Origin of the sequence: Promicromonospora sp. NPDC057138, from assembly GCF_042670845.1 — a bacterium.
In the GTDB taxonomy this organism is placed as follows: Bacteria; Actinomycetota; Actinomycetes; order Actinomycetales; family Cellulomonadaceae; genus Promicromonospora.
The window spans coordinates 1-56,560 of sequence record NZ_JBHUUX010000003.1 but is presented as its reverse complement, the minus strand read 5'-3'; the positions used below and the strand labels follow the sequence as shown (position 1 = coordinate 56,560).

Annotated in this window: 52 protein-coding genes and 1 pseudogene (1 of these 53 cut by a window edge); 30 read left to right on the top strand and 23 right to left on the bottom strand. The window is 71.7% G+C overall.

From position 1 onward, the window contains the following. Positions 1-1,017 carry the 3' portion of a GTPase gene (locus ACFT2C_RS03290; protein WP_377205581.1) on the top strand. The gene continues 669 nt to the left of window position 1, outside the view, so only the last 1,017 of its 1,686 coding nucleotides appear in the window; the start codon falls outside the window, past its left edge; it ends in the stop codon at positions 1,015-1,017. Between the two features lie 12 nt (positions 1,018-1,029). On the opposite strand, the gene ACFT2C_RS03285 is transcribed toward ACFT2C_RS03290, so the two are convergent. After that, positions 1,030-1,524 (bottom strand): acyl-CoA thioesterase, encoded by a 495-nt coding sequence (locus tag ACFT2C_RS03285; protein WP_377205580.1) that lies wholly within the window; start codon positions 1,522-1,524, stop codon positions 1,030-1,032. A 104-nt stretch (positions 1,525-1,628) separates the two neighbouring features. Between ACFT2C_RS03285 and ACFT2C_RS03280 the strand changes: the two genes are divergently transcribed. Continuing rightward, positions 1,629-2,279, top strand: coding sequence for a hypothetical protein (locus ACFT2C_RS03280; RefSeq protein ID WP_377205579.1), 651 nt, complete (start codon positions 1,629-1,631; stop codon positions 2,277-2,279). An 8-nt stretch (positions 2,280-2,287) separates the two neighbouring features. Here ACFT2C_RS03280 and ACFT2C_RS03275 read toward each other — a convergent pair whose 3' ends face one another. Both ACFT2C_RS03275 and ACFT2C_RS03270 read right to left on the bottom strand, forming a co-directional pair. After that, a complete protein-coding gene (locus ACFT2C_RS03275; RefSeq protein WP_377205578.1) occupies positions 2,288-3,247 on the bottom strand; it encodes an acyl-CoA thioesterase in 960 nt (319 codons plus the stop codon). A 27-nt stretch (positions 3,248-3,274) separates the two neighbouring features. Beyond that, positions 3,275-3,667: a globin gene (locus tag ACFT2C_RS03270; RefSeq protein WP_377205577.1), complete on the bottom strand. Its 393-nt coding sequence runs from the start codon at positions 3,665-3,667 to the stop codon at positions 3,275-3,277. Between the two features lie 144 nt (positions 3,668-3,811). Between ACFT2C_RS03270 and ACFT2C_RS03265 the strand changes: the two genes are divergently transcribed. The 3 genes from ACFT2C_RS03265 (at position 3,812) to malQ (ending at position 7,652) form a co-directional block, all read left to right on the top strand. Then, complete coding sequence (locus tag ACFT2C_RS03265; RefSeq protein ID WP_377205576.1) at positions 3,812-4,045, top strand: glucose PTS transporter subunit EIIB; 234 nt, start codon at positions 3,812-3,814, stop codon at positions 4,043-4,045. A gap of 203 nt (positions 4,046-4,248) precedes the next feature. Beyond that, positions 4,249-5,289: a mechanosensitive ion channel family protein gene (locus ACFT2C_RS03260; RefSeq protein WP_377205575.1), complete on the top strand. Its 1,041-nt coding sequence runs from the start codon at positions 4,249-4,251 to the stop codon at positions 5,287-5,289. Between the two features lie 131 nt (positions 5,290-5,420). Beyond that, complete coding sequence (malQ, locus tag ACFT2C_RS03255) at positions 5,421-7,652, top strand: 4-alpha-glucanotransferase (protein ID WP_377205715.1); 2,232 nt, start codon at positions 5,421-5,423, stop codon at positions 7,650-7,652. Positions 7,653-7,738: 86 nt separating this feature from the next. On the opposite strand, the gene ACFT2C_RS03250 is transcribed toward malQ, so the two are convergent. After that, a complete protein-coding gene (locus ACFT2C_RS03250) occupies positions 7,739-8,773 on the bottom strand; it encodes a hypothetical protein (protein ID WP_377205574.1) in 1,035 nt (344 codons plus the stop codon). 208 nt (positions 8,774-8,981) lie between these two features. Between ACFT2C_RS03250 and pepN the strand changes: the two genes are divergently transcribed. Continuing rightward, positions 8,982-11,576, top strand: a complete 2,595-nt coding sequence (gene pepN, locus ACFT2C_RS03245) for an aminopeptidase N (protein ID WP_377205573.1) — start codon at positions 8,982-8,984, stop codon at positions 11,574-11,576. 91 nt (positions 11,577-11,667) lie between these two features. Here pepN and ACFT2C_RS03240 read toward each other — a convergent pair whose 3' ends face one another. Then, complete coding sequence (locus tag ACFT2C_RS03240; protein WP_377205572.1) at positions 11,668-13,716, bottom strand: M13 family metallopeptidase; 2,049 nt, start codon at positions 13,714-13,716, stop codon at positions 11,668-11,670. Between the two features lie 49 nt (positions 13,717-13,765). Here ACFT2C_RS03240 and ACFT2C_RS03235 point away from each other — a divergent pair, with 49 nt between their 5' ends. Next, positions 13,766-14,218 carry a ribose-5-phosphate isomerase gene (locus tag ACFT2C_RS03235; protein WP_377205571.1) on the top strand — a complete coding sequence of 151 codons (453 nt, stop codon included), beginning with the start codon at positions 13,766-13,768 and terminating at the stop codon, positions 14,216-14,218. Further along, on the top strand, positions 14,211-15,293 hold the full coding sequence (locus ACFT2C_RS03230) for an Fpg/Nei family DNA glycosylase (protein ID WP_377205570.1): 1,083 nt from the start codon (positions 14,211-14,213) through the stop codon (positions 15,291-15,293). Before ACFT2C_RS03235 ends, ACFT2C_RS03230 begins: the two co-directional genes overlap by 8 nt. Before the next feature lie 15 nt (positions 15,294-15,308). Here the strand turns inward: ACFT2C_RS03230 and eis are convergent, their stop codons facing one another. Both eis and ACFT2C_RS03220 read right to left on the bottom strand, forming a co-directional pair. After that, positions 15,309-16,625 carry an enhanced intracellular survival protein Eis gene (gene eis / locus ACFT2C_RS03225; RefSeq protein ID WP_377205569.1) on the bottom strand — a complete coding sequence of 439 codons (1,317 nt, stop codon included), beginning with the start codon at positions 16,623-16,625 and terminating at the stop codon, positions 15,309-15,311. A 52-nt stretch (positions 16,626-16,677) separates the two neighbouring features. Then, the gene (locus ACFT2C_RS03220; RefSeq protein WP_377205568.1) at positions 16,678-17,508 is read right to left on the bottom strand and encodes an SMP-30/gluconolactonase/LRE family protein; all 831 of its coding nucleotides are present in this window, start codon (positions 17,506-17,508) and stop codon (positions 16,678-16,680) included. A 106-nt stretch (positions 17,509-17,614) separates the two neighbouring features. Here ACFT2C_RS03220 and ACFT2C_RS03215 point away from each other — a divergent pair, with 106 nt between their 5' ends. After that, positions 17,615-18,085, top strand: a complete 471-nt coding sequence (locus tag ACFT2C_RS03215; RefSeq protein ID WP_377205567.1) for an MGMT family protein — start codon at positions 17,615-17,617, stop codon at positions 18,083-18,085. A gap of 74 nt (positions 18,086-18,159) precedes the next feature. Here ACFT2C_RS03215 and ACFT2C_RS03210 read toward each other — a convergent pair whose 3' ends face one another. Further along, positions 18,160-19,272, bottom strand: coding sequence for an LLM class F420-dependent oxidoreductase (locus tag ACFT2C_RS03210; protein ID WP_377205566.1), 1,113 nt, complete (start codon positions 19,270-19,272; stop codon positions 18,160-18,162). 204 nt (positions 19,273-19,476) lie between these two features. Between ACFT2C_RS03210 and ACFT2C_RS03205 the strand changes: the two genes are divergently transcribed. Then, positions 19,477-19,872, top strand: a complete 396-nt coding sequence (locus ACFT2C_RS03205; protein ID WP_377205565.1) for a hypothetical protein — start codon at positions 19,477-19,479, stop codon at positions 19,870-19,872. Positions 19,873-19,912: 40 nt separating this feature from the next. Continuing rightward, positions 19,913-20,305, top strand: coding sequence for an MmcQ/YjbR family DNA-binding protein (locus tag ACFT2C_RS03200; RefSeq protein ID WP_377205564.1), 393 nt, complete (start codon positions 19,913-19,915; stop codon positions 20,303-20,305). Positions 20,306-20,401: 96 nt separating this feature from the next. On the opposite strand, the gene epsC is transcribed toward ACFT2C_RS03200, so the two are convergent. Both epsC and cysK read right to left on the bottom strand, forming a co-directional pair. Then, the gene (epsC, locus tag ACFT2C_RS03195) at positions 20,402-20,998 is read right to left on the bottom strand and encodes a serine O-acetyltransferase EpsC (protein ID WP_377205563.1); all 597 of its coding nucleotides are present in this window, start codon (positions 20,996-20,998) and stop codon (positions 20,402-20,404) included. Continuing rightward, a complete protein-coding gene (gene cysK / locus ACFT2C_RS03190) occupies positions 20,998-21,933 on the bottom strand; it encodes a cysteine synthase A (RefSeq protein WP_377205562.1) in 936 nt (311 codons plus the stop codon). Before cysK ends, epsC begins: the two co-directional genes overlap by 1 nt. Before the next feature lie 491 nt (positions 21,934-22,424). On the opposite strand from cysK, the gene ACFT2C_RS03185 reads away from it, so the two are divergent. Continuing rightward, positions 22,425-22,781, top strand: coding sequence for an ArsR/SmtB family transcription factor (locus ACFT2C_RS03185; protein ID WP_377205561.1), 357 nt, complete (start codon positions 22,425-22,427; stop codon positions 22,779-22,781). Between the two features lie 100 nt (positions 22,782-22,881). Continuing rightward, positions 22,882-23,592 carry an NAD(P)H-dependent oxidoreductase gene (locus ACFT2C_RS03180; protein WP_377205560.1) on the top strand — a complete coding sequence of 237 codons (711 nt, stop codon included), beginning with the start codon at positions 22,882-22,884 and terminating at the stop codon, positions 23,590-23,592. A 188-nt stretch (positions 23,593-23,780) separates the two neighbouring features. Here ACFT2C_RS03180 and ACFT2C_RS03175 read toward each other — a convergent pair whose 3' ends face one another. Further along, on the bottom strand, positions 23,781-24,227 hold the full coding sequence (locus ACFT2C_RS03175) for a lytic polysaccharide monooxygenase (protein ID WP_377205559.1): 447 nt from the start codon (positions 24,225-24,227) through the stop codon (positions 23,781-23,783). Positions 24,228-24,366: 139 nt separating this feature from the next. Here ACFT2C_RS03175 and ACFT2C_RS03170 point away from each other — a divergent pair, with 139 nt between their 5' ends. The 3 genes from ACFT2C_RS03170 to ACFT2C_RS03160 all read left to right on the top strand — a co-directional run bounded on the left by ACFT2C_RS03170 (position 24,367) and on the right by ACFT2C_RS03160 (position 25,626). Continuing rightward, positions 24,367-24,873, top strand: coding sequence for a GNAT family N-acetyltransferase (locus tag ACFT2C_RS03170; RefSeq protein ID WP_377205558.1), 507 nt, complete (start codon positions 24,367-24,369; stop codon positions 24,871-24,873). Between the two features lie 133 nt (positions 24,874-25,006). Continuing rightward, on the top strand, positions 25,007-25,348 hold the full coding sequence (locus ACFT2C_RS03165) for a nuclear transport factor 2 family protein (RefSeq protein ID WP_377205557.1): 342 nt from the start codon (positions 25,007-25,009) through the stop codon (positions 25,346-25,348). 11 nt (positions 25,349-25,359) lie between these two features. Beyond that, the gene (locus ACFT2C_RS03160) at positions 25,360-25,626 is read left to right on the top strand and encodes a hypothetical protein (protein WP_377205556.1); all 267 of its coding nucleotides are present in this window, start codon (positions 25,360-25,362) and stop codon (positions 25,624-25,626) included. A gap of 569 nt (positions 25,627-26,195) precedes the next feature. Here the strand turns inward: ACFT2C_RS03160 and ACFT2C_RS03155 are convergent. The 6 genes and pseudogenes from ACFT2C_RS03155 to erm form a co-directional block, all read right to left on the bottom strand. Further along, positions 26,196-26,792, bottom strand: coding sequence for a hypothetical protein (locus ACFT2C_RS03155; RefSeq protein WP_377205555.1), 597 nt, complete (start codon positions 26,790-26,792; stop codon positions 26,196-26,198). A gap of 186 nt (positions 26,793-26,978) precedes the next feature. Then, positions 26,979-27,458 (bottom strand): annotated as a pseudogene (locus ACFT2C_RS03150) (ATP-grasp domain-containing protein); the annotation flags it as partial. 15 nt (positions 27,459-27,473) lie between these two features. Continuing rightward, the gene (locus ACFT2C_RS03145; protein ID WP_377205554.1) at positions 27,474-27,755 is read right to left on the bottom strand and encodes a hypothetical protein; all 282 of its coding nucleotides are present in this window, start codon (positions 27,753-27,755) and stop codon (positions 27,474-27,476) included. 171 nt (positions 27,756-27,926) lie between these two features. Beyond that, positions 27,927-28,652, bottom strand: a complete 726-nt coding sequence (locus ACFT2C_RS03140; protein WP_377205553.1) for a hypothetical protein — start codon at positions 28,650-28,652, stop codon at positions 27,927-27,929. Then, positions 28,649-29,053: a DUF4345 domain-containing protein gene (locus ACFT2C_RS03135; protein ID WP_377205552.1), complete on the bottom strand. Its 405-nt coding sequence runs from the start codon at positions 29,051-29,053 to the stop codon at positions 28,649-28,651. The genes ACFT2C_RS03140 and ACFT2C_RS03135 overlap by 4 nt, the downstream gene beginning before the upstream one ends. 217 nt (positions 29,054-29,270) lie before the next feature. Next, positions 29,271-30,155, bottom strand: coding sequence for a 23S ribosomal RNA methyltransferase Erm (erm, locus tag ACFT2C_RS03130; RefSeq protein WP_377205551.1), 885 nt, complete (start codon positions 30,153-30,155; stop codon positions 29,271-29,273). A 269-nt stretch (positions 30,156-30,424) separates the two neighbouring features. On the opposite strand from erm, the gene ACFT2C_RS03125 reads away from it, so the two are divergent. The 4 genes from ACFT2C_RS03125 to ACFT2C_RS03110 all read left to right on the top strand — a co-directional run bounded on the left by ACFT2C_RS03125 (position 30,425) and on the right by ACFT2C_RS03110 (position 41,089). Continuing rightward, complete coding sequence (locus tag ACFT2C_RS03125) at positions 30,425-34,579, top strand: family 43 glycosylhydrolase (protein WP_377205550.1); 4,155 nt, start codon at positions 30,425-30,427, stop codon at positions 34,577-34,579. Positions 34,580-34,704: 125 nt separating this feature from the next. Further along, positions 34,705-38,493: an Ig-like domain-containing protein gene (locus ACFT2C_RS03120; RefSeq protein ID WP_377205549.1), complete on the top strand. Its 3,789-nt coding sequence runs from the start codon at positions 34,705-34,707 to the stop codon at positions 38,491-38,493. Positions 38,494-38,559: 66 nt separating this feature from the next. Then, a complete protein-coding gene (locus ACFT2C_RS03115; RefSeq protein WP_377205548.1) occupies positions 38,560-40,164 on the top strand; it encodes an HD domain-containing phosphohydrolase in 1,605 nt (534 codons plus the stop codon). Positions 40,165-40,210: 46 nt separating this feature from the next. Beyond that, complete coding sequence (locus ACFT2C_RS03110) at positions 40,211-41,089, top strand: alpha/beta fold hydrolase (RefSeq protein ID WP_377205547.1); 879 nt, start codon at positions 40,211-40,213, stop codon at positions 41,087-41,089. A gap of 70 nt (positions 41,090-41,159) precedes the next feature. Here the strand turns inward: ACFT2C_RS03110 and ACFT2C_RS03105 are convergent, their stop codons facing one another. After that, complete coding sequence (locus ACFT2C_RS03105; RefSeq protein ID WP_377205546.1) at positions 41,160-42,356, bottom strand: sensor histidine kinase; 1,197 nt, start codon at positions 42,354-42,356, stop codon at positions 41,160-41,162. Positions 42,357-42,626: 270 nt separating this feature from the next. Here ACFT2C_RS03105 and ACFT2C_RS03100 point away from each other — a divergent pair, with 270 nt between their 5' ends. After that, positions 42,627-44,219, top strand: a complete 1,593-nt coding sequence (locus ACFT2C_RS03100) for a peptide chain release factor 3 (protein ID WP_377205545.1) — start codon at positions 42,627-42,629, stop codon at positions 44,217-44,219. Positions 44,220-44,281: 62 nt separating this feature from the next. On the opposite strand, the gene ACFT2C_RS03095 is transcribed toward ACFT2C_RS03100, so the two are convergent. Beyond that, positions 44,282-44,659: a MerR family transcriptional regulator gene (locus tag ACFT2C_RS03095; protein WP_377205544.1), complete on the bottom strand. Its 378-nt coding sequence runs from the start codon at positions 44,657-44,659 to the stop codon at positions 44,282-44,284. A gap of 75 nt (positions 44,660-44,734) precedes the next feature. On the opposite strand from ACFT2C_RS03095, the gene ACFT2C_RS03090 reads away from it, so the two are divergent. After that, positions 44,735-45,463, top strand: a complete 729-nt coding sequence (locus ACFT2C_RS03090; protein WP_377205543.1) for an SDR family oxidoreductase — start codon at positions 44,735-44,737, stop codon at positions 45,461-45,463. An 11-nt stretch (positions 45,464-45,474) separates the two neighbouring features. Here ACFT2C_RS03090 and ACFT2C_RS03085 read toward each other — a convergent pair whose 3' ends face one another. The 3 genes from ACFT2C_RS03085 to ACFT2C_RS03075 form a co-directional block, all read right to left on the bottom strand. After that, a complete protein-coding gene (locus ACFT2C_RS03085) occupies positions 45,475-46,095 on the bottom strand; it encodes a class I SAM-dependent methyltransferase (RefSeq protein ID WP_377205542.1) in 621 nt (206 codons plus the stop codon). Between the two features lie 103 nt (positions 46,096-46,198). Next, positions 46,199-46,621: an SRPBCC domain-containing protein gene (locus tag ACFT2C_RS03080; RefSeq protein WP_377205541.1), complete on the bottom strand. Its 423-nt coding sequence runs from the start codon at positions 46,619-46,621 to the stop codon at positions 46,199-46,201. 104 nt (positions 46,622-46,725) lie between these two features. Next, a complete protein-coding gene (locus ACFT2C_RS03075; RefSeq protein WP_377205540.1) occupies positions 46,726-47,328 on the bottom strand; it encodes a TetR/AcrR family transcriptional regulator in 603 nt (200 codons plus the stop codon). A gap of 65 nt (positions 47,329-47,393) precedes the next feature. On the opposite strand from ACFT2C_RS03075, the gene ACFT2C_RS03070 reads away from it, so the two are divergent. Continuing rightward, the gene (locus ACFT2C_RS03070; RefSeq protein ID WP_377205539.1) at positions 47,394-48,230 is read left to right on the top strand and encodes a class I SAM-dependent methyltransferase; all 837 of its coding nucleotides are present in this window, start codon (positions 47,394-47,396) and stop codon (positions 48,228-48,230) included. Positions 48,231-48,326: 96 nt separating this feature from the next. On the opposite strand, the gene ACFT2C_RS03065 is transcribed toward ACFT2C_RS03070, so the two are convergent. Further along, positions 48,327-48,962 (bottom strand): class I SAM-dependent methyltransferase, encoded by a 636-nt coding sequence (locus ACFT2C_RS03065; protein ID WP_377205538.1) that lies wholly within the window; start codon positions 48,960-48,962, stop codon positions 48,327-48,329. A 160-nt stretch (positions 48,963-49,122) separates the two neighbouring features. Between ACFT2C_RS03065 and ACFT2C_RS03060 the strand changes: the two genes are divergently transcribed. The 7 genes from ACFT2C_RS03060 to ACFT2C_RS03030 all read left to right on the top strand — a co-directional run bounded on the left by ACFT2C_RS03060 (position 49,123) and on the right by ACFT2C_RS03030 (position 56,515). Next, positions 49,123-50,010, top strand: a complete 888-nt coding sequence (locus ACFT2C_RS03060; protein ID WP_377205537.1) for an amidohydrolase family protein — start codon at positions 49,123-49,125, stop codon at positions 50,008-50,010. Next, entirely contained in the window at positions 50,007-50,828 is an 822-nt protein-coding gene (locus ACFT2C_RS03055) for an SDR family NAD(P)-dependent oxidoreductase (RefSeq protein ID WP_377205536.1), read from the top strand. The genes ACFT2C_RS03060 and ACFT2C_RS03055 overlap by 4 nt, the downstream gene beginning before the upstream one ends. Before the next feature lie 20 nt (positions 50,829-50,848). Next, a complete protein-coding gene (locus ACFT2C_RS03050) occupies positions 50,849-51,871 on the top strand; it encodes an aldo/keto reductase (RefSeq protein WP_377205535.1) in 1,023 nt (340 codons plus the stop codon). A gap of 64 nt (positions 51,872-51,935) precedes the next feature. Further along, positions 51,936-52,784: a fumarylacetoacetate hydrolase family protein gene (locus ACFT2C_RS03045; protein ID WP_377205534.1), complete on the top strand. Its 849-nt coding sequence runs from the start codon at positions 51,936-51,938 to the stop codon at positions 52,782-52,784. A 160-nt stretch (positions 52,785-52,944) separates the two neighbouring features. Continuing rightward, positions 52,945-54,483: a sugar ABC transporter ATP-binding protein gene (locus ACFT2C_RS03040; RefSeq protein WP_377205533.1), complete on the top strand. Its 1,539-nt coding sequence runs from the start codon at positions 52,945-52,947 to the stop codon at positions 54,481-54,483. Then, a complete protein-coding gene (locus ACFT2C_RS03035; protein WP_377205532.1) occupies positions 54,480-55,478 on the top strand; it encodes an ABC transporter permease in 999 nt (332 codons plus the stop codon). Before ACFT2C_RS03040 ends, ACFT2C_RS03035 begins: the two co-directional genes overlap by 4 nt. A gap of 47 nt (positions 55,479-55,525) precedes the next feature. Continuing rightward, positions 55,526-56,515: an ABC transporter substrate-binding protein gene (locus tag ACFT2C_RS03030; protein ID WP_377205531.1), complete on the top strand. Its 990-nt coding sequence runs from the start codon at positions 55,526-55,528 to the stop codon at positions 56,513-56,515. The last annotated feature ends 45 nt before the right edge of the window (positions 56,516-56,560 follow it).

The following is a 56,560-nucleotide window of genomic DNA, read 5'->3' as shown; positions in this document are numbered from 1 at the left end:
GGCATGGACGACCTGAGGGGCCTGCTGGCGAAGGCGGCAGCGAAGCGCGAGGCCGCCACGGCACGGCTGGCCGCGGACGAGCGGGCCGTCGCGCAGAAGATCGTCGACGTGTGCGGCACGCCGCCGCCGCACGCGGGGAGCCGGGCTCGCGGCGACCTGGTCGCGGCCCTCGAGCTGGCGGCGGGGGTGCCGACGGTGGTCGACGCCGTCCGCGCCTCCGCCCGGCGCGACGCGCGCGCGGCGACCGGCTGGCCGCTGACCCGCTGGGTCGGGCGGCTGCGCAGGGACCCGCTGCGGCGGCTCGGGCTGCGCACGACGGACCGGGAGCACCGGGCGCCGTCGGGTCGGGAGGACCTGGTCCGTACGTCGCTGCCGACGGCGCGGCCCGCCGTCCGGTCCGCGGCGGCGTCGGCGGTGCGGCGCTACGTCGAGGAGGTGACGCGCGGCGTCGCGGACCCGTGGGTCCTGGCCGCGCGCTCGCGCGGGCAGGCGGGGATCGACCAGCTGCCCGACGCGCTCGACCAGGCCGTGGCCGCCACCCGGGTCGAGGCGTCCCGGCGTCCGGTCTGGTGGTCGCTCGTCAACGTGGTCCAGTGGTCCCTGATCGCCGTGGTGGCCGCGGGCCTGCTGTGGCTCCTCGTGCTGTTCGGCTTCGCGTACCTGCAGCTCCCGCCGCCGCCGACCCCCGTGCTGACGCTGCCAACCTGGTCGGGCGGCGACGGGGTCGTGTTCCCCGGGGCGCCGTCGCAGGGCACCGGCGACGGCCTCGGCGTCGACCCCTTCCGGATCCCGTGGCCCACGCTCATGGTGCTGGGCGGGCTGGCCCTGGGCCTGCTGCTCGCGCTGGTCTGCCGCGTGTTCGGCGCCCTCGGCGCCCGACGCCGCGCGATGGGCGCCCGACGCCGCCTGCGGCAGTCCGTCGGCGTGGTCGCCGACCGGCTGGTGCGCACGCCGGTGGGGGAGGAGCTGTCCCAGCTCGCGAGCTGCCGGACGGCGGCCACGATCGCCGCAAGCTGAGCTCGCCGCGGTTCAGCGGCGGAAGGTGACTGCGTCCTCCTCGAACTCCTTCCACGCCAGGCGCTCCGCCTCGGTGAGCCGGCGCGGCTGGTTCGTGGCGGCGTCGACGAACACGAGCGTGGTGGTGGCGCGGGCGTAGGGCTCACCGCCCGACGTCGGGCCGGTCTTGGCCATGCCGGCGGCGCCGTCGTGCACCTCGTAGCAGACCTCGGCGCTCGCGCCGCCGATCCGGCCGAGCCACATCTCCACGCGCACCGGCGTCCGGGTGAACAGCAGCGGCCGCAGGTACTCGATGCGCTGTCCGGCCACGAGGGTGTGGGAGTCGGCGTCGGGGCCCGTGGGGACCACCGCCGTCGGCCAGGCCTCGCCCTCCGGCGCCTCCGGGTGCTGCCAGAAAGCGGTGATCCGGGCGTCCTCCAGCAGGCGGAACATCGCGACGTTGTTGACGTGCGCGTACGCGTCGAGGTCGGACCAGCGCAGCGTGACGGGGACGTGGAGGCGTGTCATGGCCCTATCTTCCCTCGGCGTTCGCCACCAGAAATCGCCGAGTAGTCCTCAGCGTGTCCGAATTGGTAGATTCATCCCTCTTGGTTTTGGGCCACGGAGGAACAGTGGATCTGCCCAGGCACTACCTCGACCCGGTCACGCTGCACGAGGTGTTCGACGACGTCCCGGCCGCCCAGGCGTACCGCGCCGAGCTGGCGCAACGCCCGGACGGCGAGGCGCCGGCCGTCCTCGTCGTGCGCGTGCCGCTCACCCGCGCGCTTGCCCCCGAGGCGGACGATCCCGAGGCCGAGCTGGCCGAGGCTGAGCGCCTCGGCTGGCTCGCCGTCCGGCTGGCCGGCGGGCCGAGCGATGGCCTGGAGGCCGCGCACTCGCACGCGGAAGAGGTGCCCTTGGGCGCGGTGGCGCCCCTGTTGCGGCTGGCCCACGTGCTGCAGTGGCGGCACCGGTTCTCGGAGGCGGACCTGCTGTTCGGCCTGGCTCTGGAGGCGGCGCACCACTACGGGGAGCACGCCGCGAGCATCGAGCACGCGCGCCGGCTGGAGTACTTCGCCCTGCAGCACTGGGGCAAGTGCCGGTACGACCAGGCGCTCGAGGTGCACGCCGACCAGGCCCGGCCGTTCCTCGGCGAGGCGCTCGCCCTGTTCGTGCGGGCACTGGAGCAGCGTGTGGAGGCCGGTGCGCCGCCGGACGAGGTCGCGTCGACCCGCCTGGCGGTCCGGGCGACCCGGGAGCGCCTCGCGGAGCTCGGGGCCTAGTCCGGCGCTCAGGCCGGCAGCCGGATCATGCCCTCCTGGCCCGCGGAGGCGACCAGGGCGCCGTCCTCCCGGTAGACCTTCGCGGTGCCGAGGGCGCGGCCGCCCTGCGCGGTGGGCGACGACTGCACGAACAGCATCCACTCGTCCACCTGGACGTCGCGGTGCCACCACATGCCGTGGTCGAGGCTGGCCATGGGCACGGAGGCGCCCATGTCCTGCCAGGACTTGCCGGCGGCGCGCATCGCGGGCTCCAGCATGAGCTGGTCGCACGCGAACGCCAGCAGGGCGCGGTGCATGGCCTGCGACTTGATGCCCAGCGGACGGCGCGTGCGCATCCAGACGAGCTGGGTGGCGGGCGGCTTACCGCCGTCGGCCACCGCGGCGTCCGGGTGCAGGTACAGCGAGCCGCCCACGTGCCGCAGCTCGAACGCCGAGTCCGTCCAGAACTGGGCGCGGACGTCGGCGCCCTCGGGCAGGGTGGCGAGCTCGTCGAACGCCGAGCCGACCTCGTCGGGCGAGGGGACGTCGTCGGGCATCGGCATCGTGTGCTCGTAGCCCGGCTGGTCGTCCTGGAAGGACGCGATCATCGACAGGATCGGCTTGCCGAACTGGATGGCGTGGGTGCGGCGCGCGCTGAACGAGCGCCCGTCGCGCAGCCGCTCCACCGCGAAGTCGATGGGCTCCTCGACCCGCCCCTCGCGCAGGAAGTAGCCGTGCAGCGAGTGGATCAGGCGGCCGTCGGGCACCGTGCGGTCCGCGGCGATGATGGCCTGCGCGAGCACCTGCCCGCCGTAGGCGCGGTTCGCCGGGCCGGGCATGCTGTTCCCGCGCAGCACGTCCTCCTCGCCCCGCGGGCCCCAGCCCTCGAGGTGGCGCAGGTCGAGCACCTGCAGGAGGCGGTCGAGCGCGTCGGGCTCGGTCTCCGGCGGCGGGTAGCCGGCGAGCGGGTCAGGGGTGGTGGCGTCCACGAGCGGGCGTCTCCTTGTCGTTCCTGGTCAGTCTTCGAACGTGTTGATCATGCTGAAGGCGGCGCGCTCCAGGTAGTCCCACAGCTGCGACTCGTGGATCGGCGCGAGGCCCAGCGAGTCGACGGCCGCCCGCATGTGCGCGAGCCAGCGGTCGCGCGCGTCGGGGTTCACCTTGAACGGCATGTGCCGCATGCGCAGGCGCGGGTGCCCGCGCTGCGCGGAGTAGGTGCCGGGGCCGCCCCAGTACTGCTCGAGAAACATCGTCAGACGCTCCCTCGCCGGGCCCAGGTCCTCCTCGGGATACATGGGGCGCAGCACCGGGTCGTCCGCGACGCCGTCGTAGAACGTGTCGACGAGACGCACGAACGTGTCGTGGCCGCCGACGGCGTCGAAGAAGGATTCCTGTGTCACGTCCGTCATCCTGCCACTCGACGGTGACAGTCCGATGACGCTCGTGTGAAACGGAGTCTCATGTGACGGAGTCGACAGCAGCCTGGGCGAAACGCTTGCCAGCCCGGATAGGCTGGGGCAAGACCTGCAGCGACGCACGGTGGGAGTTGAGACATGACCAAGGCTGACCAGATCCTTGCGGCACTCGGAGGGACCTCGAACGTCGTCGAGCTGGAGCCGTGCATCACACGGCTCCGGGTCGAGGTGAGCGACCCGTCCCTCGTGGACGAGTCCGGACTAAAGTCGTCCGGCGCGTTCGGCGTGGTCCGGTCCGGCCGGGTGGTCCAGGTGATCGTCGGGCCCGAGGCGGACAACCTCGCGGCGGAGCTCGACATGCTGAGAGTCTGACGGGAGCAGGGAGGCCGAGCTCGACGGTGAGCTCGGCAGCATGACCGCACGGGCCCGGGCACAGCCCGGGCCCGTGACCGGTCTCACGATCCCGCCGTCGCACGCGGTCGCGCCGCGAACGGCCTGTGAAGGTCGCGCAGGAGTCGCTCGCACCCCGCCGAAGATGTCCGGGTCGGCGCCCAGACCCGAGTAAGTTTGCGCGCGTGTTCGAGTCTCTTGCTACCTCAGTGTTCGACAGTGCCGAGGACTTCTGGACCTGGTTCGGCGACAAGCCCCTGAAGATCATCCTGATCCTGGTGATCGGGATGGCCACCATCGCTGTGCTGCGGCACGTCGTCACCGCCCTCACGGAGCGCATCGCCATCGGCCAGAAGCCGAGGGCGGTCGTCGAGCGCGCCGCCGACCCCGTGGGCACCACGACGGGCAGCGCGCCTGGTGCCACCCCCGTTGCGGGCAGAAAGCGCCGCAAGAACATGCTGATGACGCCGCAAGCCCTGGCTGACGTCCTGGTCGCGTCCAACCCACGGGTGGCTGAGCGGCGCGCCCAGCGTGCACGGACCGTGGGATCGGTGCTGAACTCCACCGCGAACATCGTGATCGGCACGCTGATGGTGATGTCGATCCTGCAGGTTCTGGGGCTGAATCCCGCGGGCTTGATCGCCGGTGCTGGTGTCGTGGGCGTCGCCCTCGGCTTCGGCGCCCAGAGCCTCGTCAAGGACTTCATCTCTGGCGTCTTCCTGCTCATCGAGGACCAGTTCGGCGTCGGCGACAACGTGGACCTCGGGGCCGGCGTCATCGGCACCGTCGAGGCGATGGGCCTGCGCCTCACCCAGGTGCGTGCGTTCGACGGGACCCTCTGGTACGTCCGCAACGGCGAGATCCTGCGCGCGGGCAACCGCACCCAGGAGTGGAGCCGCGCGGTCGCCTCGGTGCAGGTCCCGCTCGGTACCGACGTCGACGCGGTCCGCGCCGCGCTCGGCCGCGCCGTCGACCGCGTGAAGAACGACCCGGAGCTCGCCGACAGCCTCCTGGAGACACCGTCCGTGCGGGGCGTGGACGCCGTCGACCAGGGTGGCCTCACCTTCACGATGCACGCCCAGGTGCGCCCAGCCCAGCAGTGGGCGGTCGCGCGGTCGCTGCGCGTCGCGGGCCACTCGGAGCTGCTGCACGCGGGGATCGTCGCCCGCTCGGCGCCCGTAACGTTCGACGAGAGCCCCGCGGGGGACACGCCCGGCGTCAGCTGACGGGACCCACGGGCCGCCCGAGCCCACCGCCCGAGCGCTTGCGACCAGCCTGTCAATTCACCGGACACGCCCCCGTTGCGCCCGGGGAGCGCCGGTTGATGGCAGGATCTTTCCTTGTGACCGACGAACAGATGACCGGCTCCACCGGAGACGGCCCCCCAGTGCCGCCGGAGCTGGCCGAGCTGGCAGCCGCCCACGGCGTGCAGCGCGAGTACACCGACCACGACGGCCGCGTCCAGCACGTCAGCGCATCGACGATCGTCGCGGTGCTGGAGGCGCTCGACGTACCGGCGTCGACGCCCGCCGCCGTCGCCTCGAGCCTGGAGCGCAGCCGCGACGACGAGTGGCGCGCGATGCTGCCGCCGACCGTCGTGACGCGGGAGGGCGCCGAGGTACAGGTGCCGGTGCACGTCGCGGACGGCGCGGAGGTGACCGCGTGGGTCGAGCTCGAGCTGTCCGAGACGCCGGCTATGCCGACGGGCGCCACCCCGTGGCGCGTGACGGCGCCGCAGGCGACCGCCACGGGCTCGTTCGCCACCGTGCAGCGCACCCGGGTCCCGCTGCGCCAGGCGGATGTCAACACCTCGCCCCGCACCGTGGACAGCCGCAAGGTGGGCCGGGCGACGTTCACGGTCCCCGGCAACCTGCCGCTGGGCTGGCACACGCTGCACGCGGAGTCGGGCGGGCACACGGCGCAGGCGTCGCTCGTGGTGACGCCGCAGCGGCTGGAGCTGCGCAAGAAGGTGGCCCGCAAGCAGGCCTGGGGCTTCATGGTCCAGCTCTACTCGGTGCGGTCCAGGGACTCCTGGGGCATCGGTGACCTCGCCGACCTCGGCGACCTCGCCTGGCAGACGGCGCACAACGCCGGGGCCGACTTCGTCGGCGTGAACCCGCTGCACGCCACCGAGCCGGTGACGCCGCTGACGCCGAGCCCCTACCTGCCGACGTCGCGCCGCTTCATGTCGCCGCTGTACATCCGCGTCGAGGACATCCGTGAGACGGCGTACCTCTCCGCCGCCGACCGGTCGCTCGTGGAGTGGGCCGCCGAGCCCGTCCGTGAGCTGTCCGAGGACTCCGGGCCGATCGACCGGGACGCCGTCTGGGAGGCCAAGAAGGCCGCGCTGGAGGTCGTGTACACGGCGCCGCGCTCAGCGGCCCGGCAGACGGCGTTCGACGAGTACGTGCTGGCGCAGGGCAAGGGCCTGATCGACTTCGCCACCTGGTGCGCGATCACCGAGCACCTGGACGGCCGGGACTGGCCGGCGGAGCTCTCCGACCCGGGCGCGTCCGGCGTGACGACGCTGCGCAACGCCCTGTCCGAGCGCGTCCAGTTCTACTGCTGGCTGCAGTGGGTGGCCGACGAGCAGCTGCGGGCGGCGCACCGCGCGGGGCTCGACGCCGGGATGCGGCTGGGCGTGCTGAAGGACCTCGCCGTCGGCGCGTCGCCGCACGGCGCCGACGCGTGGGCGGACTCCGGCGTCCTCGCCCGCGGGGTGTCCGTGGGCGCGCCGCCGGACATGTACAACCAGCAGGGCCAGAACTGGACCCAGCCGCCGTGGCACCCGCGCGCGCTCGCGAAGGTGGGCTACGCGCCCTACCGCGAGCTGCTGCGCACGACGCTGCGGCACTGCGGAGCGCTGCGCATCGACCACGTGCTCGGGCTCTTCCGCCTGTGGTGGATCCCGGGCGGGGCACGCGCGTCGGCCGGCGCGTACGTCACCTACGACCACGAGGCCCTGATCGGCATCCTGTGCCTGGAGGCGCACCGTGCCGGGGTGGCGATCGTGGGCGAGGACCTCGGCACGTTCGAGCCGTGGATCCGCGACTACCTCGCGGAGCGCGGCATCCTGGGCACATCGGTCCTGCTCTTCGAGCGGGACGCCAACGGCGCGCCCCTCGAGCCGGAGGCGTACCGGAGCGCGGCGCTGGCCACCGTGACCACCCACGACCTGCCGCCGACGGCGGGCTACCTCGCGGGCGAGCACGTGGACCTGCGCGAGCGGCTCGGGCTGCTGACGGAGGAGGCGACGATCCTGCGGGCACGTGCGCGCGCGGAGCGCGACTCGCTGGTGGAGGCGCTGTCCCGCCGCGGACTGACGACGTTCGACCCGTCCGAGCGGGAGCTGGTCGAGGGCTTGCACCGCTACCTCAAGGACACGCCGTCCGCGCTGGTCGGGGTCTACCTGACCGACGCCGTGGGGGAGCGCCGCGCGCAGAACCAGCCCGGAACGGACACCGAGTACCCGAACTGGAAGGTGCCGCTGGCCGACTCCGCGGGAACGGTGGTCCTGCTGGAGGACCTGTTCTCCAACGCGCGCCTGCGCTCTCTAGTCACGGTAATGAACGAGGAAGACCCAGCCTGACCCCGCCCGCCCAGCGTTGAGTGCGGGCTATTTGTTGCTTCAGACGCTCTGAGGCAACAAATAGCCCGCACTCAACGGGACGGGGGTCAGGCCTGGCCGATGCCTGCCTTGGCGATCGAGAAGCCCGTCTTCGTCGAGTCGGCGACGCACGTCATGCCCGTGTCGGCGCTGGTGCACGTGAAGTCGTGGGCCTTCTTGGTCTGGCCGTAGTCCAGGATCGCGATGTCACCGGACGCCTTCTTCGGCTGGTCCTTCTTGCCGATGCACGGCTGCGTCACGTTGCCGCTCGGGTCCACCTTCGCGACGTAGCCGGAGGCGCCGCCGCACGAGTCGTCGGGGGCGGGCTTCTGGTTGAGCTGCGCGATGCCGCACGTGGCGGCGTCCGCGGAGATCGTGCAGGTGATGTTGAGCGACGGCGCGGCGAACGTCTCGACATCAGCCCCGCCATCGGTCTCGAGCCCGGTCTCGGCCGAGGGCTCGGCCGACTGCTCGGCGGCCGGCGTGTTGTCGTCCGTCGGCGAGCTGCCGGGGGAGTTGAACAGGCTCACGGCGAACACGATCGCGGCGACCACGAGCAGCACGTCCAGGGCGATGAACGCGATCCAGCCTGGGCTGAGCTTCCTGCGCTCGCTCTCCGGCTCGGGCGGGTAGCCACCACCCGGCGCCGCATAGACGGGCTGTCCGTACTGGTCGTAGCCCTGCGGCGGGTACGGCTGCGGCGGGTACTGGCCGCCCTGGGGCTGTTGCGGCGCCTGCTGCGCGTAGGCCTGAGGCTGCGCATAGCCCGGCTGGTACTGCTGCCCGTACTGCTCGGGGTAGTACTGCTGCTGCGTCGCGTCCCCGCCGCCCTTGTTCACGGAGTGGACCACGGGCGCGCCCGGCGCGGCGGGCGCCGGGGTGACGGCCTGCGAGAACTGGTTCGCGGGCGAGATGGCCGGTGGCATGCGCGTCGCCGCGGAGACGCGCTGCACCGGTCCCTGCTGGGCAGGCGTGGGCGCGGCCGGTGCCTGCTGGGCAGGCGTGGGCGCGGTGCGCGGGTGCTGCTCCTGGGGCTGCGCACCCGACTCTTCGTCGGGGCCCCCGCCTGGCGGCGGTGGCGGCGGCGGCACTGTGCCGGACATCAGGCGACTCCCTCAGCTCAAATCGGTCGGTCGGGCGACCGCGGTCGATCGTACACAAAGGCGTTACTCGCTGTTACTCCTGCGTGGCATGATCGACGAGTCGTCGCAGGTAGTTCACAGACCGGACGACAAGCCAACCGAAAAGGCGCGCCAATCGGACGCGCGGGGTGCCCACCAGCGCCCACGAGAAGACAGACGTGGAGGGCCTGTGCCCGGAGAGAACCTGACCCGCGCCGAGGCGGTCGCCCGCGCCGGCGTCGTAGCAGTCGAGTCGTACGAGATCGCGCTGGACCTGACCACCGGTCCGGAGACTTTCGCGTCCGCCACGACTGTGCGCTTCACCGCGACGGAAGGCGCCGCGACGTTCGTCGACCTGGTCGCCCCGTCGGTGAGGTCCGTGGTGCTGAACGGCCGCGAGCTGGACCCGGCGTCGGTGTTCGCCGACTCCCGCATCAGCCTGGCGGGGCTGGCCGCCGACAACGAGCTCGTCGTCGTCGCCGACTGCGGCTACACGAACACGGGCGAGGGCCTGCACCGCTTCGTGGACCCGGTGGACGGCGAGGTCTATCTGTACACGCAGTTCGAGGTGCCGGACGCGCGGCGCGTGTTCGCCTGCTTCGAGCAGCCGGACCTCAAGGCGACGTTCCAGTTCACGGTCACCGCGCCCGCCGCGTGGGAGGTCGTGAGCAACGAGCCGACGCCGGAGCCGGTGGTCTTGACAAGCTCGACCAGCGGGGAGGGCTCGACCAGCGAGGAGGGCTCGACCAGCGAGGGCGACGTCGCGACCTGGACGTTCGAGCCCACCGGCCGCATCTCGACGTACATCACGGCGCTCGTCGCCGGCCCGTACGCCGTGGTCCGGTCGTCGCTGACGTCGTCGGACGGCCGCGAGATCCCGCTCGGCGCGTTCTGCCGCAAGTCGCTGTCGGAGCACTTCGACGCCGACTACATCTTCGAGAAGACCCGGCAGGGCTTCGAGTTCTACGAGTCCACGTTCGGCGTGCCGTACCCGTTCACCAAGTACGACCAGCTCTTCGTGCCCGAGTACAACATGGGCGCGATGGAGAACGCGGGCTGCGTGACCTTCACGGAGACGTACGTGTTCCGCTCCAAGGTGACCGAGGCGGTGCGCGAGCGCCGCGTGGTGACGATCCTGCACGAGCTGGCGCACATGTGGTTCGGCGACCTGGTCACCATGAAGTGGTGGAACGACCTGTGGCTCAACGAGTCGTTCGCGGAGTACGCCTCCACGCTCGCCACGGCCGAGGCCACCGAGTGGGACGCAGCCTGGACCACGTTCTCCGCGATGGAGAAGTCCTGGGCCTACAAGCAGGACCAGCTGCCCTCCACGCACCCGATCGTCGCGGAGATCAAGGACCTCGAGGACGTCCAGGTCAACTTCGACGGCATCACCTACGCCAAGGGCGCGTCCGTGCTCAAGCAGCTCGTCGCCTGGGTGGGGCGTGAGGCGTTCATCGCGGGCGTCTCGGCGTACTTCGGCAAGCACGCGTGGGGCAACACCGAGCTGACCGACCTGCTGACGGAGCTCGAAGCCACCAGCGGTCGCGACCTCAGGGCCTGGTCGAAGCTCTGGCTGGAGACCGCGGGCGTGAACACCCTGCGTCCGGTGATCGAGACGGACAGCCACGGCCGCATCATGTCGTTCGTCGTCGAGCAGACGGCGCCCGCCGAGTGGCCCACGATCCGTCCGCACCGCCTCGGCATCGGCTTCTACAGCCTGTCCGACGCCGGTGAGCTCGTGCGCACCCACTTCACCGAGGTGGACGTCGATGGGCCGCGGACCGACGTGAAGGAGCTCGTCGAGCTCGACCGCCCGGCGCTCGTGCTGCTCAACGACGAGGACCTCGCGTACGCGAAGATCCGGCTCGACGCGGCGTCGCTGCGTGTGGCGCTGGAGCATCTGGCCGACATCGCCGACCCGCTGGCCCGCTCCCTGGTGTGGGGCTCGGTCTGGGACTCGGTGCGCGACGGCGAGGTCCCGGCGTCGCAGTACGTGCAGCTCGTGCTGGGCGGCATCGCCCGCGAGAGCGAGTCGACGACGCTGCGCACGACGCTCAACCAGATGGTGCTGGCGGCCAAGCAGTACGTGGCGCCGTCGGCCCGGGCGGCGACGATCGCCGAGGTGGGCGACGCGCTCTGGGCGCTCGTGGGCGACGCCGAATCCGGCTCGGACACGCAGTTCCAGCTCGTGAAGTTCTTCGCGCACGTGGCCTCCACGCCGGCGCACGTCGCGACGCTGTCGGGCCTGCTGGACGGCTCGGTCGCGCTGGACGGGCTGGAGATCGACACCGACCTGCGGTGGGAGCTGTTGGAGGGCCTCGTGCTCAACGGCGCCGCAGGCGACCAGCAGATCGACGCCACGCTGGCGGCCGACGACACGGCGACCGGCCGCCAGTCCGCCGCCCGCGCGCGGGCCGCGAAGCCGACGGTCGAGGGCAAGCTGGCCGCGCTGTCGTCAGTCGTGGACGCCGACGTGCCGAACGTGATCATCCGGAACACGGGCCTCGGGTTCCTGCACGTGAACGACCCGGCCACGCTGGCCGGCGTCGTGCAGCCGTACCTGGACGCCGTGCTGAAGGTCTGGAACGCGCGGTCGTACCACATTGCCGAGGAGATCATCGAGGGCTTCTACCCGGCGCCGCTGGCGTCGGCGGAGCTGCGGGACGCGACGACCGCCTGGCTGGACACCAACGCCGACGCGGCCCCGGCCCTGCGCCGGCTGATCGTAGAGGCCCTGGCAGGCACAGACCGAGCCCTGAAGGCCCAGGCCGCGGACGCCTGACCAGTTCGCGAAGTCGCCGAAGTAGAGCGCCTGTCCGAGTCTCCCTGGTGACACCAGGGAGACCCGGACAGGCGCTCTACTTCGCGGACCCTCACCAGATGCGGACGCGGTCCTCTTCCGGGAGGTAGAGGGCGTCGCCCGGCTTGACGTCGTACGTCGTGTAGAACTCGTCCACGTTGCGCACGACGCCGTTGCAGCGGAACTCGTTGGGGGAGTGCGGGTCCGTCGCGAGACGCCGGAGCACCTCCTCGTCGCGGCCCTTGGACTGCCACACCTGCGCCCAGCCGAGGAAGATCCGCTCCAGGGCGGTCAGCCCGGCCACGACGGGTGCCTCGTCCAGGGGCTTGCCCAGCGCGATCCGGTACGCCTTGATCGCGATCGACAGGCCACCCAGGTCGCCGATGTTCTCGCCGATCGTCAGGCCTCCGTTGACGTGCGCGTCTCCTGCGCCCTCGCCCTCCGCGCTGCTCTCGCCGTCGGCACCCGCGGCCGCGCCATCCGCGCCCACGCCGGACGCCGCAAGCTGCGCCGGCCGGAACTGGTCGTACTGCGCGATCAGCGCGCTCGTGCGCTTCTCGAACTCGGCGCGGTCGGCGTCGGTCCACCAGTCCTCGAGGCGGCCGTCGCCGTCGTACTTGGAGCCCTGGTCGTCGAACCCGTGGCCGATCTCGTGCCCGATGACGCCGCCGATCCCGCCGAAGTTCACGGCGTCGTCGGCGTCGGGGTCGAAGAACGGGGGCTGCAGGATCGCCGCGGGGAACACGATCTCGTTCATGCCCGGGTTGTAGTACGCGTTGACGGTCTGCGGCGTCATGAACCACTCGTCGCGGTCGAGCGGCTTGCCGATCTTCGCGAGCTCGTAGTCCTGGTCGAACGCGTTGGACCGGCGGACGTTGCCCACCAGATCGGCCGAGCGCACGTCGAGCTCGGAGTAGTCCCGCCACTTGACGGGGTACCCGACCTTGGGCGTGAACTTCTCCAGCTTCGTCAGGGCCTTCGCCTTGGTCTCGTCGGTCATCCAGTCGAGACCTTCGATCGACTCCCGGTAGGCCGCGACCAGCGCCTCCACCAGACGGTCCATCCGGGCCTTGTTCGACGGCGGGAAGTGCCGCGCCACGTACTCCGCGCCCACCGCCTCGCCGAGCGCGCCCTCCACGAGCGCCACGCCGCGCTTCCAGCGCTCGCGGACCTCCTGCGCGCCGGTGAGCGTGCGGCCGTAGAAGTCGAAGTTGGCCTCGACGAGCTCGTCGGTGAGGTACGGCGCCCGGGCGCTGACCACGTGGTACGTCATCCAGAGCTGCCAGTCCAGCAGCGAGAGCTCGCTCCACTGGGCGGCGAAGCCGGTCGCGAAGTCGGGCTCGCGCACCACGACGTGGTCGAACGCGCCGTCGGGCACGCCGAGGGCCTCGGCCCAGGCAACCCAGTCGAAGCCGGGCGCCGACTCGACGAGATCGGCGAGCGTCATCGGGTTGTAGGTAAGGGTGGCGTCGCGGTCGCGCACCACGTCCCAGTGGTGGGTGGCGAGCCGCTTCTCGAGCTCGAGGACGCGGCGGGCGGCGTCGTCGGAGGAGATGCCCCACGTCTCCTGGACGCTGGCGAACCGCAGCATCCTGGACACGTGCGGCAGGTACTTCTTGCGGATCGGGGCGTACTGCTCCTCGCGGTAGTACGCCTCGTCGGGCAGCCCGAGGCCGGACTGCCGCAGGTAGACGACGTACTTCTCGGGGTCGGTCGCGTCGTTGTCCACCCAGAAGCGGACGCCGGCCGTGCCGCCCGTGCGCTGCAGCGTGCCCAGCGCGCGGGTCAGGTCCGCCATGTTGCCGGCGTCCCGGATCAGCGCGAAGTCCTCGTCCAGCGGCGTCGTGCCGAGCTCGGCGATGCGCCCCGTGTCCATGAAGCTCGCGTACAGGTCGCCGATCATGGAACCGGTGGGCGCGTCCTGGATGATCTCCCGGACGTGCACCTCCGCCTGGTCGTAGAGGGCACGGAACGCGCCGTCCATGGCGCGGTCGGCGGGGATCTCGTGCGTGTCGATCCACCGCCCGTTGACGTGGCGGTACAGGTCGTCCTGTGGTCGGGTTGCGGGCTCGAGCGCGTCGAGGTCGATGCCCGACGTGAGACCCGTGGCGTCGGTGGTCATTGCGCCAGCGTACGCAAAAGTTGGCCGTCGGATGAGGGAAGATGGGGTCATGCGCCTGCACATCGCCGCCGACCACGCCGGGTACGACCTCAAGCAGCACCTGGTGCAGCATCTCACCGCCGCCGGGCACGAGGTGATCGACCACGGAGCCCACGAGCTCGACCCCCTGGACGACTACCCCGCCTTCTGCATATCGGCCGGCGAGGCCGTCGTCGCCGAGCCGGACTCGCTCGGCATAGTGATCGGCGGCTCCGGCAACGGGGAGCAGATCGCCGCGAACAAGGTCACCGGCGTGCGCGCCGTGCTCGCCTGGTCGCTGGAGACCGCGAAGCTGGGCCGCCAGCACAACGACGCGAACGTGATCGCCGTGGGCGGCCGCATGCACACCGTGGAGGAGTCGACGTCGTTCGTCGAGGCCTTCGTCGCAGAGCAGTTCAGCGGCGACGTGCGGCACCAGCGTCGCATCGACCAGCTCGCCGACTACGAATCCAAGCGTGCCTGAGGGGCATACCGTCCACCGCCTCGCGCGGACTTTCGCCTCGCTGTACGCCGGGCAGACCCTGCGGGTGAGCAGCCCGCAGGGGCGGTTCGCCGACGGCGCCGCGGTGCTCTCGGGACGTCGGCTGGTGGCGGGCGAGGCCTGGGGCAAGCAGCTCTTCCTGGGCTTCGCGCCTGCCGACGGAATCGCGGACGTCGACGCGTCAGACACGCAGGCAACCGGGGTGACCTCGGGATCTGACACCTTGTGGCTGCGCACGCACCTCGGGCTGTACGGCGCATGGACGTTCGCGGGCGCCCCGGACGCGCCGGAGGTGGCGCACGCGATCGGCGCGCCCCGCAAGCGCATCGGTGAGCGCGAGACGACGGCGCCGGCCGGGCCTGCGCCCTCGGCACGCTCGACCAGCGGAGCTGAGTGGACAGCGCCGGAGCCGCGCGGGCAGGTGCGCGTGCGCCTGCTCGGCGCTCACGCCGTCGCCGACCTCACCGGCCCGACGGCCTGCGAGGTGATCACCGCCGAGGAGAAGACGGCGGTCCAGTCCCGCCTCGGCCCCGACCCCATCCGGGACGACGGCGACGTCGAGGACTTCGTCGCGGCGGTCGGCCGGTCACGGGTGACGATCGGGCAGCAGCTCATGGACCAGGCGGTCGTCGCCGGGGTGGGGAACATCTACCGCGCCGAGGCGCTGTTCCGGGCCGGGGTCGACCCGCTGCGGCCCGGCCGCGACCTGCCCGCCGCAACGGTCCGCGCCATCTGGCACGACCTGGTGACCCTCATGCGAGCCGGCGCCGCCCAAGGCGCGATCGTCACAACCCGCCCGACCGACCGCCCGGCCCGGCAAGCGGTTCGAGAACGGGGCTATGACCCTGGCCAAGGCTCCGGAGAACACAAGCCCGTTGTGGACGGCCGGCGTCGGACCCGGCAGAACACCGACGGGCTGCCCGACGCCGTGCCCGCCGACCAGGCGTTCTACGTCTACCACCGTGACGGCCTGCCGTGCCGGGTCTGCGGCACGCCGGTGCTGGTCAAGGAGCTGGCGGGTCGCAACCTGTTCTGGTGCCCCACCTGCCAGACCTGAGGGCCGACACCGGTCTCAGAACACCCAGGACGACGCCGGCGCGACCGGCCAGCCGAACGCCGTGCTCGCGCGGGCCAGTGCGCCCCCGCTCTGCCCGGGACGCGAGTGCTCGGTGACGAGCCCCGCGGCGGCCAGCGCGGCGAGCGACCGTCCGCCCAGGTAGGCGGCGCCCAGCTCGCGCACATCGAGCGACAGCTCGGCGGACTCGAACTCCGGGTCGACCCGCTCCACGGACGCAGGCCCGAAGGCCTCCGCCTGCAGGCGGTAGACGCCGGCGTTGGCGGGCAGCCGCGCGTCGGTGACGGCGAGCGTGACGTCGACGTCGGCCGCGTACCGGCGTCCGGCGAGCGCCCCGGCGACGTCGACCGGCCGGACCCACAGGTTGTCCGGGGTGCGCGGGCCGGCGGCGCGCAGGTCCACCAGGAGGTGCGTGATCACGTCGTCCACGGGCAGGACGAAGGGCGTGACCTCGTTCGTCAGGTCCAGGTCGAGCAGCGCGCCCCACAGGGCCCGGGCGGCCGCGGCGTCCAGCGCGACGACCTCGCCGGCGTCGACCCGCCCGCGCGGCCCGGTGGGCTCCCAGCTCAGGGTGCGGCGGAACGTGACGTAGCCGCGCGGCTCGCCGTCGAGCTCGACGATCATGATGCGTCGCGACTCGCGGCCCTCGCGGTAGATCGGGGAGTCGGCCCACCAGGAGGCCTGCAGCTCCTCGGTCTCACGCGTGACCCAGCCCGGGCGGTTGATCCCGGGTAGGCCCGTGGGGGTGGCGCCGGCCGCGCGGTGGAGCCGGTCCTCGAGCGCGCCGTGCTTCTCGCGGCTGGCGACCTCGATCCGGATCGTGTGCCGCTCCGCCCCCGGCACGTCCCGCAGGGCGGCGCCGCGCGGGACGGTGACGCGCAGGTCGTCGGCCGCGTGGCCGTAGCCGAACCGGCCGTAGATCGGCGCCTCGGCGGCGAACAGGGCGCTGAGCGCCTCGCCACGCTCGGCGGAGCGCGCCAGGTGCAGGTCGATCATCGCCGTCAGCAGGCCGCGGCGGCGGTGCTGCGGATGCACGCCCACCCAGGTCAGGCCCGCGGTCGGCAGCTCGGCCCCGGGCACGGGGAAGTGGGTGAACGGGTACGACGCGTGCAGCGCCACCAGGCCGTCGACGCCGTCGGCCTCGATGGCGATCGCGCGCTCCCAGGTCAGCGGTGACGGGGCGGCGTCGATGTCGTCGTGGGCGTGTCCCGTCGGGAACGCCCACGTGTCCAGCTCGGTCACGAGCCGCTGGTCGTCCTGGGTCAGCGTGCGCCAGCGGTAGCCGGCGGGCAGGGCAATCCGGGGAAGGGCCATGCATCGATCGTCGCATCGGCGAGCAACAGGATTTCGGGCGAACAGCCCGAGGTCACGGATATCCGGCGCCGGATACACCGACGTCGACGGCGGCCAGGATGCCGGAGCCGGCTGTCACTCCTTCTTCCCAGCCCAGCCACTCCGCCGCGGTGATGTACAGCGTCGTGCGATCGGGGCCGCCCAGCACGCACGCGAAACACCCGCGGTCGAGCGGCACCTCGTCGAGCAGTCGCCCGCCTTCGGCCACTCGCACGCACCGGCTCGTGCCGACGTCGGCGAACCAGACGGCGCCCTCGGCGTCGAGGCAGATCCCGTCGGGGTGCTCGGGCACCGCGGCCCAGGTGCGGCGACCGGACAGCCCGCCGTCGGGCGCGATGCCGAACGCGACGATCTCCTGGGCGTACGAGTCGGCGACGAGCAGCGTGCCGCCGTCGGGCGTGACCGCCATCCCGTTGGGGAACGCGAGCTCCTGCGCGACCTGTCGGACGACGCCGTCGGGCGTGACGAGCGCCACCGCGTTGTCGCCGCCCTCGAATCCGCCGCCGCCGTTCACGTAGGCGTTCCCACGCCGGTCCACGACGATGTCGTTCCAGACCTGGTCGCCGGCGGGCGCCAGATCCGCATACGGCTCGGGAGCGAGGCCGTCGGCGGCCTGGACCAGGAGCTGCGTGCCGGCCACGAGGAGCAAGCGCCCGTCGGGCAGCCGGTCGGTGCACAGCGGGAACGCGTCGGCGCGGGCGATCACCTGGGTGCCGCCCTCCGGCGTCAGCGTGAGCACCTCGCCCGCCGACCAGTCGGAGAAGTGCAGCCGCCCGTCGTGCCAACGCGGCGCTTCCACCAGGCCGCGCCCGGCCACGAGAGTCCGTACGGTTCGGTCGGTCATGGTGTGTCCTTCCGTCAAGGTGTGGACTGCGCCCGGGACCGGAACTCATCTGTGAGTGTCGGCGCGAGGAGGCCACCAGATCGTCCCCGCGTCTACGATCGCCCCCGTGACCGACTCGCCGCCTGGATCCCAGCTCACCGATGTCGAGGAGTACGCCGCCGCGGTGCTGGACGTCGTGCGCCGCATCCCGTCGGGCCGCGCAATGACGTATGGGCTGATCGCCGAGATCGTCGGTGAGGAGCTCGGCCGGGGCGGTCCGCGCCAGGTGGGGAGCGTCATGGCCGGGTCGGGGGACCGGTACGCCCACCTCGTCCCGGACGACGACGGCCCGGGGGGCGCGGGCGAGGAGGGTGCGGGCGAGGAGGGCGCGGAAGGCGACCCCGCATCGCCGTCGGACGGCGGACGCGTCCCGTGGTGGCGTGTCGTCAACGCCGCCGGATCCCCGCCCCAGCAGTACCTGACCGAGGCCTTGGACGCGCTGCGCGCGGAGGACTGCCCGCTGTCCCGCGACGGCCGCCGCGTGAACCTGAGGCGCGCGGTCTGGTTCCCCGAGGACGATGCCCTAGCCGGTCGTTGAGTGCTGGGTATTTGCGTTCTCAGCGCCCGAAACAGCGCAAATAGCCAGCACTCAACGATCGGTGGGCGGGCGGGTCAGACCTTTTTGGGGGCCAGGCGGGAGAGGAGGGCGCCCGCCGTCTGGCGGACGCGGCCGCCCAGCGAGCTGTCCTGGGACGCCGCCAGGACCGCCAGCATCGAGGCCGGGTCGCCCTGGAGGAGCATGGTCGTGATGGCGGTGTTCTCCCAGGTCGGCAGCTCGCGGCGGATCTTGTCGATCGGCCCGACGAGCGCGATCTCCTCCACGAGCTGCGTCGGCACGGCCGCGGCCGCCTCTTCCTTGTGCCCCGCGAGGTACAGCTCCTGGACCTTGTCGAGCGGTTCCTGGTAGCCGAGCCGGTCGAGCGACTGCTTGTGGAAGTTCGCCTCCTTGGAGCCCATCCCGCCCGCGTACAGGGCGATGTGGGGGCGGATGACGTCGGCGGCGGCCTCGACGTCGTCCCGCACGACGACGGGGACCATGGCGCACACCTCGAACCCGTCGGCCGGCGACCGCTCGGCACGACGTGCGTCGAAGCCCTCGGCGAGCAGCGCACGGAACTCGTCGTCCATCCGCGGCGCGTAGAAGCCGGCCATCCAGCCGTCGGCGATCTCGGCGGCGAGGGCCACGTTCTTGGGGCCCTGGGCAGCCAGCACGATGGGGATCTCGGGGCGGAACGGGTGCACTGTCGGCTTGAGGGCCTTGCCCAGCCCCGTCGACCCTGGCGCGTCGGCCGGCAGCGGGAGCTGGTAGAACGAGCCGTTGTGGGTCACGGGCGCCTCGCGGCGCATCACCTGCCGCACGATGTCGACGTACTCGCGCGTCCGGGCCAGCGGCCGCTTGTACGGCTCGCCGTACCAGCCCTCGACGACCTGCGGGCCCGAGGCGCCGAGCCCGAGCACGAACCGGCCCTTGGACAGGTGGTCCATCGTGAGGGCCTGCATGGCGGTCGCCGTCGGCGTGCGGGCCGACAGCTGGGCGATGCCCGTGCCCAGGCGCACGTTCCTGGTGCGGGAGCCCCACCAGGCCAGCGGCGAGAAGGCGTCGGAGCCGTAGGCCTCCGCCGTCCAGACCGAGTCGAGGCCGAGCTTGTCGGCGGCCACGATGAACTGCTGGATGCCCTTCGGGGGCCTGCGGGACCAGTAGCCGGTCTGGATTCCGATGCGCATGGGGGTCACCTCGTCGTGGAAACGTCTTACCTGAGACGGCGCGTCCCAAGTACTGCCCACACCCTACCGGGTGTGCGGCCCTCCGCTGCGCTGCCGCACACCACGTCACGTGTGGTCGGCAGAACGTCAGGAGATCGGCAATCCGAGCTACCGATCGCCTGACGTCCTGCCGACCACTAGGCCTCTACCGATAGCGTGGCGGCTGTGGCCACCGACCGGCAGTTCCGTCTCTACTGCCGCGTCGCGGCAGTCCTGTTCGCCGGGTTCACCGTGTACCCGGTGATCACCAAGCTGGCCGAGCACCGGCTGGCCCACGACTGGGCGCACAGCGCCCTTCACCTGCTGTTCTGCCTGCTCGCTGTGTACGCCGGCTGGGCCGCTCGGGACGCTCGGGCTGCGCGCCTCTTCACTGGAGCGGTCGGGGCCATCTACGCGGTGCTCGGCGTGATCGGCTGGTTCATCCCGGGGCTACTGCTCGGCACACCCGTGGCGATCCCGCTCGACCCGGTAGCCAACGTGTTCCATCTGGTACTGGCCGTGCCCGCGCTCATCCTGGTGACACGGTCCGTCGCTTCGTCACGAGGCCGGAGAGCCTCGTGACGGAGAGCCGATAGATGACTGGACCGTCTACGGTGGAGGCGTGGCCACCTACGACGACGTCGCCCGGCTCGCCCTCGCGCTGCCCGAGACCACCGAGGGCACGAGCCACCGCGGCCGCGCCTGGTCCGTAGCGGGGAAGGGCTTCGCGTGGGAGCGCCCGTTCAGCAAGGCCGACCTCAAGCGGTTCGGCGACGAGCCCGTCCCGGAGGGGCCGATCCTCGGCGTCATGGTCGACGACCTCGCGGAGAAGGAAGCCGTCCTCGCCGAGGCGCGGCCGGGGTTCTTCACGATCCCGCACTTCAACGGCTTCCCCGCGGTGCTGGTCCAGCTCGACGCCGTCGGCGACACCGACCTGCGCGAGGCGGTGGTCGATGCCTGGCTGGCGAAGGCGCCGCCGGCCCTCGCGGGGCAGCACGCGGACGAACTGCGCTGAGAAAGGCCCGCGTCGAGAACGACATCGGGCACCGAATCCAGCTCGGATCGGTGCCCAATGTCGTTCTCGAAGCGGACCCTCTGACCCGCGGCCGGCTCAGATCGAGTACTCGATGAGCTCCGCCGGGTCCTCGTTGCGCGAACGCTCGGCCACCGGCGCGTGCGGCACCCGGATCCGCGCGGGGATCCCCACCGCGACGGCTCCGGCGGGTACGTCCTTCACAACGACGGCGTTGGCGCCGATCTGCACGTCGTCCCCGACCCACACAGGCCCCAGCACCTTCGCGCCCGCGCCGACCGTCACGCGGTCGCCGAGGGTCGGGTGGCGCTTGCCCCGGTTGAGCGACCGTCCGCCCAGCGTGACGCCGTGGTACAGCATGACGTCGTCGCCCACGACGGCGGTCTCGCCGATCACGACACCCATACCGTGGTCGATGAACAGCCGCTGCCCCAGCCGGGCACCCGGATGGATCTCGATCCCGGTCGTCGCCCGCGCGAACTGCGAGAACAGCCGTGCGGGCAGACGAAGGAACGGCACCCGCCACATGCGGTGCGCCGCGCGGTACGCCCAGAGGGCGTGCACGCCCGGGTAGGCGAGGGCGACCTCCAGGCGGGACCGCGCGGCCGGGTCGTGGGCGCGCGCGGCGTCCAGGTCCTCGGCAAGAACCCGGAACAGCCCGCGCACCCGTGTCATCAGTCGACCAGGCCCTCGAACAGCGGCGTGGACAGGTAGCGCTCGCCGAAGTCGGGGATGATCACGACGATCGTCTTGCCTGCGTTCTCCGGGCGCTTCGCGACCTGCAGGGCCGCGGCGAGCGCGGCGCCGGACGAGGTGCCGACCAGCAGGCCCTCCTCCTTCGCCGAGCGGCGTGCTGCGTCGATGGCGGTGGCGAGGTTGATGTCGATGACCTCGTCGTACACCGTGGTGTCGAGGATCTCCGGCACGAAGTTGGCGCCGATGCCCTGGATCTTGTGCGGGCCGGGGGCGCCGCCGTTGAGGATGGGCGACTCCTCGGGCTCGACCGCGACGACCTTGATGTCGGGGTTCTTCTGCTTGAGCACCTGGCCCACACCGGTGATGGTGCCGCCCGTGCCGATACCGGACACCAGGATGTCGACGGCGCCGTCCGTGTCGGCCCAGATCTCCTCGGCGGTGGTCTCGCGGTGGATCTTCGGGTTGGCCTCGTTGGCGAACTGGCGGGCCAGGACGGCGCCGGGGCGCTCCTGAGCGATCTTCTCGGCCGCCGCGACGGCGCCCTTCATGCCCTCGGCGCCCGGCGTGAGCACGAGCTCGGCGCCGTACGCGCGCAGCAGCGCGCGGCGCTCCTTGGACATGGTCTCCGGCATCGCCAGGACCACCTTGTAACCACGGGCCGCGCCGACCCAGGCCAGGGCGATACCCGTGTTGCCAGAGGTGCCCTCGACGATCGTGCCGCCCTCCTTGAGCTCACCGGACGCCTCGGCGGCGTCGATGATGGACACGCCGATGCGGTCCTTCACGGAGTTGGCGGGGTTGTAGAACTCGAGCTTTCCGAGAACGGTCGCCTCGAGGCCTTCGGTCAGATGGTTGAGCTTGACGAGCGGGGTGTTGCCGATGAGCTTGGTCGCGTCGTCGTAGATGCGGGCCATGGTTCTTCCTTCGCTGTGTGGCGGGTGTGGCTGGCTGGAGTCGTGCGTGCCCGACGTCGGCGCCCGAGTCGTGCAGATGCGCGCCTCGGGACTGGCGTGGAGCGTCTGGGGCTGGTGTGGGGCCGGAGCATCGCGCTGGCGCCTGGGCCACGTTCGGCGGAGCCGAGGTGGTCGGACGCGAAGCGGACGCTCTACAGACAGCCTCGGGGGCAGCAGCCGATTGCGCACATCCAGCGCGCGGCGGCCGGACGGAAGGCGGTGGGGAGTGCGGAGCGCACGGTGCTCAAGACGTCCTCCCTGCGTGGGGCGACCGGGTGGCCGCGCGGCTGCGTGTTCCGTGGCGGGCTAGCGGCTCGCCTGGAGCAGATTACGCGGGCGAGGACTGTGAGACAAGATCTGTCTCAGGTATCGATCATGTCGATACGTTCGGCGTCCGCTCTCGACGGCTGGGATACAGTGACGGGAGTGCTGATCGGGGAGGAATAGGTGCCGTGAGTGACAGGGACGGGCTGCCCGCAGATGAGCTGCTCGATGCGCTCAAGGCTCTCGCCAACCCGGTGCGCCTGCAGATCATGCAGTGGTTGCGCGACCCGGAAACCGAGTTCGGCGAGTACGAGCCCATCGCGGACCGAGGCGAGTCCGGTGTGTGCGCCAGCCATATCCAGGCGAAGAGCGGGCTCGCGCAGTCGACCATCTCCTCGTACATGGTGACCCTCGAACGCGCCGGCCTCGTCGACTCGACCCGCGTGGGCAAGTGGACGCACTACAGGTGCAACGACGCGCTGCTGCGCCAGGTCGGGGCGGCCGTGGCGGGCCTCGGAGCGACAGCCCGGGCGATTCCCGCCTAGCGGCGGGACGGGCGTCGGCGCGCCCAAGGTGGTAGGCCCTCCACGGGTGCGCGTTCGGAGAACACATCGACAGATCGTGTTATGTCGGTAGGCTGCACTCGTGAGTCGAGATCCCGGACGCCCCGCGTCGGCCCTGATGGTCCATGCCCACCCTGAGCCCGCGTCGTTCACCGCTGCCCAGGCGCTCGCCGCACGCGAGTCGCTGGTGGAGCAGGGATATTCCGTCGAGTTCATCGACCTGTACGCGAAGCAGTGGGCACCCGTCCTGGACCGGGATGAGTTCGCCCCGTTCGACGGGCCGTTCAAGCCGCAGCGCGAGCAGTGGAACGCGGTCAAGGGCGGTCTTCTCGCCTCGGAGGTCGAGGCGGATCTGGCGGCGGTCTTTCGCGCCGACCTGCTGGTGCTGTCGTTCCCGCTCTGGTGGTTCTCCCTCCCCGCGATCCTCAAGGGATGGATCGACCGGGTCTTCGTCATGGGCGGCGTGAGCGGCGGGGACGTCGGGGTGTTCGACCAGGCTGCTCTGGCCGGTCGGCGTGCTGTGGTGCTGGCGACGACCGGGGGGACTGCCGACCACTTCACGCGTGGTGGGACGTTCGGCGATCCGGACGACTTCCTCTTCCACATCAACCGCGGAATGTTGGAGTTCGTCGGCTACGACGCCCTCGAACCGGTCATCACCTATGGGCCGGCCCACTTGGACGACGTCCAGCGTGCCGAGGCGCTTGCGAGCGTGCGCCACAGCTTCCGTGGCATCGACGACCGCGCCGTGGCACGGACCTCGCGCTCCCGCACGGTCGCCACCACCCCGTGACAGCTCAGCTCTGACCGGACGGCGGCCGGAGCACCCAGCGCCGTCTGCACCGAGCAGCGTGAACCCCGCGGCCCAGCCGAACCTGGCCCCGCGCTGGACGGCCAGGCCAGCGCGAGCGGCTTGCGCAGCCCGGGTCCGGCGACCGCCGGACCCGGCACCAGGCCGGCGCCGAGGTCGTGCGGGGGCGGTCAGGCGGCGAACAGGGAGAGGCGACCAGCGGTGGCCGCCGTCGTCGCGACGGTCTCCACGGCGCTCCCGCCCTCGCCGGCAGCGCCGCCGATGTTGATGTCCGAGCACAGGTAGTAGGGCTGGTCGAGGTGGGACGCCTGCCAGATCGTGTACAGGACTGCGCGTCCGCTGTGCCCGGACAGGTCGACGTCCGTCTCGTAGGTGCCCTGCGACGAGTAGGAGCCGGTCTCCTTGACGAGGTCCAGGTCGTCCCAGCCGAGCGCCTCCGTCGTCCGGTCGAAGCCCGCCTTGGAGACGTAGATGCGCAGATAGTCGGCGCCATGCCGGGCCTGGTCGGTCAGGGTGAGGTGGAACTGCTGCGGGACGTCCTTGGCGACCCACGGGCCCGGGGTGTCCAGGTAGTCGTACCGCGGCGACTGGGTACGGCCGCCCGCGCGGACGGACATGGTTCCTCCAGGTGCTCGGCGGGTGCGCCCGGCGGTGCCCGCCACGGCGCGTGCAGAACCACTGTGCGGAGGCGGGTCGGGCGAGACTACGGGGTGAATCGATTTGGGTTGTCCGCCGCGGTCGTGAAAGGAATGGGCCGTGAACCAGTCCCGGGTCCGCGAGGCCTCCACCGATGACGACGTCGTCGTGCTCGAGCTGATGACCGAGTACATGACGGAGGCGCTCGCCACGTTCGAGCAGACGTATGGCTTCGCTCTGGGCATGGAGGCGGAGCACACGGCCGATGCCCTGGCGAAGTTCCGGCGTCCCTCGGGGGTCATCGGGCTCGCGGAGGTCGAGGGTTCAGTGGCCGGCGTTGCGGCGCTGCGCCTGCAGGCCGACGGCGCCGCCGAGATCAAGCGGATGTTCGTGCGCCCCCAGCACCGCGGCGCGCACCTGGGCTCCGAGATGCTGGACTGGCTGCTGGACCTGTGCCGCGACGAGCTGAAGGCGCCGACGGTCCGGCTGGACAGCAACCGCTTCATGCGGGACGCCCACCGGCTCTACGAGTCGCGCGGGTTCGTGGAGCGCTCGCCGTACGAGGGGTCCGAGATCCCCGCGGAGCTGCAGCACCTGTGGCGGTTCTACGAGCTGCGCCTGGGCTGACGCCGCCCTTGGCCGGCGTTGCGACGCGCCCGGACCGGCGCCGCGACGCCCCCGAGGGGAGGACCGGTGAGTCCTGGCTGGCGCGGCGGAGTGTGCCTAGGGTCGGAGAAACCGAGTGCCCAGGAGGCTCCGCATGGCCGTCACCGATCAGCCCGCCGCAGTTCCCGCCGTCATCCAGGAGTTCATCGACGCCACCAACGCCGGCGACACCGAGCGCTTCGTCGCCACCTTCACCGACGACGCGTACCTGAACGACTGGGGGCGCGAGTTCCACGGGCCGGACGGCGTCCGGAGCTGGAACGAGACCGACCACATCGGGATGAAGAGCCGGCTCGAGGTGGTCTCGGTGGAGCCCGGCGCCGCGGCAGGCGACTACACCGCCACCATCAAGGTGACGAGCAACCGGTTCAACGGCACGGGGCCGTTCAAGTTCACGCTGCGCGACGGGAAGATCGCGAGGCTGGTGCTCAGCTGACGCTGTCCTCAGTGCGTGCCGGTGACTCGGGGGCACCGGCCGAGCGCCTCGGCGTCAGCCCCGACCTGCACGTGGTCGTGACCTGGCCGAACTCGAACGTGGTGGTGCTGTCGGAAGGCATGCTGGTCTGGCTACCGACGTGTGGAACCATCGCAGTCGTGAACGACGAGAGCGAGGCCGACGAAGCACCGGGACGGACATTCTCCGACGGTATTTCCGCACGCGCTGATCCGGCTGGGCTATTGGGACGGGCCGCACACGAGGCCCGGCTGGCCTGACCCGCGCGACTTCGTCGACCCCGCCTGGGATCCGGATGAGCGCGACGACGTGTACTACTACCTGCGTCAGGGGATCGTGGCGCGCGTACATGGGGAAGTCGGCGTGCCGGTTCTGCGGTGAGCTTGTCGGCTCCCGCGAGTTCACCGATCGTGTGTACGCGTGGCCCGAGGGGCTGCCTCACTACGTGCGTGAGCATTCGGTGCGTCTGCCGCCGGCCGTCGTCGAACATGTGCGGAGGACGACGGAGCAGCTGGAGCAACTCCCGGTGGACGACGCGTGGTGGCGCGACCAGGCGTCATGGCGTTGATCTCACGGGTGACCGGGGCGACGGTGAACCGGATCGTCCCGGTAGGCACGGTCATCGGCTGGGCCTCGACGCTGCCGGCCTCAGGAACGCGCGCACGTGCCACCAGATCACGAGCGGCACGGCGAACATTGCCGGGGCTCTCCGAAGAAGGCCTTGCTCTGGGCGCGAAAACTAGTACTGTAGATCGCGCGAGGGGCAATAGCTCCGAGAAGTGGACCCGAGACCCGTTCGGACGGACGTGGCGCTCGGGTTTCGCGTTTTCTAGACGTCGATGACGTCCACGACCATGGGTTGGGCTCTCCGGCGGAAATCGCCGCCACGCGCCCACGCCCAGCCGATACCGTCAGGTACCGCCAGCAGAGGCTCCTGAGCCGCTCGCTCATGCCGGAATTCCAGATCGTTGCACTGGTACTGCTTCGTGAGTTGCGTGAGGGCGCGTCGATCACGGGCCACGAGCGTCTGGTCGAGCTCGAGACAGAGTCGGGCGTCGCTGTGCTCGGTTGCATCGCGGATCAAGGACTCGAGGCAAGCCAGCCGGGCGTCGATCTGTGTCTTATAGCTGGCGCCTGCCCGGAAGATCGTCGCGGAGAGGTTTGCGCGTTCAAAGGTCGACAGAATCAGATGCTTCCGGGCTGGCCGTTCCGGCTTCATGTGCAGTCGGCTCTGCCCGGGCAGGATGAGGGTCCGCACTGTCTGCCGGGAACGACCGACCTCGGCCGGCGCGATTCTTGTTGCGATGAGGAGGTAGTCCCCCTGCTTGGACTCATCAACAAAAACGTGACCCCCCGTGCGCACCGCATCAGGCGTGCGGACGCTGCGAAGCCGCTGCTCGGAGCGGTTGGGAACATGCGCGTTCAATGCGTCCTCCTCGGGGATCGGCCCGACGCTACGCGCACGCGACTTTTCCCTGGCAAGGCTGACACGCCGGAGGGGCGAATTGCGTACCTGCTCCGCGCTGACTGACCGACTGCGCGAGTCCGCACGACGCGGCCTTCGGGCGATCGGTTGACCCGTACTCTGGCGGCGACGTCATGCCATTGACGCTCAGCCGAGAGCTGTAGGTAGGGGTGCGGTCCTGCGGATGAAGGCTTGGTCGTGTCGGCCGACCGCAGCCGCGGGACCTGCGCCGCGCAGGACGACGTCGAGCGCACGGTCGGGATCGGCCATGTAAGTCCCGCTGGCCCAGGCGGCGTTGGCCTCGATGACTGCGAGGCCGCTCTCCGTGGTGCCGAGGTCGACGACGATTGCTGTGGGCAGGGTTTCGGCCAGCTCGGCGAGCATCGTAGCCGCGCGACCTTGGACGGGGCTTGGCACAGGCCCGAGGTGGAGAGCGCCGTCGGCGGCGTACTGGCTGGAGGCGTGCACGGCGCCGTCGAGCAGGTGGAACCGATACTCGGCAGTGAACGTGACGATGTCGCTGACCAGAACGACCACGTCGCGGTCGAACGCGTCCGCACCAGGCAGACGAGTGCCGTCGGAGTAGATCATCGCGCGCAGGCTCTTGTCGTTGGGCGACTTGATGAAGGCAGGGCTGCGGAGTTACCAGGCGTCGGCGATGGACATCGCGGTGATCGTGCGCCGTGTGAACTCGAGCGGGAGATCAGGAAGCCAGGTCGCAGGCGCTTCGAGCAGCGCGATCCCGAGGTGGGGAGCGACCGCGTCGGCGAAGGGGGGCCCGGCGTGCACGTGGTCCGCGACCATGTCTTCAGGAACTTCGAACGTCGGGAACTGCGCCGTCGTCACACCTCGGCGGATCGCGGCCTCGCGGACCCGCTCGGCGGACGCCGTTAGACGGGGTGGAAAAACGAGCGTCCCGGGCATGGGCGCAGGATGGCACGTCGTCCGTTCGCTCGGCGACGACTTTTCAGGCCGGCTTCGCCTGGAGTCCGACTCGCTCAGCTTGGGCAAGGATGCGGTCCGCAGACTGCGTTGCTCTCCGTGGACGATGTCCACGGAGAGCAACCCGGCTCGAACTCGTGGTCTCTGCCCCCGTCAGTCCTTTGTCCTCCGACGACGAATGCTGCGTTCCTGCCGCCAGCGCCGACCGGCGATGCCGGGCGCCCCCTGCACCGCCCTCGACATCGGGCTGAACGTCGCAGGCCAGGTCGCCGGGGGCGTGCGGAGCGTCTCCACCACTTCGTCCACCACCTCGAGAGGGCCGCGGCCGCGGAGCGGGAAGCGGAGAAACACCTGGTGCGCGTTGTCGATCGTCCGGAGCACGACGCGGTAGGTCGACGGGTCGTCGAAGACCGGCTCGGCAAAACGCAGCGTCAGGCCGTCGTCCGCCAGCCGAGCTCGATCGACTCCCGTGAGGATCAAGCGCTGGGCGGTGTCCTGCGGCCGCTCCCACGCGTGGTCGGCGCCGATGCGCGCGACCTCAGCGTCGTACGGCGCCGCGTCGAACGTCGTCCCGTGGTCGACCGGAGTCTCGTGGAGCCACTCCCAGTGCACCACGCCGCCGTCCCGCTGGATCCGGACGTCGGTGACGCCGCACCCGTAGACGCCGCACGTGCAGCGTGCGATCGGCACCACGCGCGGTTCGGTCGTCGCAACGAGCCGGTTCTCGGGAATGAGCAGGCTGAACGGTGACATGCCGAGTCCTGCTCCCCGGGACGTCATCTCGACGTCGTCCACGAACACCTGTACCTCGAAGTCGTCCCCGACCTCACTGGGGACCGGAGCGATGGCGAACCGGATCGTCCCGGCACGTGTGGTCATCGGCTGGGCCTCGACGCTGCCCGCCTTGGGAACGTCCGCACGTGCCACCAGATCACCAGCGGGACGACGAACAGCTCCAGTACCAGCGCCCCGATGAACACCGGATGCGGCCAGCCCGTCACCACCACCGAGACGAGCCGCGGGATGCCACCCAGCGAGGCGATAGCGAGGATCACCAGGGTCACGGCAGCACGTTCCTCGGGACGGCGGAGGCTCCACCAGATGAGCAGTCCCGCGGCGAGCCAGAACGCGTTGACGAACCGGTACTCGCCGTCGACTGTTGCGTTCACCGCCTCGCCGCCGGGCAGCGCGGCCGGCCCACCCACGATCCCGAGGAGCCCGCTCAGCACGGGCACGGCGCCGAGCACCGCGATGACGACGAGCAGTGTCCGACGACCCATATGGGCAGTCTGGCACGGGACCAACCACCTCAGCCCGAGCTATTACTGGTGCTCGCCCGCGCTACGAAAGTCCGCTTCCAGAACACGCTCTGGCATGGATTTGAGAGGAAACCCATGCCAGATCGCGTGCTGGAGGCGGACTTCAGTGGGACCGGCTACCTGGTGCGCCACGGGTTCAAGTCCCGTCGCTCACCACACCGGGTCGGTGCGGTGCAGATCACCGGACGTCCAGCCGGTACGCACCCACCCAGGCCCGCGCGTCCAGGTCCCGGGGCAGCGCGTTCGGGCCGACCCGGTGCTCGCGGGCCCATCGCCGCACGTCGCTCCGGGCGAGGCCCTGCCGGGCCAGCACGGCGTGGACGCCACGGCCCGGCCCGTTGAACACGGCGGCGGCGAACCGTTGGTAGTCCCGCCGCTGTGCCGCCGGCAGCAGCGGTTCCGCACGGCGGTCGATCACGAGCAGCCCGGCGTCGACGTTCGGCCGCGGCCGGAAGGACCCGGCGGGGATGCGCCGGTCCAGGCGCGGCGAGAACCACGGCCACCACTGGGCGGTCAGGAGCGTGGTACCTCCGACGGCGGCGCGCTTGCGCGCGACCTCCCACTGCGTGATGAGCACGGCACGCTGCCAGTCGGCCAGGGCGAACAGGCGCCGCAGCACCGGCGTCGTCAGGTGGAACGGCACGTTGCACACGAGGTCGTAAGCGCCGGACGGCGGTGCGTGGCGCAGGATGTCGTCCCGGGTCACCGTAACGTTGCCGGGGACGATCCGGCCCAGCCGGCCGGCCGAGCGCGGGTCGATCTCGACCGCCTCGACCGGGCGGCCCAGGCGAGCCAGGGGCAGGGTCACCGCGCCGCGGCCGGCGGCCCACTCGACCACCGGCCGGTCGGCGTCCGGGACGAGCTCGACCACCCGGTCGATGACCTGTCGGTCGACCAGGAGGTTCTGGCCGAGCTCGTGGGCGCCGCCCGGGTGGGCCGGATCCGAGTGCCGCGGGACGCCGTCGGCGGCTGGGGGCAGGTCGTGGGCGCCGCCAGGCGGGCCCTGGCGAGTGGCGGGCGCGGCGTTGCGGGCGGGGGTACGGGAGGAACGGTTGCGCGACATGGCGTGCTCCGGAAGTCGTCGGTACTCGAGTTCCGGGCAGCACTAACGCGCCGCCCGGCGGAAGCCGGCGGCGCGGGGCACGCGCTGGGTGTGTGCGTTCCGCGCCGCTAGCGGGCGGAACGCTGCTTGATCGTTGCGTTCATGATTGGAGCCGACCCTAGGAGCCGCCCGTCCGAGGGCGCCACGGATTTTCGGGGAGGGTTGACACCATGGATCCGTCGATGGTCCTATGGCGCCACTGTTAACGTTCACATTCTCGCGAGGTCCCCGTGCAAAGAAGCACTAGTCGTTCCCGCCTGCGCGCTCGCGCGGTCGCCGCAGGCGCCGCCGCGGCCCTGCTCGGAAGCCTGATCCCGTTCCTGCCGGCAAGCGCTGCGGCGCCTGTCGCGACCGCCTCGGCAGCCGACGTCACCGACGGTCTGCTGCTGAAGTACGACCTCACGCAGACCTCGGGCACCACGGTGACCGACAGCTCCGGCAACAGTCGGAACGGGACCCTGGTAGGAGGCGCCACCTGGACCGGGTCCGAGCTGTCCCTCGACGGCGTCGACGACCACGTCAAGCTGCCGGACAACCTGATGGCCGGACTGTCCGCGATCACCGTGTCCACCGACGTGTATGTCGCCACGGACCAGGCGACGCCCTTCTTCATCTGGGGTCTCGGCAACACCGCGACGTCGGGCTCGGGCACCGGCTACCTCTTCGCGAGCGGCAACGCGTTCCGGGCCGGCATCACCACGACGAACTGGGCGGGGGAGAAGGTGACGGCGAAGTCGCCGAGCGGCAACCTTGACCGCGGAGTCTGGAAGACGGTCACCTACACCCAGACGGGCGCGACCGGCACTCTCTACGAGGACGGCGTCCAGGTCGGCCAGAACTCCGCCGTGACCGTGCTGCCGAGCCAGGTCGGCGGCGGCGTCACCACGAACAACCTGCTCGGCGATTCGAGCTACGCCGCCGACAACGCCCTCAAGGGGAAGCTGCGCAACTTCCGGGTCTACGACCGCGCACTCAGCCCGGACGAGGTCTCGACGCTCGCCCAGACCGCCCCGCCCGCCACGGACGACCAGTCGCAGGCCGACGCCGCGGCCGCCGCGCTGAGCATCGTGCACGCCGACGACGTCCGGGGGAACCTCACCCTGCCGTCGTCCGGGCTGAACGGCGCAACGGTCACCTGGGCGTCGTCCGGCCCCGCGGTCGTCGCCACGGACGGCGTCGTCCAGCGGCCGGCGCACGGCGCGGGGGACACGCAGGTCACCCTGACCGCGACCGTCGGCGTCGGCGGCGCGACCGCCACCCGCGAGATCCCTCTGACCGTGCGCGAGCTGCCCGCCGCCGCGGCGTACGAGGGCTACGCGTTCAGCTACTTCACCGGCAACTCGATCGCCGGCGAGAAGATCTACTTCGCCGCGAGCCGCGGCAACAACGCGCTCAAGTGGGACGAGCTCAACAACGGGCAGCCGAAGCTCGAGTCGACCATGGGCGAGATGGGCCTGCGTGACCCGTTCCTGATCCGCTCCCCCGAGGGCGACCGGTTCTACTTGATCGCCACTGACCTCTCCATCGGCCGCAACGGCGACTGGGACCGCTCGCAGCGCACGGGCAGCAAGTACCTCGAGGTCTGGGAGTCCACCGACCTGATCAACTGGTCCGCGCAGCGGCACATCAAGATCTCGCCCGACAACGCCGGCAACACCTGGGCGCCCGAGGCCTACTGGGACGAGTCGCTCGGGCAGTACGTGGTGTTCTGGGCCTCGAAGCTGTACGCCGCTGACGACCCGAACCACACGGGCAACGCCTACAACCGGATGCTCTACGCGACCACGCGCGACTTCGTCACGTTCAGCGAGGCGAAGATCTGGCAGGACCGCGGCGAGTCGCGCATCGACTCCACGGTCATCAAGGACAACGGCACCTACTACCGCTTCACCAAGGACGAGGGCGGCGGCGGCACCGGCTGCTCCGACATCATCCAGGAGAAGTCTGCGACGCTGACCGCCGTCGACCTGCCCGGCAACCCGTCCTGGGCGTTCATGGACGCCTGCATCGGCCGCGACGCGGGGACCTCCGCCGTCGAGGGGCCGACGGTCTTCAAGGCCAACCCGGGCGACACCTCCGGCTCCCCGTACTACCTGTTCGTCGACGAGTACGGCGGCCGCGGCTACATCCCGCTCGGCACCGCCGACCTGGAGAACCCGAACTGGCAGGTGGCGGCGAACTACGACCTGCCGGCCAGCCCGCGGCACGGCACGGTCATCCCGGTCACCGCGGCCGAGCTCGCCGCGCTGCGCGACGGCATTGTGATCCAGGAGCCGCCCACGCCCGTCGTCGCCGACGAGAACGGGCTGGTCGCGCACTACGCGCTCGACGGCACCGCGGGCACGGTCGCGCAGGACAGCACCGGCCACGGGTACGACGGCGTCGTCAGCGGCGACGCCACCTGGTCCGACGGCGCGCTGAACCTCGGCGGCACCGACGGCCACGTGAAGCTGCCGGACAACATGATGGCCGGCCTCGACGCGATCACCGTCTCGACCAAGGTCTGGCTGGACCCGGCCCAGGCGACGCCGTACTTCGTCTGGGGTCTGGGCAACACCGACGGCGGCGGCACCGGCAACGGCTACCTGTTCACCACGGGCAACAACTACCGGTCCTCGATCGCGACCGGCAACTGGACCACCGAGCAGACCGTGGCCTCCGGTTCGGCGCTGCCCCGCGGCGCCTGGAAGACGCTCACTTACACGCTCCAGGGCGGCACGGCCACGCTCTACCTCGACGGCGTCAAGGTCGGCGAGAAGACCGGCGTCACCATCAAGCCCGGCGCCATCGGCGACGGCCGCACCACCGCCAACTACATCGGCCGCTCCGTCTACACCGGCGACAAGTACCTCAAGGGCAAGGTGCGGGACTTCCGCATCTACAACCGCGCGCTGTCGGCCGCCGAGGTCCGGGAGCTCGGGGCGGACCCGACCGCCATCACCGGCGTGGACCTCGCGAGCCTCAAGGTCCCGGCCGTCATCGACGCGCCGACGTCGACCGTGACGCTGCCGGTGCAGCCCGGCACCGACCTGACGGCGCTGGAGCCGGCCTTCCAGGTCGTCTCGACGTCGACGGTCTCACCCGACGTCACGGGCCCGGTCGACCTGTCGACGCCGAAGACGTTCACGGTCACCGCCCAGGACGGTGCGACCCGGGACTGGACGGTGCGCGCCGTCGAGATGCGGTCGCCGTCGCTGCCGGGCCTGAACGCCGACCCGAACATCGTGAAGTTCGGCGACTTCTACTACATCTACGCCACGACGGACGGCGTGGCGGGCTGGGGCGGCAAGGACTTCTACGTCTGGAAGTCGACCGACCTGACCGACTGGAAGCGCTCGGCCGAGCCGTTCCTCACCCTCGACGGCGCGAACGGCGACGTGCCGTGGGCGAGCGGGAACGCCTGGGCGCCGACCATCATCGAGCGGGGCGGGAAGTACTACTTCTACTTCTCGGGCCACAACCCGACGTACAACCGCAAGACGCTCGGCGTCGCCGTCGCCGACAGCCCCGAGGGCCCGTTTACCGCGCAGCCGACGGCGATGATCCTCAACAACGAGGCGATCACGTCGGGCCAGGCGATCGACCCGGCGGCGTTCCAGGACCCCGAGACCGGCAAGTACTACCTGTTCTGGGGCAACGGCGGGCCGTCGAACGGGCCGGTCTACGCCGAGCTGAGCGACGACATGCTGTCGATCAAGCAGGACACGCTCAAGCGGATCAGCGGCCTGACCGACTTCCGCGAGGGCAGCTTCCTCAACTACCGCGACGGGCTCTACCACCTGACCTACTCGATCGACGACACCGGGTCCGCCGACTACCGCGTCGGCTACGCCACGGCCACGAGCGTCAACGGTCCGTGGACCTACCGCGGCGTCATCCTGGAGAAGGACACGACCCAGGGGATCCTCGGGACGGGGCACAGCTCGATAGTGCAGGTGCCGGGGACCGACGAGTGGTACATCGCGTATCACCGGTTCGGCATGCCCGGCGGCGACGGGACGCACCGGGAGACCACCATCGACCGGCTGTCCTTCAACGCGGACGGCACCATGAAGAAGGTGGTGCCGACGCTCACGAGCGTCGACCCGCTGCCCTACGACGGCGTCCGGCCGACGGCGCTGCGGTCGCCGAAGGCGCTCGGCCGGACGACGGTCGGCTCGACGCTCACGGGGACGCCCGGCACGTGGGACAAGGACGACCTGACGTTCACCTACCAGTGGCTGCGGGACGGCGCGCCGGTCGCCGGCGCGACCGCCCAGACGTTCCGCCTCACGAGCGCCGACGTCGGGCACCGCCTGTCCGTCCGGGTCACCGCGGCGCGTCCGGGCGCCTTCCCGGGCTCGGCGGTCTCCGGGAGCAGCGCCAGTGTGACGGCGAAGAGCTAGCGGCGGGCAGGTAGCAGAGCTGCGGAGGTCCCACCGACGGGGCCTCCGCACTCTGCTCCCACGATTGTTAACGTAAACATCCACGCAAGGTCGCGTGTGAGTCGCGTGTGAACAGGAGCGATCGAATGAGATCTCGACGCAGCATCCGCATCTCGGCGGGGGCGGCGGCCCTTGCCGTCGTAGCCGTCACCGGTGTCGCCGGGCCGGTGGTCGCGGCCGTGCCCACCGTGCCGGACCCGGTGACCTACGAGGCGTATCCCGCCGTCACCGACCCGGGCAACACGTCGCCGACCTACTTCCAGCCGTACTGGTACGACACCGGCGGGCGCCACGTCCAGGCGCACGGCGGTCAGATCGTCACCGGCACCGCCGAGGAGCTCGGCGTCGACGCCGACGAGGCCGTCGCCGTGCAGGAGGGCGGCACGACGGTCTACTACTGGTACGGCGAGGACCGGTCGAACGGCTACTACGAGAGCCCGGGCGTCTCGCTCTACACGTCGACCGACACGTACAACTGGACGAACCAGGGTGTGGTGATGCGGTCGGTCACGTCGCGTGAGGAGCTCCAGTCGGAGTACTTCGACGCGGTCTACGACACGGTGGCGGACGACGGCACGCCCCGCACGGCGGTGATCGACGACCTGTTCTACTACCTCAACGTCAAGAGCACGACGCCGACGGGCGAGCCGCAGCTCACCGCGATCTTCGAGCGCCCCAAGGTGCTGCACAACGCCCAGACGGGCAAGTGGGTCATGTGGTGGCACTCCGACGGGAGCATCACGCCCGGCGGCAGCACCTACGCGCGCTCGATGGCCGCCGTCGCCGTCGCCGACTCGCCGACCGGCCCATTCAAGCTCGACGGCGCGTACCGGCTCTACAACGAGCCCACCTACAAGACCGCGTGCAACCAGAACAGCGCGGTGCCGGGCGGCGCGCGCGACATGACGGTGTTCCAGGACGACGACGGCGCGGCATACATCTCGTACTCGTCAGAGGAGAACCGCAGCCTCTACATCGCCAAGCTCAACGCCGAGTACACCAACGTCGAGAAGACGACGGCGACCGACACCGTGGGCATCCAGTACTCCGCGGACGGGCAGTACCCGCGGATCTTCGCCGACGGCACGGCGGGCGCGCCGGTCGCGGGCCAGGACTACAGCATCGTGCGGCGGTGCGGCCTCCTCGAGGCACCCGCACTGTTCGTCCACGACGGCAAGTACTACGCGGTCACGTCCGGCGCGACCGGCTGGCGGCCCAACGCGCAGACCTACTACACGGCCGGCTCGATCCTCGGCTCGTGGATCCGGGGCGTGCAGCCGGACGACCAGTACGAGAGCGTCGCCTACGACACCATCCCCGAGGGCGGCGACGGCCTCCTCTCCTACGGCGACACCCGCCGGACGAGCTTCGGGTCCCAGGCTACGAACGTCTTCCCGCTCGACGCCGCCGAGGGCAAGTTCGTCTACATGGGCGACCGGTGGAACAGCGGCGCCGCGGACTCCACGTACGTCTGGCTGCCCCTGACCTTCGGCGAGGGCGGCCGCCTCGAGATGCGCAACCCCGCCGCGCAGGACGCGCGTTGGGCGTCCGGCTGGACGGACGCGTACTGGGACGACAAGGGTGCCGGGCAGTACGTCTGGCGGGTCACCGACGACCGCCTGCCCGACACGGTCCGCACCAACGACGACCTCACGCAGGTGCTGCCCAGCACGGTGGCGGTCACCGCGAACGGCGTCACCACGGACGTCCCGGTCACCTGGAGCCCGACCGCGCTCGGCACGGCCGGGAAGCAGACGCTCACCGGCACCCTCGCCGGCGACGCCGACTTCACGCCCGGACGGACCTTCCGCCGCACCGTCGACGTGATCGCGCACGGCGTGCACAACTTCGCGCCCACCGCGAAGGTGACGGCGTCGAGCCGGCAGGACCTCGCCGCGACGACGATCGACGGCAGCCTCGGCAAGGGCTGGGACGACTGGGTCGGCGGGGGCAAGTACCCGCTGTCGAGCACGCTCGACTACTCCTGGCCTGAGCCGCGCGCGCCGCACGAGATCGCGGTCCACCTGTACAAGGACGGCCCGACGGCGACCTGGCCTTCGCGCATCGCCGTCCAGTACCAGGACGCCTCCGGCGCCTGGAAGGACTCCGGCGTTGCGGCCGACGTCGCGCAGGACGCCGCCGGACCCGCGCCCGTGGTGCGCCTCGACACGACGTCGGTCCCGCCCACGACCGCCGTCCGCCTCCGCCTGACGACGGCGACGTCGACGTGGCAGTCCGTCGCCGAGGTCGAGATCCTCGGCCTCGCCCCGGCGCCCGGCACGGAACTGGCGAGCCTGTCCGTGGACGGCGAGCCGGTCGACGGCTTCGACCCGGCGGTGTGGGACCAGACGGTGCTGGCCACGAGCGCGACGCCGGTCCTCGCGGGTACGGCGAGCGACCCGGCCGCCACGGTCACGGTCGACCAGGCGACGGCCGAGCGGCCCTGGGCGTTCGTCGTCGTGACGGCGGCGGAGGACGGCAAGCCGGTGGCCGAGCGCATCTACCGGGTCAAGGTGCTGCACCCCGAAGGTGACGCCCGCCTCGCCGGCCTCGCGGTCGACGGCGTGCCCGTCGCGGGGTTCGCCGCCGACACCCTCGGTTACGGCGTCGACACCGGGCCGTGGGGCGCGGTCCCGGACGTGACCGCCGACCCGGTCCAGGACGGCGCCGCCGTCGACGTCGCCGCGGACCAGGTCTCGGCACGCGTCACGGTGACCTCGCCCGACGGGAGCACCACCCGCACGTACACGGTGAAGTTCACCAGCACGGGCTGCGCCGACCCCAGCGTCGGCGCGCCGTGGGCCGCGGCCGCGTGGGGTGCCCGACCCGCGTCCTTCTGCCAGGGCGACGGTTCCTCGTTCCGCATCTCCGACGCCGGCGACGGCGCCTGGACGACCAAGGACAACCTCACCGTCGTGTCCCAGCCCGACCGGCTGCCCGTGGGCGGATCCGTGCAGACCTACGCCGCGGCGATGGACCGCGGGCCGAACGGCGACCCGCGCAGCGGTCTGATCGTGCGCAACGACCTGTCGACCGCCGGCAAGGGCACCTCGGACGGGTACGTCACCCTCGTGGCGAGCCCGTCCGGTGCGTACCTGCAGTGGGACGCGAACGGCAACGGCTATCTCGACTCCCAGTCGAGCGCCGTCGCGGCCGCGACGTGGCCGGTGTACCTGCGCCTCGAGCGCACGACGGACACCACCATGACGGGGTACTACCGCACGTCCGCCGACAAGCCGTGGACCGTGGTGGGGACCGCGCCGCTGACCAGCGCGGACGCCCGCCTGGACGCCGGTGTCGTCGCGACCGCCAACAACGCCCAGGGGACGTCGGTCGCCACGATGCTCAGCACGCGGTTCTGGGACGAGCCCGACGCGGCCGACGCCGTGCACGTCGGGACCGTGGCCGAGACGGCGCCGGTCCTGCCCGGGACGGTCGGCGTCACGCTGGTCGGCGGCGACCGGATCACCGCACCCGTCACCTGGGAGCCGATCGATCCCCTGGCGTACGCCGAGGCCGGGACCTTCACGGTCGCGGGCTCGGTCGGGGGTACCGGGCTCACCGCACGGGCGACCGTGACCGTCGCGCCGCGGCCCGTGCACGCCGTCGTCGGTCAGGAGACCACGTTCACGGCGGGAGGATTCGACCCCGGCGAGGTCGTGCACGTCACGCTGATGCCGCGGGACAAGGCGGGGAAGGCGCTGACGCCCGTGCCGCTGGACGACGTGACGGCCTCCGACGGCGGCACGGTGACGCCCGGCTTCGTCCTGAGCGGCGTCCGCGTCGGCACCCACGACCTGGTCCTCCGCGGAACTGACTCCGGCACGGAGCTCCGGCTGAAGCTCGTCCTGGTCCGTGCGGAGGACATGCTGTAGCCGCGTGCGACGGGGAAGGACTCGGTAGCGAAGTCCTCAGCTGTGACGCTGGCTAGGATCTTGCGTATGGAGCCTCCGGCTGCGGTGGGCACGGGCACCGGCGGGCGACTTCGCGCCGCCGAGGTGATCGGCACGCTGTGCTTGGCGACCGACCTCGGGATGGGCTTCCCGTTCGAGCACGGCGCGCTGACAACCGTGATCGCGATGCGGCTCGCCGCCTGTCTAGGGGTCGATCGCGAGACCGCGGTTCAGGTGTACTACGCGTCGCTGCTGTCACACGCCGGCTGCACGGCGGACGTGCATGTCGCGGCGGAGGTGTTCGGTGGATCGCTGACCGAGCATCTCAACCCGCTCATGTACGGCTCCGGTCGCGACATCCTCACCGGCCTCGTCCGGGCACTGCCCGACCCCGACGCCTCGGGCCTCGCTCGGACCGCCCAGATCGCTCGGCGGTTCCCCAGGATGACGCGCGAGACCCGCCCTGCCCTGGTCGCCAACTGCGAGGTCGCGGGGATGCTGGCCGACCGGGTGGGGGCGCCGACGGCCGTGCCTGGCCTGCTGGCGTATCTGACCGAGCGCTGGGACGGGAAGTCACCGCTCAGGCGGGCGTCGGGTGAGGCTATTCCGGTTGCGATGCGGATCGTGCACGTGGCCGTCGACGTAGCGTTCCAGCTCCAGATCGGCGGTACAGACTTCGCACGGCGGGTCATCGGCGATCGCGCTGGGCGGGCGTTCGATCCCTGGGTCGCGGTCGCGGTGACCGACGCGAGCTCGGAGATTCTGAAGGTCGAGGAGGGCTCCTCGGTGTGGAGGGAGGCTCTCGCAGCGGAGCCGGAGCCGTGGCTGTCCCTGGACGGCAAACAGCTCGACCTGGCTGTTGCCGCGATGGGCCGGTTCGCGGACCTTGTCTCCCCGTACCACTCGGGGCACTCAGCGGGCGTCGCCGAGCTCGCCGGTGCCGCCGCGCAACGCTGCGGCCTCGACCCGGGGGGCGTGCGGACCGTGCAGCGCGCCGGCCACGTGCATGACCTCGGCCGGGTCGCCGTCGACGCGGCGACGTGGGGCAAGGCGGGTCCACTGAATGCCGACGAGTGGGAGCGTGTGCGACTGCATCCGTACCACACCGAACGGGTCCTGTCTCGGTCCGCTACCCTCGCGGCGCTCGCACCCGTCGCCGGCGCGCACCACGAACGCCTGGACCGCTCCGGATACCACCGCGGCTCACCGGCGGCCGACCTGCCGCTGCCGGCCCGGATCCTGGCGGCGGCGGACTTGTTCCACGCCAAGCTCGAGCCTCGGCCGTACCGCCCAGCGCTCACCAGAGCCGAGGCGGCCCAGACGGTGCTGGCCGAGGCGAGGTCTGGCCGCCTGGACCCGGATGCCGCGGCCGCAGTCGTCGAGGCGGCCGGTGAGCGGTCGCCGCGCGTCATGCATCCCTGCGACCTGACGGACCGGGAGATTCAGGTCGTCGGGCTCCTGGCCCGCGGCCTGCAGACGAAGCAGGTCGCTCGCCGGCTCGGCATATCGGTGAAGACGGCCGACAGCCACATTCAGAACGCCTACGGCAAGATCGGCGTCTCCTCGCGCGCCGCGGCAACGCTGTTCGCGGTCGAGCACGGTCTGCTGGCATGGGGAGAATTCCCGATACCGGGGCAACAGGTGCGGACCTAGCTTTGGCGCATAGCCGCGAATTCCCGCGGCAGTCCGAAGGAGCGCCATGGTCACCAGCACCCAGGTCAACGGCGTTGACCTGCACTACATCGAGCAGGGTCAGGGACACCCCGTCGTGTTCGTCCACGGCGGTTTCGGCGACTACCGCGCGTGGGAGCAGCAATGGGACGCGTTCGCTCCCAGCTACCGCGCCATCGCGGTCAGCTGCCGGGGATCCTGGCCGAACGAGAAGCTCGCCCCCGACGAGACGATCACGCTGGACACGTTCGTCGGTGACCTGGCCGAGTTCGTGCGCACGGTCAGCGTCGAGCCAGTGCACCTCGTCGGCCACTCGTCCCCAGGGGGATTTGCCGGCCTGTGCCTCGCGCGGAACCATCCGGAGCTGCTTCGCTCCCTGGTACTGCTCGAACCGCCGGCGTTCCCCGTTCTGGGTGTCAACATCCCACCCAGCCCACTCCAGGTCATCAGGTTGCTCCTGCGCAGCCCGCGGGCAGGAGCGGCCTTCATCAGGTTCGGGGCCAAGGGGATCGGCCCCGCGATGAGGGCCTTCGCCCGCGGTGACGACGAGGAGGCGGTCCGGGTGTTCGTCACGGCCAATGTCGGCGCAGACGGTTTCGCAGCGATGCCGCAGGAGCAGTTCAGGCGGTTCGTGGAGAACGCGGGGCCGCTCAAAGCCCAGCTGCGGGCCGGCTTCCCCACGTTCGGCCCGGACGACGCCAAGGCGATCCAGGTGCCCACCCTGCTCGTCTCGGGCAGCAAGACCCCGCCTCACATCACGGCTGTCACCGACCGGTTGGAGCAGCTCATTCCCGATGTTCGACGTCTCGACATAGTCGGCGCCAGCCACGGCATGTTCACGACCCACCCGACAGAGTTCAATGCCGGAGTCCTGCACTTCATCCGCGCGCACGACGCAGGCCGGTAGGCAGGCGGATCGACCGCTCAGGGCCCGACGGTGCGGCCGCGGGAGGTCTCGCGGCCCGCGAGCGTCCGGGTCATCGGGGCTCCTCGGCGGCCAAGTTCTCGCCGGCCAGGGGCAGGGTGGCCAGGACGGTCCACCCGGCGTCCGGACGCGGCCCCGCCCGCAGCGTGCCACCGAGCGCCTCGACGCGTTCCCGCATCCCGATCAGGCCGTATCCGGCGCCGGATCCGGTCGCCGGGTCGATCCCTCGCCAGACGGCGCCGGCATGCGGGGCGTCGTCCGACACCTCGACGCTGACGCCGTCGGGGACGTTGCTGACCGTCACCGTCACGGACCGTGCCAGGGGCGCGTGCCGCGTGATGTTCGTGAGCGACTCCTGGACCACCCGGTAGACGGCGGCGGTCAGCTCCGGCGGCCACGCGGGGCCGCCGTCGGGCAGCCGCAGGCGTACCTCGTGGCTGCGGCCCTCGAACCGGCCGACGAGCGCGCTGAGCGACTCGGGGCCGGGCGCGACGGGGGAGGCGTCGTCGGCGTCGCGCAGCAGGCCGACCACGCGCCGCAGGGAGGTGAGGGCCTCCGACGCGGCGGCCTCGATACCCGCGAGGGAGTCCGCGAGCCGCCCGGGCTCGGCGGGACCCCTGCGGACCACGATCTGGGCTGCCTGCGCCTGGACGACGATGCCGGTGATGTGGTGCGCGACGACGTCGTGCAGCTCGCGCGCCACCGTGAGCCGCTCGTCCCGGCGCACCTGCTCGACCGTCGCCTCGCGGCGGGCGACCAGGAGCCGGCCGCCGAGACCCGCGGCGACGGCGGCGAGCCAGGTCGCGGTGTTCACCGTCGGGATGACCGTCGCTTCGGGCACGAACGGCACAGCGGCGAGCCAGGATCCGGCGACTACGACCAGGCCCCCGCCGGCGACCACGGCGGCCCGCCGGGTCGGGAGCGTCCGCACCGCGGACGCGATCAGCACCCCGAGGGCGAGCGCCATGGCGGGGGCGGGTTCCTCGGGGAGCCCCGCGAGCTGCGCGACGACGACGGTTGCCGCCGCCACGGCGAGGCCCGCGAGCGCCATCGCGAACCGGTGCCGGCGGCGAAGGAGCGCGAGCGCGCAGACCACCGCTCCCGCGCCGAGGCCGAACACCCAGGAGAACCCGCCCCAGCTCGCGGCCAGTGCCGCGGCGGTGAAGAGGAGCGCGACGGTGAGGAGGAGGCCGAGGAAGAGGTCCCCGAAGATCCTGGTCGGTGCTGCTCCGCGCCCGATCGTGTGCACGCTGTTCAGGTTACGAGGGTCGACGGCGTGCGTCGCTCGGTCGCGGCGCCTGACACCGGGCGACGCCCCACGGCGTCGGACAGCGCGACCGGCCAAAGGTACGCGCGCGCCCCGGCCCACCCGTTGAGTGCTGGATATTTGTGCTCCAGACGGGCGTTCGGGCGCAAATACCCAGCACTCAACGAGGCGGGTTGGGGAGGTAGAGTTGGCCGCTGGCGAACGAGAGATGGGTGTGGGGTTGTTGCAGCACGTACAGATCGGTGAGTCTCGGTGACAGTTCTTACTTCCGACGCCCGTCCGGTCGCGGTCGAGGCGGCGCGGCGCCGCAGCATCGCCGTCATCTCGCACCCCGACGCCGGTAAGTCGACGCTCACCGAGGCCCTGGCGCTGCACGCCCACGCCATCGAGGAGGCCGGGGCGGTGCACGGCAAAGGCAACCGCGCCGGCGTCGTGTCCGACTGGCTCGAGATGGAGCAGAAGCGCGGCATCTCGATCACGTCGGCCGCGCTGCAGTTCGCGTACGGCGACGTCGTGATCAACCTCCTGGACACTCCCGGGCACGCCGACTTCTCCGAGGACACCTACCGGGTCCTGACCGCCGTCGACGCGGCCGTCATGCTGCTCGACTCGGCGAAGGGCCTGGAGCCGCAGACGCTCAAGCTGTTCGAGGTGTGCCGCCGCCGCGGGGTGCCGGTCATCACGTTCGTCAACAAGTGGGACCGGCCCGGGCGCGAGGCGCTGGAGCTGTGCGACGAGCTCGAGGAGCGCATCAACCTGCGCCCGACGCCGCTCACCTGGCCGATCGGCGAGGCCGGCCGGTTCCTCGGGCTGCTCGACCGCGTCAGCGGCGAGGTCCGCACCTACCGCCGCGCCCCGGGCGGTGCGTCGATCGCCGAGGAGAGCGTCCTGACCCCGCAGGCCGCGGCCGACGCCCTGGGCGACGACCACACGGAGGCCGTCGAGAGCGTGCAGCTCCTGGAGCCCGTCGACCGCGCCTCGTTCCTCGCCGGCACGACGACGCCGATGCTGTTCGGCGCCGCGCTGGCCAACATCGGCGTCCGCCAGCTCCTCGACGCCGTCGTCGACCTCGCTCCCGCACCGGGCGCGCGGCCCGACGTCGACGACGGGGAGCGCGCGGTCACCCAGCCGTTCAGCGGGTTCGTGTTCAAGATGCAGGCCGGCATGGACCCGAACCACCGCGACCACGTCGCGTTCATCCGCGTGTGCTCGGGCCGCTTCGAGCGCGGCATGGTGGTCACGCACGAACGGACGGGCCGGCCGTTCGCGACCAAGTACGCCCTCTCCGTGTTCGGCCGCGAACGCGCGACGGTCGAGGACGCCTACCCGGGCGACGTCGTGGGCCTGGTCAACGCCAGCACGCTCGCCGTCGGCGACAGCGTGTTCGACTCCGCCGGCCCGCGGGTGCGCTTCCCGCCGATGCCGGTCTTCGCGCCGGAGCACTTCGCGGCGGCGCGCGTGGCCGACCCGGGCCGCTCCAAGCAGTTCCGCAAGGGCATCGCCCAGCTCGAGCAGGAGGGCGTGGTCCAGGTCCTGGTGTCCGAGGCGCGCGGCGACGGCAACCCGATCCTCGCCGCCGTCGGACCGCTGCAGTTCGAGGTGGCGACCTTCCGTATGGAGCACGAGTTCTCCGCGCCGATCCGCATGGAGACGCTCGGGCTCTCGCTCGCGCGGGAGGCCGCGCCGTCCGACATCGAGACGATCGCCGGCTACCCGGGCGTCGAGGTGGTGCGGCGCGGCGACGGGACCCCGCTGGTCCTGCTGCGCGACGTCTGGCACGCGCGGGCGTTCGAGCGCGCACACCCGGACGTCCCCCTGATCCCGCTGGTCGCCAGCGGCGTCTGACGCCGGGGCACGTGACCCGCGCCAGGCTAGGGCGCGCCCTGGAGTGTCGCCGCGACGGAACCCTACGGGTGCGTGTCCGTGACCTCGATGACCTGGTCGAGGCGGTCCAGGGCGGTCTGCAGGTCGTCGACCTTGGCCTGGATGCGCTCGCGCTCGGCACGCAGCATGGCTCGCTGCTCGGCGTCGGTGTGCCCGGACTCGATGCACGGCAGGAGCTCCGCGATGTTGCGGCTGGTCAGGCCAGCCGCGTACATCTGCTGGAAGAAGCGCACCCGGGCGGCTGTGTCCTGCCGGTAGAGGCGCTGACCGGACGGGCTGCGCTCCGCCTCGAGCAGCCCCTGCTCCTCGTAGTAGCGCACGGCGCGCACTGAGACGCCGGCGCCCCGCGCCACCTCGCCGATGCGGATCAGCGGCTCGGACGCCGTCTCCGTGACGGTCATGGTGACTCCTCTCACTCCGGTTCTGACGAACAGTGCTTGCCTCTGACGTCAACGTCAGGTTTTAGCGTACCGGACATGGACATCAACAATTCTGTCGCCCTCGTCACCGGAGCCAACCGCGGCCTGGGCCGTGCCTTCGCCCAGCGCCTCCTCGAGCGGGGCGCCCGCAAGGTGTACGCCACCGCCCGGCGTCCCGAGACCGTGGACCTGCCCGGCGTCGAGGTGCTGGCCCTCGACGTCACCGACCCCGCCTCCATGCGCGCCGCGGCCCAGGCGGCGCCCGACGTCACCCTGCTCGTCAACAACGCGGGCATCGGGACGGGCACCGATCTGGTGACCGGCTCCCTGGATGCGGTCCGCCTCGAGCTGGAGACCAACATGCTCGGCCCCCTGACCATGATCCGGGAGCTCGCGCCGGCCCTCGCCAGGAACGGCGGGGGCGCGATCGTGAACGTCCTCTCCGCGATGTCGTGGTTCGGGACCCCTGGCGGCCGTGCCTACCACCTGAGCAAGGGCGCCGCGTGGGCCATGACCAACAGCGTCCGCCTGGAGCTCGCGGAGCAGGGCACCCTCGTGACGGCGGTGCACCTGGGCCTGGCCGACACCGACATGGCCGCCGGGTTGCCTGTGGACAAGATCTCGCCGGTGGACCTGGCCGACGCCGCCTTCGACGGCGTCGAGGCGGGCTCGGCCGAGGTGCTCGCCGACCAGTGGAGCCGCGACGTCAAGTCCCGGCTGACGCTGACGCCGGAGGAGTTCGACGCCGCGATGGGCCGCGCCCTGGCGACGCTGATGGCGGGCTGAGCTGCGGACCTCTATCGCAGGCGGCGGGCGCGCAGGACCGTGTCGTGGACGTGGTGCGTGCCCTCCGGCGGGGGAGTGGTGCGCAGCCGGCTCTCGTCGACCTGGACGGTCCAGCCGCCGCCCAGCAGCCGGGCGACGTCGGCGGGCTGGTAGTAGGCCGCGGGGTCGAAGTCCGGGTGGCTGTGGCGGTACGTCGCGTGGTCGGCGAGGTCGTGGCTGCCGATGAGCAGCGTGCCGCCCGGCGCGACGGCGTCGAGCAGGCCGCGCAGCGCGGTGTGGTCCCGCTCCGCCGGGAGCGGGAAGTACTGCATCGAGACCAGGTCGAAGGACCCGTCGGGCGGCGGCGTGGTGGTCAGGTCGGCCTGGGTCCAGACCACGCGCCCCGCGACGTCCGCGCCGGACGCCGCGCCCGCGGCGGCGGCGCGTTCGAGGGCGACCTGGGAGATGTCGACGGCGGTGACTCGCCACCCCCGACTGGCCAGCCAGAGCGCGTCCCCGCCCTCGCCGCAGCCGACGTCGAGCGCCCGGCCCGGCGTCAGGCCGGCGGCCTCGGTGACGAGCACGCCGTTGGGGTTTCCGCTGAAGAGCTGGTGCTGGCTGCGATACCGCTCGTCCCAGTGCTGCGCGTCCATGTGTCCTCGTTCGCTCGGGCCGATCTGTCCGGACCCATGGTGCGAGTTCATGTCGACATGAAGTCAACTCCGCCGCGAGTGGCGGTCCACGGGGCGTGGCCCGTCACCCCGCGATACGGGCCGGGATGAGGTCGAGCACGTCGGGCCAGGCGGCCGCGAACTCGTCGCGAGTCTTCTCGTCGGGGAACCCGGACTGCGTCAGCGAAGCCTGGCAGTGCTCGCCGGCCTCGGTGATCAGCAGGACCACCGCCGTCTCGAAGGTCCGGCCGGCGGCCTCGATCGCCGCCGAGTACTCGAGCCGGTGCGGGGGGTCGATGGCCGTGAAGATTCGATGCTCCTGGAATGCTTCCGCGCCCGGCGGCCGGAAGGTGATGTCCCACACCCCGCCCACGCGGAGGTCGCGCTCCGAGTGCAGGACCCAGTCGGGCAGGGGCTCGTCGTAGACGGCGAGAAACGCGTCGAAGACGTTCCCCGGGGCCCCGTCGATGTCGCGCTCGACCTGCAGGTCGTAGTCCTTCGCGTCCATGTCCGTCTCCTCTCGACACCAGGGCCGGCTCGGCGCGGTCGCCCTACCACCACGGTCTGTCGTCGGCATCGCCGGCGCAAGAGGGCCTCGCGGGCCCGGTCGCGTCAGCTGGGCCGTCGCTGTACGACGTCGGCAAGCACCGACGTCACGTAGGTGGCGACGGTGGCCGTCGTCGGCGGTCCAGGGTCGCGGTCGGCGAACAGGAGGTGCCCGCCGCCGACCAGCGAGAGGGTGAGGGAGTCGATGTCGGCGTCGGCCGCGATGCGGCCCAGCTCGCGCTCGTCGGCCAGGTAGGCGGAGATCGCGGCGGTGGCCTGCGAGAGGACGGCGATCCCGCCTCCGGGCCTGGCCTGCCGGAGCCGCGCGCGCAGCCCGTCCCGGAAGGTGATGAGCGGGATGATCGCCACCGGGACCGGCCCGAACAGGGTGGTCAGCGCGGCGGTGAGGTTGCCCGCCACCGTGCCGGTGCCGGCGGACTCGCGCAGCGTGCTCGCCTCCGCCTCCAGCCGCGCGGCCCGGTCGAGCACCAGCTCGGTGAGGAAGGCGTCGAACTCGCCGAAGTGCCTGTGCAGCACGCCCTTGGCGGTGCCCGCCTCGTCGGTCACGGCCCGGCTGGTCAGCGCGCCCGGGCCGTCCCGCAGCAGCACGCGCTCCGCGGCGTCGAAGAGCTGCTGCCGCGCGTCGCGAAGGTGCACACCGGTCGGCATCCACAGATCCTCTCCTGTTCCGGACGCCACTGGCCAAGTGGGCGTGTGCCCACTAAAGTGGGCGCATGCCCACTTTACCGCGAGAGCAACCGGGACAGTCCGGCACGGAGTCGCACGAGGCCCGGCAGATGGCCGAGTCGTTCGGCGTCGACCCGCAGCGCTACGACCAGGCCCGGCCCGGCTACCCCGACGCGCTGATGGAGCGCATCGTCGCGGGGAGCCCCGGCCCGGAGGTGCTCGACGTCGGCACCGGCACTGGCATCGCGGCCCGCCAGCTCCAGGCGGCCGGCTGCACCGTGCTCGGCGTCGAGCCGGACGCGCGGATGGCCGAGCTCGCCCGGGCCCGCGGGCTGCCGGTCGAGGTGGCGACGTTCGAGGCCTGGCAGCCGGCCGGCCGGACCTTCGACGCCGTGACCGCCGCCCAGGCCTGGCACTGGGTGGATCCGGTCGCCGGCGCGGTCAAGGCCGCCCAGGTGCTGCGCCCGGGCGGGCGGCTGGCGATCTTCGGTCACGTGTACGAGCCGCCCGCCGAGGTCGCCGAGCCGTTCGCCACCGCGTTCCGGCGCGCCGTGCCGGAGTCGCCGTTCAACAACCGGCCCACCGAGAGCCCGCTCGCCATGTACCAGGCGGGGTACGCGAAGTTCGCCGACGCGATCCGCGAGACTGAATTGTTCGGCGAGCCCGAGCAGTGGCGGTTCGACTGGGAGCTGGCCTACACGCGCGACCAGTGGCTGGCGCTGCTGCCCACCACCGGCGGCCTCACCCGGCTGCCCCGCGACACGACCGCCGAGATCCTCGACGCGGTCGGGGCCGCCATCGACTCGATGGGCGGGGGCTTCACCATGGGCTACACCACGCTGGCGACCAGCGCCCTGCGGTCGGGCACTTCGGCGAGCGGGTAGCGCCTCGCAAAGCTCCAGGCCGCCGGGCTTCAGGCGCCCCGTGTTGTGGGCGCGATCGTTGCGACTACCTGCCCGTTTTGGGCGCAACGATCGCGCTCACAACAAAGGGGTGGGGGGCTTGCGGGCCGCTACCCGCTCGACTACGCCCTTCTTGAACCTGTCGTGGCGCTCTATGTCGAGCCCGGCGGCCCTGACGTGCTGGATCGGCCGACGCCGGAAGTGCTCGTTCTCGAACCGCACGCTGTACAGCTCGACCACGGCCTGGAGCGCCCGGACCGGCGCCGACGTGCTGACCACGTGGTCGGCGATCAGCAGCAGGCCGCCCGGCCGCAGCACCCGCACCATCTCGTCGACGGCGCCGCCGTCGTCGGGCACGGCGCACAGGCCGAAGGTGCAGACCACGGTGTCGAACGAGGCGTCGCCGAACTCGAGCCGCTGCGCGTTGCCCACGCGCAGGTCGACGTCGCGGCCCAGCTCGGACGCGCGGCGGCGGGCGACGTCGAGCATCGCCGGGCTCAGGTCCATCCCGGTCACGGCGGCCTGCTCGGGATACAGGCCGAGGTTGAGCCCGGTGCCGACGGCGACCTCCAGCACCTCGCCCGTGGCCTGCTGGCACACCCAGCTCCGGGTGTCGCCGAACAGCCGCTCGGCGCGGTCCATCTTCTGGTCGTAGCTCGCGGACTGCCGGTCCCAGTGCCGGCGCAGCCGCTCCAGGCTCGGTGATCTCGGCATGCCGCCCGCTCCTCGCTCTAAGGCGTCGATCCCTCCACCCTAATGAGGCTCGCGGAGAAGGCCGCCAGAATGTAGGCGCTGGTGTCGTCGCCGACGGCCCACGTGCTATACATCTGATACATCTGATGTTTCCGAGCAAGGTCGCCGGAGGGGAGCAACGGTGCTGCACGACGTCGTGGACGCGCACCATCATCTGTGGGTGCGCTCGCGCACCCCCCAGGACTGGGTCGACCCCGTCACCATGGCCGCTATCGACGCGGACTTCACGCCCGCCGACCTGCCGGCGTCCGCGCACGGGGTGGGCGCCACCGTGGTGGTCCAGTCCGCGGACCTGTGGTCCGAGAGCCGCGAGCTCCTGGCGATCGCGGCGTCCGACGACGGGCGCGCGGCCGGGATCCGCGGCGTCGTCGCCTGGGCGGACATCCTGGACCCCCACGTGGGCGACCGGGTCGCCGCGCTGCGGGCGGGGCCGGGTGGCGGGGCGCTGGCCGGCATCCGCACGCAGGTGCAGGCCGAGACCGACCCCGCATACCTGGATCGCGACGACGTGCGCCGCGGCATCGCCGCGGCCTGCTCGGCCGGCGCGGCGGGCCCCGCCCTCGTGTTCGACCTGGTGGTGCGCGACGAGCAGGTCGGGGCGTGCGCGCGGCTCGCCGCCGCGCTGCCCGAGGTGTCGTTCGTGCTCGACCACCTGGGCAAGCCCAGCCTCGCCGACGGCGCCGGCCTCGCCGCCTGGAAGCGGGGCCTCGCCGACCTCGCCGCCCGGCCTAACGTGACGGCCAAGCTGTCCGGGCTCGTCACCGAGGCGCGCTGGGACACCTGGCGGCCGGACGACCTGCGCCCCGCCGTCGACCACGCGCTCGACGTGTTCGGGCCGGACCGGCTCATGTTCGGTTCCGACTGGCCCGTGTGCCTGCTCGCCACCGGCTACGGGCGATGGATGACGACGCTCGGCGACCTGCTCGCCGGGCTGAGCCCCGACGAGGCAGCCGCCGTGTGGGCCAGGACCGCGCGACGGGTTTACCAACTGGAGGAGGACCAGGCATGACATCCGAGACCACAGCAGGGACCGCGGCACCGGCCACGGCAGGGGCCGGCGCGACGGCGGCGGCCGAGCTCGCCGGCGTCCGCGCGATCGTCACCGGCGGCGCGTCGGGCATCGGCGCCGCGATCGTGCGCGCCATGCTCGCGCGCGGCGCGCAGGTGACGTCGATCGACCGCGTGACCGAGGGCGTCCCGCTGGGTGCCGGCGCCCAGGTGGCCGACGTGACCGACGACGCCGCCGTCCGCGCCGCCGTGGCCGCCGCGGCCGAGGCGATGGGCGGCATCGACGTCGTCGCGAACAACGCGGGGATCGGCGCGCAGGGCACCGTCGCGGACAACGACGACGCGGAGTGGCTGCGGGTGCTGGACGTGAACGTGCTCGGGATCGTCCGCGTGACCCGCGCCGCGCTGCCCTACCTGCGCGAGTCGCCGCACGCCGCCGTCGTGAACACGTGCTCCATCGCCGCGTGGACCGGCCTGCCCAACCGGGCCCTGTACTCCGCGTCGAAGGGCGCGGTCCAGGCCCTCACACTCGCCATGGCCACGGACCACGTGCGCGAGGGCATCCGCGTCAACTGCGTCAACCCCGGGACCGCCGACACGCCGTGGGTGAGCAGGCTGCTCGACGCCGCCGACGACCCGGACGCCGAGCGCGCCGCGCTGGAGGCCCGCCAGCCCTCGGGCCGGCTGGTCAGCGCGGACGAGGTGGCGCACGCCGTCTGCTACCTCGCGAGCCCGCTCGCGGCGGCGACCACCGGCGCGATGCTCGCCGTCGACGGCGGCTCGCACGCCCTGCGCACCCGCGCCCCCGAGCAGCCCTGATCCCCGGACGAGAGAACACGATGAAGACGACGGAGGTGCGCGGCACCGGGGTCCGGCTGACCGCGCTCGGCCTCGGCGCCGCGCCCGCGGGCAACCTGTACCGGGCGACGACGGACGAGGAGGCACACGCGACGTTCCGGACCGCCTGGGACGCCGGGGTGCGGTACTTCGATACCGCGCCGCACTACGGCCTCGGGCTGTCCGAGCGCCGGCTCGGCGCGTTCCTGCGCACCCGGCCGCGGGACGAGCTGGTGGTGTCCACCAAGGTGGGGCGCCTGCTCGTCCCGTCGCCCGAGACCGCCGACCGCACGGACCCGGAGATGTTCGAGGTGCCCGCCGACGCGCGCCGGGTCTGGGACTTCTCGCGGGACGGCGTGCTGCGCTCGCTCGAGTCCAGCCTGGAGCGCACAGGCCTGGACCGGATCGACGTCGTCTACCTGCACGACCCCGACGACCACTGGGAGCAGGCGGCCCACGAGGCGCTGCCCGCGCTCGTCGAGCTGCGGGAGCAGGGCGTGATCGGCGCCGTCGGCGCGGGGATGAACCAGTCGGCGATGCTCACCCGGTTCGTGAACGAGACCGACGTCGACGTCGTCATGTGCGCCGGGCGGTTCACGCTCCTGGAGCAGCCCGCGCTGGCCGACCTGCTGCCCGCCGCGGCGGAGCGGGGCGTGGCCGTCGTGGCGGCCGCCGTCTACAACTCGGGCATCCTCGCGTACGACGACCCGCCGTCGGGTGCGACGTACAACTACGCGCCCGCCGCCGCGGACCTGCTCGACCGCGCGCGCCGGATCGCCGCCGTCTGCGCGGACCACGGCGTCACGCTCCCGCAGGCGGCGCTCGCCTACGTGCGCACGCACCCCGCGGTGGCGAGCACCGTCGTCGGGCTCGGGAATCCCGAGCACGCGCGGCAGGCCGCCGACCGGGCCGGGGCGGTGGTGCCGGACGGCCTGTGGCGTGCGCTGGCCGACGTCGGCCTGCTCGCCGAGGGCGCGGTGCCCGCGCCCGCCCCCGTCCCGTCCGAATCGAACCACCCCGCCTGAATCGAACGACCCCACCTGAATCGAACGACCCCGAGAACCCGCACCACCCCGAGAGAAGGTACTGATGCGTCTGCTCCGCCTCGGCCCCGCCGGCCAGGAGATCCCCGCGATCGAGGACGGCGACACCGTCCATGACCTGCGCCCCCTCACCGCCGACATCGACGGCGCGTTCCTGGCGTCCGACGGGATCGCGCGCGCCCGGTCCGCCCTCGCGGCGGGCGAGCTGCCCGTGCTCGACGGCGCCGGCGGGCTGCGCCGCGGGGCGCCGGTGGCGCGGCCGGCCGCGGTGATCTGCATCGGCCAGAACTACGCGGCGCACGCCGCCGAGTCGGGCGCCGAGCCGCCGTCGTCCCCGATCATCTTCTTCAAGCACCCGAATACCGTGACGGGGCCGGACGACGCCGTCGCGCTGCCGCCCGGCGCGGACAAGGTCGACTGGGAGGTCGAGCTCGGCGTGGTCATCGGACGGCGCGCCTGGCGGCTGCCGTCGGTGGACGTCGCGCGCGAGCACGTCGCCGGGTACACGATCGTCGACGACCTCAGCGAGCGCGCCTGGCAGATCGAGGAGTCGGGCGGGCAGTGGTCCAAGGGCAAGTCGGCGCCCGGGTTCGCGCCGACCGGCCCGTACCTGGTGCCCGCGGCCGACGTCGACCCGACGGGCCTGCGCCTGCGGTCCTGGGTGAACGACGAGCCGCGGCAGGACTCGGTGACCGCCGACATGATCTTCGGCGTCGACCACCTGGTGCACCACCTGTCGCAGTACCTGGCGCTCGAGCCGGGCGACCTGATCTGCACGGGGACGCCGGAGGGCGTGGCACTGTCGGGCCGGTTCCCCTACCTGCGTGACGGCGACGTCGTCACACTGGAGATCGAGGGGCTCGGCCGCCAGCGGCACGCGTTCGCGGCGGGGTGATCGCCGACCCTGAGGTACGGCACGCCGCCGGAGTCATCGGACCTATCGCTGCCGGAGGCGGGCTGGCGGGTCCAATTCGGTGACGATATGGCCCTAGATCTTGAGATGCATCGGATGTCTGCGGTATGAATGCGACTACACGGAGGCAAGGGAGCATCACGTGTCGGACAGCCCAGCCCTACTGCGCGCGACGGGGATCAGCAAGTCCTTCCCCGGCGTTCTCGCGCTCGACGACGTCCACCTCGACCTGCTGCACGGCGAGGTGCTGGCGCTCGTCGGCGAGAACGGTGCGGGCAAGTCGACCTTCATGAACCTGCTCTCCGGCGTCCTCCAGCCGGACGCCGGGACCATGGAGCTGGAGGGCGCGCCGATGAGCCCCGCCGGCCCGCGGCAGGCGAACGAGCTCGGCATCAGCGTGATCCACCAGGAGTTCCACCTGATGCCCGACCTCACGGTCGCGCAGAACATCTTCATCGGCCGCGAGTCCCGGCGGGCCGGCCTCATCCGGGACGACGAGCTCGAGCGCCGGGCGGCCCTCCTCTTCGAGCGCCTCGGGATCCCGCTGGACCCGCGGCAGCCCGTGTCGCACCTGAGCGTGGCCGGCCAGCAGATGGTCGAGATCGCCAAGGCGCTCTCGTTCGACGCGCGGGTGCTGATCATGGACGAGCCGACTGCGGCGCTCACCGAGACCGAGGTCGCCACGCTGTTCCGGATCGTCCGCGACTTCGTCTCGCCGCGCACCGGTGTCATCTACGTCTCGCACCGCATGGACGAGGTCAAGGAGATCTCCGACCGCATCACGGTCCTGCGGGACGGCCGCTACGTGACCACGCTGCCGACGGCGCAGACCCCCACCCGGGAGGTCATCGGGGCCATGGTGGGCCGGCAGCTCGAGACCGGGGTGCGGCCCGACCCCGCGGCGGCGGCGGGCGTGACCGAGCGCGAGGTGGTGCTCGCCGTCCGCGGGCTGAGCACCCGGAAGCTGCTCAAGGACGTGTCGTTCGAGCTGCACCGCGGTGAGATCCTCGGCTTCGCGGGCCTCATGGGCGCCGGGCGCACCGAGGTCGCCCGGGCGGTCATCGGCGCGGACAAGGCGACCGGCGTCGTCGAGGTGCGGGGCAAGCCGGTCGCCGTGCGCAACCCCGCCGACGCCGTCCGGCACGGCATCGGCTACCTCTCCGAGGACCGCAAGCGCTACGGCCTGCTCCTGGACCAGGACCTGGTGCGCAACGTCATGCTGTCCTCGCTGCCCGGCATGACCCGCGCGGGCTTCGTCCGCGACCTCGACGGGCGCCGGGTCGCGCGGGAGATGGTCGACCGGCTGACGATCCGGACGCCGTCCGTCAACCAGACGGCCAAGAACCTCTCGGGCGGCAACCAGCAGAAGGTCGTCCTGGCCAAGTGGCTCGCGCGCGACTGCGACGTGCTGATCGTCGACGAGCCGACGCGCGGGATCGACGTCGGCGCCAAGGACGAGATCTACCACCTGCTCACGAGCCTGGCCGCGCAGGGCAAGTCGATCATCGTGATCTCGTCCGAGCTGCCCGAGGTGCTGCGCCTCGCCGACCGGATAGTCGTCATGTGCGAGGGCCGGGTCACCGGCACCCTCGCCAACGCCGACGCCACCCAGCACGACATCATGGAGCTAGCGACGCGGTTCGGTGCCGACCATCTCATCACGACCGGAGACGCAGAATGACGACGACGAAGAGGACAGCCGCAGGGACGACCCCGAAGCGTCCCACGCGGTTCGGCAACCGGCAGCAGCTCCAGCAGCTCCTCGCCTTCGCGGGGCTGGTGGTGATCTTCGGGTTCTTCTCGTTCGCCAGCCCGTACTTCCTGGACTGGGCCAACGTGAAGGGCATCCTGCTCGCCACCGCGGTCACCGGGATCATGGCGCTGGGCGCGACGTTCGTGATCGCGACGGGCGGCATCGACCTGTCGGTCGGCACGGGCATGACGCTGTGCGCGGTGATGACCGGCGTGTTCCTGGCGAACCTGGGCCTGCCGCTCGCCGTCGGCGTGCTGGGCGGCATCGCCGTCGGCGCGCTGATCGGCCTGCTGAACGGCCTGAACGTCTCGTACCTGCGGCTGCCGCCGTTCATCGCCACGCTGGCGATGATGATGGTGGCGCAGGGGCTCTCGCTCGTCATCTCCGGGACCAAGCCCATCTACTTCACCTCGGTCGGCGGGTTCGACCAGCTCGCCGCCGGCGAGCTGATCCCCGGCCTGCCCAACGCCGTCCTGATCTTCTTCGGGGCCGCCGCGATCGCCGGCGTCGTGCTGAGCAAGACGCTCACCGGCCGCTACGCGCTGTCGATCGGCTCCAACGAGGAGGCGACGGCGATCTCGGGCGTGGACGTGCGGCGCTGGAAGGTCGTCATCTACGTCGTCGCGGGCCTGTTCACCGGCCTGGCCGGCGTCGTCATGGCTTCCCGGCTCAACTCGGCGCAGCCCGGCCTCGGGCTCGGGTACGAGCTGGAGGCCATCGCCGCCGTCGTCATCGGCGGAACGTCGCTGCGGGGCGGCAAGGCGACGATCCTCGGCACCGTCATCGGCGCACTCATCATGGCGACGCTCACCAACGGCCTGCGGATCATGTCGATCCCGCAGGAGTGGCAGAAGGTCGCCGTCGGCATCGTGATCGTGCTCGCTGTGTGGGCCGACATCCTGCGCCGCGGCAAGGAAGCCTGACGTACCCAGACGTGACCTGACGTGACCACCGAAGGAGATGGACTCGCATGAACAGCACCACCACCACACGCAGACGGTTCGCCGCTGCGGCCGCCGCATCCGTGGCCGCCGTCCTCGCGCTCGCCGCGTGCAGCTCGGGCGGCGGCGGCGACGAGCCCGGGGGCGGCGACAAGCCGTACGTCGCCCTGGTCTCCAAGGGCTTCCAGCACCAGTTCTGGCAGGCGGTCAAGCAGGGGGCCGACGACGCCGCGGCCGACCTCGACGTCGAGGTCACGTTCGAGGGCCCCGAGACGGAGACCGAGGTCGAGAAGCAGCTCACCATGCTGCAGACGGCGCTGGACAAGAACCCGGACGCGCTCGGCTTCGCGGCCCTGGACTCCGAGGCGTCCATCCCGCTGATGACCGACGCCGAGTCGCGCGGGATCCCCGTGATCGCGTTCGACTCCGGCGTCGACTCGGAGGTGCCGGTGACCACCGTGTCGACCGACAACCTCGCGGCGTCGGCCGAGGCGGCCAAGCACATGGCCGAGCTGGTCGGCAGCGGCAAGATCGCCATCATCGCGCACGACCAGACGTCCCAGACCGGGCAGCAGCGGGTCGAGGGATTCACGCAGTACATGGCCGAGAACGCGCCGGACATCGAGATCGTCGACACGCAGTACGCCGGGGGCGACCAGCTCAAGTCCGCCGACGCCGCGAAGGCGATCATGCAGGCCCACCCCGACCTCAAGGGCATCTACGGGACCAACGAGGGCTCCGCCGTCGGCGTCGTCAAGGCGGTGCAGGAGACCGGCAAGGCGGGCAAGCTCACGGTGATCGGCTTCGACTCGGGCAAGGCGCAGACCGACGCGATCCGCGACGGGCTGATGGCCGGCGCGATCACGCAGGACCCGATCAAGATGGGCTACGAGACGGTGAAGGCCGCCGTCGCCGTCATCAACGGCGAGGAGGTCGAGCCGGTCATCGACTCGGGCTTCTACTGGTACGACAAGACCAACATCGACGACGAGAAGATCGCCGCAGTCCTCTACGAGTAGTCCCTCCGGTGGTCGAGCTTGTCGAGACCAGGTCTCGACAAGCTC

What these genes read in the sequence shown, in the direction of transcription:
- ACFT2C_RS03285 (WP_377205580.1), bottom strand. Translation starts at nt 1,524, where the DNA reads ATGACACGCCTCCACGTCCCCGTCACGCTGCGCTGGTCCGACCTCGAC.
- ACFT2C_RS03270 (WP_377205577.1), bottom strand. Translation starts at nt 3,667, where the DNA reads ATGACGGACGTGACACAGGAATCCTTCTTCGACGCCGTCGGCGGCCAC.
- ACFT2C_RS03265 (WP_377205576.1), top strand. Translation starts at nt 3,812, where the DNA reads ATGACCAAGGCTGACCAGATCCTTGCGGCACTCGGAGGGACCTCGAAC.
- malQ (WP_377205715.1), top strand. Translation starts at nt 5,421, where the DNA reads ATGACCGGCTCCACCGGAGACGGCCCCCCAGTGCCGCCGGAGCTGGCC.
- ACFT2C_RS03250 (WP_377205574.1), bottom strand. Translation starts at nt 8,773, where the DNA reads ATGTCCGGCACAGTGCCGCCGCCGCCACCGCCGCCAGGCGGGGGCCCC.
- ACFT2C_RS03240 (WP_377205572.1), bottom strand. Translation starts at nt 13,716, where the DNA reads ATGACCACCGACGCCACGGGTCTCACGTCGGGCATCGACCTCGACGCG.
- ACFT2C_RS03235 (WP_377205571.1), top strand. Translation starts at nt 13,766, where the DNA reads ATGCGCCTGCACATCGCCGCCGACCACGCCGGGTACGACCTCAAGCAG.
- eis (WP_377205569.1), bottom strand. Translation starts at nt 16,625, where the DNA reads ATGGCCCTTCCCCGGATTGCCCTGCCCGCCGGCTACCGCTGGCGCACG.
- ACFT2C_RS03220 (WP_377205568.1), bottom strand. Translation starts at nt 17,508, where the DNA reads ATGACCGACCGAACCGTACGGACTCTCGTGGCCGGGCGCGGCCTGGTG.
- ACFT2C_RS03210 (WP_377205566.1), bottom strand. Translation starts at nt 19,272, where the DNA reads ATGCGCATCGGAATCCAGACCGGCTACTGGTCCCGCAGGCCCCCGAAG.
- epsC (WP_377205563.1), bottom strand. Translation starts at nt 20,998, where the DNA reads ATGACACGGGTGCGCGGGCTGTTCCGGGTTCTTGCCGAGGACCTGGAC.
- cysK (WP_377205562.1), bottom strand. Translation starts at nt 21,933, where the DNA reads ATGGCCCGCATCTACGACGACGCGACCAAGCTCATCGGCAACACCCCG.
- ACFT2C_RS03175 (WP_377205559.1), bottom strand. Translation starts at nt 24,227, where the DNA reads ATGTCCGTCCGCGCGGGCGGCCGTACCCAGTCGCCGCGGTACGACTAC.
- ACFT2C_RS03165 (WP_377205557.1), top strand. Translation starts at nt 25,007, where the DNA reads ATGGCCGTCACCGATCAGCCCGCCGCAGTTCCCGCCGTCATCCAGGAG.
- ACFT2C_RS03145 (WP_377205554.1), bottom strand. Translation starts at nt 27,755, where the DNA reads ATGCCCGGGACGCTCGTTTTTCCACCCCGTCTAACGGCGTCCGCCGAG.
- ACFT2C_RS03140 (WP_377205553.1), bottom strand. Translation starts at nt 28,652, where the DNA reads ATGACCACACGTGCCGGGACGATCCGGTTCGCCATCGCTCCGGTCCCC.
- ACFT2C_RS03135 (WP_377205552.1), bottom strand. Translation starts at nt 29,053, where the DNA reads ATGGGTCGTCGGACACTGCTCGTCGTCATCGCGGTGCTCGGCGCCGTG.
- erm (WP_377205551.1), bottom strand. Translation starts at nt 30,155, where the DNA reads ATGTCGCGCAACCGTTCCTCCCGTACCCCCGCCCGCAACGCCGCGCCC.
- ACFT2C_RS03120 (WP_377205549.1), top strand. Translation starts at nt 34,705, where the DNA reads ATGAGATCTCGACGCAGCATCCGCATCTCGGCGGGGGCGGCGGCCCTT.
- ACFT2C_RS03115 (WP_377205548.1), top strand. Translation starts at nt 38,560, where the DNA reads ATGGAGCCTCCGGCTGCGGTGGGCACGGGCACCGGCGGGCGACTTCGC.
- ACFT2C_RS03110 (WP_377205547.1), top strand. Translation starts at nt 40,211, where the DNA reads ATGGTCACCAGCACCCAGGTCAACGGCGTTGACCTGCACTACATCGAG.
- ACFT2C_RS03095 (WP_377205544.1), bottom strand. Translation starts at nt 44,659, where the DNA reads ATGACCGTCACGGAGACGGCGTCCGAGCCGCTGATCCGCATCGGCGAG.
- ACFT2C_RS03090 (WP_377205543.1), top strand. Translation starts at nt 44,735, where the DNA reads ATGGACATCAACAATTCTGTCGCCCTCGTCACCGGAGCCAACCGCGGC.
- ACFT2C_RS03085 (WP_377205542.1), bottom strand. Translation starts at nt 46,095, where the DNA reads ATGGACGCGCAGCACTGGGACGAGCGGTATCGCAGCCAGCACCAGCTC.
- ACFT2C_RS03080 (WP_377205541.1), bottom strand. Translation starts at nt 46,621, where the DNA reads ATGGACGCGAAGGACTACGACCTGCAGGTCGAGCGCGACATCGACGGG.
- ACFT2C_RS03075 (WP_377205540.1), bottom strand. Translation starts at nt 47,328, where the DNA reads ATGCCGACCGGTGTGCACCTTCGCGACGCGCGGCAGCAGCTCTTCGAC.
- ACFT2C_RS03070 (WP_377205539.1), top strand. Translation starts at nt 47,394, where the DNA reads ATGCCCACTTTACCGCGAGAGCAACCGGGACAGTCCGGCACGGAGTCG.
- ACFT2C_RS03065 (WP_377205538.1), bottom strand. Translation starts at nt 48,962, where the DNA reads ATGCCGAGATCACCGAGCCTGGAGCGGCTGCGCCGGCACTGGGACCGG.
- ACFT2C_RS03055 (WP_377205536.1), top strand. Translation starts at nt 50,007, where the DNA reads ATGACATCCGAGACCACAGCAGGGACCGCGGCACCGGCCACGGCAGGG.
- ACFT2C_RS03050 (WP_377205535.1), top strand. Translation starts at nt 50,849, where the DNA reads ATGAAGACGACGGAGGTGCGCGGCACCGGGGTCCGGCTGACCGCGCTC.
- ACFT2C_RS03045 (WP_377205534.1), top strand. Translation starts at nt 51,936, where the DNA reads ATGCGTCTGCTCCGCCTCGGCCCCGCCGGCCAGGAGATCCCCGCGATC.
- ACFT2C_RS03035 (WP_377205532.1), top strand. Translation starts at nt 54,480, where the DNA reads ATGACGACGACGAAGAGGACAGCCGCAGGGACGACCCCGAAGCGTCCC.
- ACFT2C_RS03030 (WP_377205531.1), top strand. Translation starts at nt 55,526, where the DNA reads ATGAACAGCACCACCACCACACGCAGACGGTTCGCCGCTGCGGCCGCC.